Source organism: Caulobacter sp. UC70_42 (assembly GCF_044056025.1).
Taxonomy (GTDB): Bacteria; Pseudomonadota; Alphaproteobacteria; order Caulobacterales; family Caulobacteraceae; genus Caulobacter.
In genome coordinates this window covers 4,009,885-4,063,159 of sequence record NZ_CP171994.1, presented here as the reverse complement: position 1 = coordinate 4,063,159, position 53,275 = coordinate 4,009,885, and the positions used below count along the sequence as shown (strand labels likewise).

The 53,275-nt window shown below is 64.8% G+C and carries 62 protein-coding genes, 1 tRNA gene and 4 pseudogenes (2 of these 67 running past the window's edge); 41 read left to right on the top strand and 26 right to left on the bottom strand.

Going from position 1 to position 53,275, the window contains the following annotated elements; all coding sequences use genetic code 11:
• On the top strand, positions 1-1,246 hold the end of the coding sequence (locus ACHMW8_RS20215) for a hypothetical protein (protein WP_395443562.1). Its footprint begins 1,601 nt before the window's first position; only the last 1,246 of its 2,847 coding nucleotides appear in the window; the start codon falls outside the window, past its left edge; its stop codon occupies positions 1,244-1,246.
• A gap of 459 nt (positions 1,247-1,705) precedes the next feature.
• Here the strand turns inward: ACHMW8_RS20215 and ACHMW8_RS20210 are convergent, their stop codons facing one another.
• A complete protein-coding gene (locus ACHMW8_RS20210) occupies positions 1,706-1,846 on the bottom strand; it encodes a hypothetical protein (protein WP_395443561.1) in 141 nt (46 codons plus the stop codon).
• Between the two features lie 69 nt (positions 1,847-1,915).
• Between ACHMW8_RS20210 and ACHMW8_RS20205 the strand changes: the two genes are divergently transcribed.
• The 13 genes from ACHMW8_RS20205 to ACHMW8_RS20145 all read left to right on the top strand — a co-directional run bounded on the left by ACHMW8_RS20205 (position 1,916) and on the right by ACHMW8_RS20145 (position 10,971).
• On the top strand, positions 1,916-2,905 hold the full coding sequence (locus tag ACHMW8_RS20205; protein WP_395443560.1) for a TROVE domain-containing protein: 990 nt from the start codon (positions 1,916-1,918) through the stop codon (positions 2,903-2,905).
• Between the two features lie 231 nt (positions 2,906-3,136).
• Positions 3,137-5,269, top strand: coding sequence for a hypothetical protein (locus ACHMW8_RS20200; RefSeq protein WP_395443559.1), 2,133 nt, complete (start codon positions 3,137-3,139; stop codon positions 5,267-5,269).
• Positions 5,266-5,523 (top strand): hypothetical protein, encoded by a 258-nt coding sequence (locus ACHMW8_RS20195; RefSeq protein ID WP_395443558.1) that lies wholly within the window; start codon positions 5,266-5,268, stop codon positions 5,521-5,523. The genes ACHMW8_RS20200 and ACHMW8_RS20195 overlap by 4 nt, the downstream gene beginning before the upstream one ends.
• 68 nt (positions 5,524-5,591) lie before the next feature.
• Complete coding sequence (locus ACHMW8_RS20190) at positions 5,592-5,858, top strand: hypothetical protein (protein WP_395443557.1); 267 nt, start codon at positions 5,592-5,594, stop codon at positions 5,856-5,858.
• A gap of 12 nt (positions 5,859-5,870) precedes the next feature.
• Positions 5,871-7,298: an SGNH/GDSL hydrolase family protein gene (locus ACHMW8_RS20185; protein ID WP_395443556.1), complete on the top strand. Its 1,428-nt coding sequence runs from the start codon at positions 5,871-5,873 to the stop codon at positions 7,296-7,298.
• A gap of 202 nt (positions 7,299-7,500) precedes the next feature.
• The gene (locus tag ACHMW8_RS20180; RefSeq protein WP_395443555.1) at positions 7,501-7,710 is read left to right on the top strand and encodes a hypothetical protein; all 210 of its coding nucleotides are present in this window, start codon (positions 7,501-7,503) and stop codon (positions 7,708-7,710) included.
• 11 nt (positions 7,711-7,721) lie between these two features.
• Positions 7,722-7,943, top strand: a complete 222-nt coding sequence (locus tag ACHMW8_RS20175) for a hypothetical protein (protein WP_395443554.1) — start codon at positions 7,722-7,724, stop codon at positions 7,941-7,943.
• Positions 7,944-8,213: 270 nt separating this feature from the next.
• On the top strand, positions 8,214-8,387 hold the full coding sequence (locus ACHMW8_RS20170) for a hypothetical protein (RefSeq protein WP_395443553.1): 174 nt from the start codon (positions 8,214-8,216) through the stop codon (positions 8,385-8,387).
• On the top strand, positions 8,384-8,599 hold the full coding sequence (locus tag ACHMW8_RS20165; protein ID WP_395443552.1) for a hypothetical protein: 216 nt from the start codon (positions 8,384-8,386) through the stop codon (positions 8,597-8,599). The genes ACHMW8_RS20170 and ACHMW8_RS20165 overlap by 4 nt, the downstream gene beginning before the upstream one ends.
• Complete coding sequence (locus tag ACHMW8_RS20160; protein ID WP_395443551.1) at positions 8,596-9,036, top strand: lysozyme; 441 nt, start codon at positions 8,596-8,598, stop codon at positions 9,034-9,036. The genes ACHMW8_RS20165 and ACHMW8_RS20160 overlap by 4 nt, the downstream gene beginning before the upstream one ends.
• Positions 9,033-9,614: a hypothetical protein gene (locus ACHMW8_RS20155; RefSeq protein ID WP_395443550.1), complete on the top strand. Its 582-nt coding sequence runs from the start codon at positions 9,033-9,035 to the stop codon at positions 9,612-9,614. The genes ACHMW8_RS20160 and ACHMW8_RS20155 overlap by 4 nt, the downstream gene beginning before the upstream one ends.
• A gap of 233 nt (positions 9,615-9,847) precedes the next feature.
• Positions 9,848-10,831 (top strand): hypothetical protein, encoded by a 984-nt coding sequence (locus tag ACHMW8_RS20150; protein WP_395443549.1) that lies wholly within the window; start codon positions 9,848-9,850, stop codon positions 10,829-10,831.
• A gap of 5 nt (positions 10,832-10,836) precedes the next feature.
• Positions 10,837-10,971, top strand: coding sequence for a hypothetical protein (locus ACHMW8_RS20145; RefSeq protein ID WP_395443548.1), 135 nt, complete (start codon positions 10,837-10,839; stop codon positions 10,969-10,971).
• A gap of 3 nt (positions 10,972-10,974) precedes the next feature.
• Here the strand turns inward: ACHMW8_RS20145 and ACHMW8_RS20140 are convergent, their stop codons facing one another.
• The 12 genes from ACHMW8_RS20140 to ACHMW8_RS20085 all read right to left on the bottom strand — a co-directional run bounded on the left by ACHMW8_RS20140 (position 10,975) and on the right by ACHMW8_RS20085 (position 15,742).
• Complete coding sequence (locus ACHMW8_RS20140) at positions 10,975-11,304, bottom strand: HNH endonuclease signature motif containing protein (protein WP_395443547.1); 330 nt, start codon at positions 11,302-11,304, stop codon at positions 10,975-10,977.
• 199 nt (positions 11,305-11,503) lie between these two features.
• On the bottom strand, positions 11,504-12,442 hold the full coding sequence (locus ACHMW8_RS20135) for an IS1595 family transposase (protein ID WP_395443546.1): 939 nt from the start codon (positions 12,440-12,442) through the stop codon (positions 11,504-11,506).
• Positions 12,443-12,798: 356 nt separating this feature from the next.
• Complete coding sequence (locus tag ACHMW8_RS20130) at positions 12,799-12,981, bottom strand: hypothetical protein (protein WP_395443545.1); 183 nt, start codon at positions 12,979-12,981, stop codon at positions 12,799-12,801.
• A 21-nt stretch (positions 12,982-13,002) separates the two neighbouring features.
• Positions 13,003-13,233, bottom strand: coding sequence for a hypothetical protein (locus ACHMW8_RS20125; RefSeq protein ID WP_395443544.1), 231 nt, complete (start codon positions 13,231-13,233; stop codon positions 13,003-13,005).
• Between the two features lie 42 nt (positions 13,234-13,275).
• Positions 13,276-13,479, bottom strand: coding sequence for a hypothetical protein (locus ACHMW8_RS20120; protein WP_395443543.1), 204 nt, complete (start codon positions 13,477-13,479; stop codon positions 13,276-13,278).
• A 40-nt stretch (positions 13,480-13,519) separates the two neighbouring features.
• Positions 13,520-13,729, bottom strand: a complete 210-nt coding sequence (locus ACHMW8_RS20115; RefSeq protein WP_395443542.1) for a hypothetical protein — start codon at positions 13,727-13,729, stop codon at positions 13,520-13,522.
• A gap of 44 nt (positions 13,730-13,773) precedes the next feature.
• The gene (locus ACHMW8_RS20110; protein ID WP_395443541.1) at positions 13,774-14,022 is read right to left on the bottom strand and encodes a hypothetical protein; all 249 of its coding nucleotides are present in this window, start codon (positions 14,020-14,022) and stop codon (positions 13,774-13,776) included.
• Positions 14,022-14,273 carry a DUF6527 family protein gene (locus tag ACHMW8_RS20105; protein ID WP_395443540.1) on the bottom strand — a complete coding sequence of 84 codons (252 nt, stop codon included), beginning with the start codon at positions 14,271-14,273 and terminating at the stop codon, positions 14,022-14,024. The genes ACHMW8_RS20110 and ACHMW8_RS20105 overlap by 1 nt, the downstream gene beginning before the upstream one ends.
• Complete coding sequence (locus tag ACHMW8_RS20100) at positions 14,274-14,450, bottom strand: hypothetical protein (protein WP_395443539.1); 177 nt, start codon at positions 14,448-14,450, stop codon at positions 14,274-14,276.
• A gap of 105 nt (positions 14,451-14,555) precedes the next feature.
• Positions 14,556-15,101 (bottom strand): hypothetical protein, encoded by a 546-nt coding sequence (locus tag ACHMW8_RS20095; protein WP_395443538.1) that lies wholly within the window; start codon positions 15,099-15,101, stop codon positions 14,556-14,558.
• Positions 15,102-15,146: 45 nt separating this feature from the next.
• A complete protein-coding gene (locus ACHMW8_RS20090) occupies positions 15,147-15,560 on the bottom strand; it encodes a hypothetical protein (protein WP_395443537.1) in 414 nt (137 codons plus the stop codon).
• Positions 15,560-15,742 (bottom strand): hypothetical protein, encoded by a 183-nt coding sequence (locus tag ACHMW8_RS20085; protein ID WP_395443536.1) that lies wholly within the window; start codon positions 15,740-15,742, stop codon positions 15,560-15,562. Before ACHMW8_RS20085 ends, ACHMW8_RS20090 begins: the two co-directional genes overlap by 1 nt.
• A gap of 122 nt (positions 15,743-15,864) precedes the next feature.
• Between ACHMW8_RS20085 and ACHMW8_RS20080 the strand changes: the two genes are divergently transcribed.
• The 3 genes from ACHMW8_RS20080 to ACHMW8_RS20070 are packed head-to-tail and all read left to right on the top strand — an operon-like array spanning position 15,865 to position 16,497.
• A complete protein-coding gene (locus tag ACHMW8_RS20080) occupies positions 15,865-16,044 on the top strand; it encodes a hypothetical protein (protein ID WP_395443535.1) in 180 nt (59 codons plus the stop codon).
• 37 nt (positions 16,045-16,081) lie between these two features.
• Complete coding sequence (locus ACHMW8_RS20075) at positions 16,082-16,267, top strand: hypothetical protein (RefSeq protein WP_395443534.1); 186 nt, start codon at positions 16,082-16,084, stop codon at positions 16,265-16,267.
• Complete coding sequence (locus ACHMW8_RS20070) at positions 16,264-16,497, top strand: hypothetical protein (protein ID WP_395443533.1); 234 nt, start codon at positions 16,264-16,266, stop codon at positions 16,495-16,497. The genes ACHMW8_RS20075 and ACHMW8_RS20070 overlap by 4 nt, the downstream gene beginning before the upstream one ends.
• Before the next feature lie 641 nt (positions 16,498-17,138).
• Here ACHMW8_RS20070 and ACHMW8_RS20065 read toward each other — a convergent pair.
• Positions 17,139-18,329, bottom strand: a complete 1,191-nt coding sequence (locus ACHMW8_RS20065; protein WP_395443532.1) for a tyrosine-type recombinase/integrase — start codon at positions 18,327-18,329, stop codon at positions 17,139-17,141.
• 185 nt (positions 18,330-18,514) lie between these two features.
• A tRNA-Ser gene (locus ACHMW8_RS20060) sits at positions 18,515-18,604 on the bottom strand.
• Between the two features lie 106 nt (positions 18,605-18,710).
• On the opposite strand from ACHMW8_RS20060, the gene ACHMW8_RS20055 reads away from it, so the two are divergent.
• The 7 genes and pseudogenes from ACHMW8_RS20055 (at position 18,711) to ACHMW8_RS20025 (ending at position 24,180) form a co-directional block, all read left to right on the top strand.
• Positions 18,711-19,766 (top strand): septal ring lytic transglycosylase RlpA family protein, encoded by a 1,056-nt coding sequence (locus ACHMW8_RS20055; protein ID WP_395443531.1) that lies wholly within the window; start codon positions 18,711-18,713, stop codon positions 19,764-19,766.
• A pseudogene (gene tmk, locus ACHMW8_RS20050) lies at positions 19,763-20,388 on the top strand (dTMP kinase). Before ACHMW8_RS20055 ends, tmk begins: the two are co-directional and overlap by 4 nt.
• Positions 20,388-21,393 (top strand): annotated as a pseudogene (locus tag ACHMW8_RS20045) (DNA polymerase III subunit delta'). The pseudogenes tmk and ACHMW8_RS20045 overlap by 1 nt, the downstream one beginning before the upstream one ends.
• A complete protein-coding gene (locus ACHMW8_RS20040) occupies positions 21,390-22,178 on the top strand; it encodes a TatD family hydrolase (protein WP_395443530.1) in 789 nt (262 codons plus the stop codon). Before ACHMW8_RS20045 ends, ACHMW8_RS20040 begins: the two are co-directional and overlap by 4 nt.
• Positions 22,175-22,987 (top strand): MBL fold metallo-hydrolase, encoded by an 813-nt coding sequence (locus ACHMW8_RS20035; RefSeq protein ID WP_395443529.1) that lies wholly within the window; start codon positions 22,175-22,177, stop codon positions 22,985-22,987. The genes ACHMW8_RS20040 and ACHMW8_RS20035 overlap by 4 nt, the downstream gene beginning before the upstream one ends.
• Positions 22,988-23,199: 212 nt before the next feature.
• Positions 23,200-23,406 carry a hypothetical protein gene (locus tag ACHMW8_RS20030; RefSeq protein WP_125158395.1) on the top strand — a complete coding sequence of 69 codons (207 nt, stop codon included), beginning with the start codon at positions 23,200-23,202 and terminating at the stop codon, positions 23,404-23,406.
• 63 nt (positions 23,407-23,469) lie between these two features.
• On the top strand, positions 23,470-24,180 hold the full coding sequence (locus ACHMW8_RS20025) for a response regulator (protein WP_395443528.1): 711 nt from the start codon (positions 23,470-23,472) through the stop codon (positions 24,178-24,180).
• Here the strand turns inward: ACHMW8_RS20025 and ACHMW8_RS20020 are convergent.
• Both ACHMW8_RS20020 and ACHMW8_RS20015 read right to left on the bottom strand, forming a co-directional pair.
• Entirely contained in the window at positions 24,177-24,701 is a 525-nt protein-coding gene (locus ACHMW8_RS20020) for a hypothetical protein (RefSeq protein WP_125158397.1), read from the bottom strand. The genes ACHMW8_RS20025 and ACHMW8_RS20020 overlap by 4 nt on opposite strands.
• 25 nt (positions 24,702-24,726) lie before the next feature.
• Positions 24,727-25,461 carry a 2OG-Fe(II) oxygenase family protein gene (locus ACHMW8_RS20015; RefSeq protein WP_125158398.1) on the bottom strand — a complete coding sequence of 245 codons (735 nt, stop codon included), beginning with the start codon at positions 25,459-25,461 and terminating at the stop codon, positions 24,727-24,729.
• Between the two features lie 652 nt (positions 25,462-26,113).
• Between ACHMW8_RS20015 and ACHMW8_RS20010 the strand changes: the two genes are divergently transcribed.
• On the top strand, positions 26,114-28,990 hold the full coding sequence (locus ACHMW8_RS20010; RefSeq protein ID WP_395446016.1) for a TonB-dependent receptor domain-containing protein: 2,877 nt from the start codon (positions 26,114-26,116) through the stop codon (positions 28,988-28,990).
• Between the two features lie 114 nt (positions 28,991-29,104).
• On the opposite strand, the gene ACHMW8_RS20005 is transcribed toward ACHMW8_RS20010, so the two are convergent.
• The 3 genes from ACHMW8_RS20005 to ACHMW8_RS19995 form a co-directional block, all read right to left on the bottom strand.
• Positions 29,105-29,362 (bottom strand): putative 2OG-Fe(II) oxygenase, encoded by a 258-nt coding sequence (locus ACHMW8_RS20005; protein WP_395446015.1) that lies wholly within the window; start codon positions 29,360-29,362, stop codon positions 29,105-29,107.
• Positions 29,363-29,780: 418 nt separating this feature from the next.
• A complete protein-coding gene (locus ACHMW8_RS20000) occupies positions 29,781-30,599 on the bottom strand; it encodes a tetratricopeptide repeat protein (RefSeq protein ID WP_395443527.1) in 819 nt (272 codons plus the stop codon).
• 51 nt (positions 30,600-30,650) lie between these two features.
• Positions 30,651-31,541, bottom strand: a complete 891-nt coding sequence (locus ACHMW8_RS19995) for a DUF1080 domain-containing protein (RefSeq protein WP_395443526.1) — start codon at positions 31,539-31,541, stop codon at positions 30,651-30,653.
• A gap of 130 nt (positions 31,542-31,671) precedes the next feature.
• On the opposite strand from ACHMW8_RS19995, the gene ACHMW8_RS19990 reads away from it, so the two are divergent.
• Positions 31,672-32,448, top strand: a complete 777-nt coding sequence (locus ACHMW8_RS19990; RefSeq protein ID WP_395443525.1) for a DUF1080 domain-containing protein — start codon at positions 31,672-31,674, stop codon at positions 32,446-32,448.
• Here ACHMW8_RS19990 and ACHMW8_RS19985 read toward each other — a convergent pair.
• Positions 32,445-33,455: a LacI family DNA-binding transcriptional regulator gene (locus tag ACHMW8_RS19985; RefSeq protein WP_395443524.1), complete on the bottom strand. Its 1,011-nt coding sequence runs from the start codon at positions 33,453-33,455 to the stop codon at positions 32,445-32,447. The two genes, ACHMW8_RS19990 and ACHMW8_RS19985, sit on opposite strands and share 4 nt — an antisense overlap.
• A 136-nt stretch (positions 33,456-33,591) precedes the next feature.
• Between ACHMW8_RS19985 and ACHMW8_RS19980 the strand changes: the two genes are divergently transcribed.
• The 6 genes and pseudogenes from ACHMW8_RS19980 to ACHMW8_RS19955 all read left to right on the top strand — a co-directional run bounded on the left by ACHMW8_RS19980 (position 33,592) and on the right by ACHMW8_RS19955 (position 38,899).
• Positions 33,592-34,833, top strand: a complete 1,242-nt coding sequence (locus ACHMW8_RS19980; RefSeq protein WP_125158402.1) for an MFS transporter — start codon at positions 33,592-33,594, stop codon at positions 34,831-34,833.
• Positions 34,834-34,855: 22 nt separating this feature from the next.
• Positions 34,856-35,795, top strand: a pseudogene (locus tag ACHMW8_RS19975) (sugar phosphate isomerase/epimerase family protein).
• An 11-nt stretch (positions 35,796-35,806) separates the two neighbouring features.
• Positions 35,807-36,943 (top strand): Gfo/Idh/MocA family protein, encoded by a 1,137-nt coding sequence (locus ACHMW8_RS19970; protein ID WP_395443523.1) that lies wholly within the window; start codon positions 35,807-35,809, stop codon positions 36,941-36,943.
• On the top strand, positions 36,940-37,995 hold the full coding sequence (locus ACHMW8_RS19965; RefSeq protein WP_395443522.1) for a sugar phosphate isomerase/epimerase family protein: 1,056 nt from the start codon (positions 36,940-36,942) through the stop codon (positions 37,993-37,995). The genes ACHMW8_RS19970 and ACHMW8_RS19965 overlap by 4 nt, the downstream gene beginning before the upstream one ends.
• A gap of 32 nt (positions 37,996-38,027) precedes the next feature.
• Complete coding sequence (locus ACHMW8_RS19960) at positions 38,028-38,387, top strand: c-type cytochrome (protein WP_395443521.1); 360 nt, start codon at positions 38,028-38,030, stop codon at positions 38,385-38,387.
• 191 nt (positions 38,388-38,578) lie between these two features.
• Positions 38,579-38,899, top strand: a complete 321-nt coding sequence (locus tag ACHMW8_RS19955) for a cupin domain-containing protein (RefSeq protein WP_395443520.1) — start codon at positions 38,579-38,581, stop codon at positions 38,897-38,899.
• Between the two features lie 9 nt (positions 38,900-38,908).
• Here ACHMW8_RS19955 and ACHMW8_RS19950 read toward each other — a convergent pair whose 3' ends face one another.
• Positions 38,909-39,727, bottom strand: coding sequence for a DUF1080 domain-containing protein (locus ACHMW8_RS19950; RefSeq protein WP_395443519.1), 819 nt, complete (start codon positions 39,725-39,727; stop codon positions 38,909-38,911).
• Between the two features lie 171 nt (positions 39,728-39,898).
• Between ACHMW8_RS19950 and ACHMW8_RS19945 the strand changes: the two are divergent.
• Positions 39,899-41,639: pseudogene (locus ACHMW8_RS19945) on the top strand (FAD-dependent oxidoreductase).
• The gene (locus tag ACHMW8_RS19940; protein ID WP_395443518.1) at positions 41,639-42,208 is read left to right on the top strand and encodes a gluconate 2-dehydrogenase subunit 3 family protein; all 570 of its coding nucleotides are present in this window, start codon (positions 41,639-41,641) and stop codon (positions 42,206-42,208) included. The pseudogene ACHMW8_RS19945 and the gene ACHMW8_RS19940 overlap by 1 nt, the downstream one beginning before the upstream one ends.
• Before the next feature lie 338 nt (positions 42,209-42,546).
• Here ACHMW8_RS19940 and ACHMW8_RS19935 read toward each other — a convergent pair whose 3' ends face one another.
• Positions 42,547-42,963, bottom strand: coding sequence for a hypothetical protein (locus tag ACHMW8_RS19935; protein WP_395443517.1), 417 nt, complete (start codon positions 42,961-42,963; stop codon positions 42,547-42,549).
• A gap of 743 nt (positions 42,964-43,706) precedes the next feature.
• Here ACHMW8_RS19935 and ACHMW8_RS19930 point away from each other — a divergent pair.
• Entirely contained in the window at positions 43,707-45,977 is a 2,271-nt protein-coding gene (locus ACHMW8_RS19930) for a TonB-dependent siderophore receptor (protein ID WP_395443516.1), read from the top strand.
• A gap of 102 nt (positions 45,978-46,079) precedes the next feature.
• On the opposite strand, the gene ACHMW8_RS19925 is transcribed toward ACHMW8_RS19930, so the two are convergent.
• Genes ACHMW8_RS19925 through ACHMW8_RS19915 form a run of 3 tightly spaced genes read right to left on the bottom strand, consistent with a single transcriptional unit; the run spans position 46,080 to position 47,354 of the window.
• Positions 46,080-46,616 (bottom strand): helix-turn-helix domain-containing protein, encoded by a 537-nt coding sequence (locus ACHMW8_RS19925; RefSeq protein WP_395443515.1) that lies wholly within the window; start codon positions 46,614-46,616, stop codon positions 46,080-46,082.
• The gene (locus tag ACHMW8_RS19920; RefSeq protein ID WP_395443514.1) at positions 46,594-46,854 is read right to left on the bottom strand and encodes an AraC family ligand binding domain-containing protein; all 261 of its coding nucleotides are present in this window, start codon (positions 46,852-46,854) and stop codon (positions 46,594-46,596) included. Before ACHMW8_RS19920 ends, ACHMW8_RS19925 begins: the two co-directional genes overlap by 23 nt.
• On the bottom strand, positions 46,851-47,354 hold the full coding sequence (locus tag ACHMW8_RS19915; RefSeq protein ID WP_395443513.1) for a hypothetical protein: 504 nt from the start codon (positions 47,352-47,354) through the stop codon (positions 46,851-46,853). The genes ACHMW8_RS19920 and ACHMW8_RS19915 overlap by 4 nt, the downstream gene beginning before the upstream one ends.
• 472 nt (positions 47,355-47,826) lie before the next feature.
• Here ACHMW8_RS19915 and ACHMW8_RS19910 point away from each other — a divergent pair, with 472 nt between their 5' ends.
• The 6 genes from ACHMW8_RS19910 to ACHMW8_RS19885 all read left to right on the top strand — a co-directional run.
• Positions 47,827-48,279: a hypothetical protein gene (locus ACHMW8_RS19910; protein ID WP_125158413.1), complete on the top strand. Its 453-nt coding sequence runs from the start codon at positions 47,827-47,829 to the stop codon at positions 48,277-48,279.
• Positions 48,276-49,838 (top strand): PepSY-associated TM helix domain-containing protein, encoded by a 1,563-nt coding sequence (locus tag ACHMW8_RS19905; protein WP_395443512.1) that lies wholly within the window; start codon positions 48,276-48,278, stop codon positions 49,836-49,838. The genes ACHMW8_RS19910 and ACHMW8_RS19905 overlap by 4 nt, the downstream gene beginning before the upstream one ends.
• Positions 49,839-49,942: 104 nt before the next feature.
• Positions 49,943-50,809: an AraC family transcriptional regulator gene (locus ACHMW8_RS19900; RefSeq protein WP_395443511.1), complete on the top strand. Its 867-nt coding sequence runs from the start codon at positions 49,943-49,945 to the stop codon at positions 50,807-50,809.
• Between the two features lie 157 nt (positions 50,810-50,966).
• Entirely contained in the window at positions 50,967-51,386 is a 420-nt protein-coding gene (locus ACHMW8_RS19895) for a hypothetical protein (protein ID WP_395443510.1), read from the top strand.
• Positions 51,379-52,794 carry an efflux transporter outer membrane subunit gene (locus ACHMW8_RS19890; RefSeq protein ID WP_395443509.1) on the top strand — a complete coding sequence of 472 codons (1,416 nt, stop codon included), beginning with the start codon at positions 51,379-51,381 and terminating at the stop codon, positions 52,792-52,794. The genes ACHMW8_RS19895 and ACHMW8_RS19890 overlap by 8 nt, the downstream gene beginning before the upstream one ends.
• Positions 52,795-52,805: 11 nt before the next feature.
• Positions 52,806-53,275 carry the 5' portion of an HlyD family efflux transporter periplasmic adaptor subunit gene (locus ACHMW8_RS19885; RefSeq protein ID WP_395443508.1) on the top strand. Its footprint extends 679 nt past the window's final position, so the window shows 470 of its 1,149 coding nt (coding positions 1-470); it begins with the start codon at positions 52,806-52,808; its stop codon lies beyond the right edge, outside the window.

Below are 53,275 nucleotides of genomic sequence, written 5' to 3'. Positions count from 1 at the left end.
CACCCTGCCGGACGGGACCGAGGGCATCATGCCGCTTTCCGAGCGCTTCACGAACAACGAAGCGCTGGACTGGCGCACCTTGGACCTGATGAAACAGGGTCTCGACGACCTCGTGAAGGAGGGCAAGGTTCAGGGCATCGGCGCGAATGAACAGGGCGCCATCAAGCGCTATGCTGGTCGGTTCGTGGAGAAGCTGGACAGCCTGAACCCGGACTACAGGGCCGCGCGCGAGGCGTTCGCAGGCCCCACGGCGATGATGGATGCGCTGGAGGCTGGGCGCACGGCTCTGCGTGAAGACACGCCGGTCATGGCCAGGAAGATCAGCAACATGACGCCGGCCGAGCAGGACGCCTACCGCCTGGGGGCCTTCCAAGCCTTGAAGGACAAGCTTGGCAACGCGGACGTGACCTATGATGCGGCAAGGCAAGCGGGCGTTCTGAAGCCGAACCAACTGGAGCGGTTCAAGGAACTGTTCCCCGACCGCAAGAAGTTCGCCGACTTCGTGAACCTGATGGCGAACGAGCAAACCATGTTCCAGACGCGCTCGGCGCTGATGGGCAACTCGACCACGGCCAAGCAACTTGCGGCGATGTCCGAGAATGATGCCGGGCCGGTCGAGCAGATGGCTCAAGGCGCGGTGGACCTGAAGACCGGCAATGTTCTTGGCATCATCCGGGCGCTTGGTCGTGCTGGTGGCCAGCCCAAGATGAGCCCCGCTACGGCCGAAAGCCTCGCGTCGATCCTGACCAACACGGATCAAAGCCAACTGCCGATCGTGGTTCAGCACCTAACCGAGGCTCAAAAGCGCCGCTTGCTGGCAGAGGCCGTACGGGGTGGGGCGACGGTGGGGGCAGAGTTCCGGCGCGGCGAGCGCGGCTCAGCCGAAGCAGTAGCTCCAGGCGACCATCCCCGCCATGATGAGGCAGAAACCGAGGATCATTACCAGAACCCCGATCCCGGCGAACTGCCACTTGTTGAAGCGGGGAGGGCGATACCAGAGGGGAACGCCGCGCTTGTCGTAGAGGCCTGTCCAGCGCCAGCGCTTCAAAGTCCGGTGCTCGTCTCCGATCCGGTAGGGGCCTTCGATAACCTCGAACTCGGCGTCTATGATCTTAGGGCGCTTCGACTGCACGGGCGGGAACATAGCCGTAGCGGATCGAGGCGGATTATCACGACATCGTTACCGTGCAATCTGCGCGCTTTACATTCCGTGCAGGATGCGCGAATCTTGCATCGTCCGTGGTGAAGACGTCGGTTACTTCTTTTGGTGAAAGACCGGCATCGCTTGTTCCCGGACGCACATTTTGAGGGTGGTGTAGAGAGCGGTTACTTCTCCTGCTAAGAGCGAGGTCGCTGGTTCGAGTCCAGCCTGTCAGAAATGGCGGTAGCTCAGTTGGTAGAGCGCGTACGTTCCGCTTTCGCTTGTTCCCCCTCTTTGATGTTCGTCCGGTCAATCCAATTCTGTGGGTGGTGAAGTCTAGGATTTCTTCTTTGGGTCGCGGGTTCGAGTTCCCGCTATCGGCTTCGGCCGGTGTAGCTCAGCTGGGAGAGCAAAAGACAACGGCCTAGGCGTTTGTTCCCCCACTTCAGACCGGAGAGGCCTATGCGTCTGAATGTGACGCCCGCTCGATACCAAGAGCAAACCTTTGGCGGTGCCCCCGCCATGCGAATGACGGCCGAGCAAGCGCTTCGCCGTTCTGTAGCCTCATGCCTCCTGTGGGAACGCGAGTTCTACGAGGAAGGCGAGGACATCGCCAAGCGCATCCTGCGCCTCGCCAATGAGGTCCCGGCCGAGACCGTCGCCAACCTCGCCGTCGAGGCGCGATCGTCGTTCAACCTGCGCCATGTCCCGCTGTTGCTTCTGGTCGCTCTGGCCAAGCGTGGCGGCCCGTTGGTCGGTGAAACGATCGCCAAGGTGGTCCAGCGCGCCGACGAGCCTGGGGAGTTGCTGTCCATCTATTGGAAGGATGGCAAGCGCCCCCTGTCGAAGCAGCTCAAGCTTGGGCTGGCGAAGGTCCTGCGCAAGTTCGACGCCTATCAGTTGGCCAAGTACAACCGCGACAGCGCCGTGAAGCTGCGCGATGTGCTGTTCATGGTTCACGCCAAGCCCAAGGACGACGAGCAAGCCGAGGTCTGGCGCAAGTTGGTCGCGGGTGAGCTTGAGGCTCCGGACACGTGGGAGGTTGCGCTTTCGGGGGGCGCTGACAAGCGCGAGACGTTCGAGCGCCTGATCCGTGAAGGCAATCTGGGCTATCTGGCTCTGCTCCGAAATCTGCGGAACATGATCGAGACAGGATGCGACACGGGCCTTGTTCGTGACGCCATCGTGGCGCGCAAGAATGGCGCCCAACGCGTCTTGCCGTTCCGCTATGTCGCCGCCGCTCGCGCCGCTCCGCAGTTTGAACCGGCGATCGACCAAGCGCTGTCTGAGGCCATCGCCGACATGAAGGCACTTCCGGGCAAAACCGCCGTTCTGGTGGACGTGTCGGGCTCGATGGACGAACGCCTGTCGGCGAAGTCAGACCTAAAGCGCATCGACGCGGCTGCGGCGCTGGCCTCGATCATTCCGGGCGACGTGCGCGTGTTCAGCTTCTCCAACGCCGTCGTTGAGGTTCCGCCTCGTCGCGGCATGGCTGGCGTGGATGCGGTGATCAAGTCGCAGCCCCACGGCGGAACTGAACTTGCCGGTGCGGTGGCGGCGATCAACGCCCAAGTGCCGTATGACCGTCTGATCGTCATCACTGACGAGCAATCGACGAGCTGGCGTCCTGTGCCGCCTCCGAAGGCGCGGGGCTACATGATCAACGTGGCCAGCGCCAAGAACGGCGTCGGATACGGGCCGTGGGTTCATATCGACGGCTTCTCTGAGGCTGTTTTGAGGTTCATCGCTGAACATGAGCGGTGATGAACTCGAAAGAGGCGGCGATCCGCCTCTACGGCAAATGGGGCTGGCAAACACGGTTAGCGGATGCGCTGCACGTGGACGCCAGCTCCATACGTCGTTGGGTATCGGGCCAGATACCGGTGCCTGGTCCTGTTGAGGCTGCGGTGAACTGCTTTGAAAGGAGCGGTGCGCCGCACCTGCCTGAGACCTCCTAACCCGGCGGCATAATTCCCCTACTGATCAGGGGATACCATGGCCGAAGTTCTCGACGTCGAGGCCGAGAAGGCGAAGATCGAAGCGCAAAAGACGGCTGGAAGGTGGATCTCGGAGCTTGGGCTTTCCGAGAAGGCCCTTCAGCCATACATCGAGCGCGCCAAGAAGATCGTCCGCCGCTACAAGCGCGATGACGAGGCTGTCCGCGCCACCGTCAGTCGCAATCGTCAGTTCGCGCTCTTGTGGGCCAACACCGAGACGATCCGGCCGGCGCTATACGCCCGCCCTCCGCAACCCGTTGTGTCTCGTCGCTTCAAGGATGCCGATCCTGTGGCCAAGGCCGCGTCGGAGGTTCTTGAGCGCTGCCTGACGTTCAGCATCGACAAGAACAATCTCGACGGTGTGACTAGGGATTTGGTGCTGGACTACGTGCTGGTGGCGCGTGGCATCACCTGGGAGCGCTACGTCCCGACCCACGGGGCGATGGTCTATCCAAAGATCCCCGTTGTACAGATCACGACCGACGCCGGGGTGAAATACAACGACGACGAAGGCCGCGAGTACGAAGAGGATGACGTCACGGAGACGGACGATGGGTACGAGGCCTCGGGCGAAGGCTATGAGCCGGTCATCTTCGAAGAGAGCGTCACCGACTACGTAAATAACGAGGATTGGGGTTGCTCGCCCTCTCGGACGTGGGATGAGGTCACTTACGTCTGGCGCCGGGTCTACATGGACCGTGAGCAGCTAGAGGACCGATTTGGCGAGGAAATCGGCTCCAAAGTCCCGCTGGATTGGGGACCGCGCACCCAGGACCAAGCCAAAGGCCAGGACAAGGACGGCGTTAAACGCGCGGCGGTCTACGAGATCTGGGACAAGTGCAGTAAGAAGGTGTTCTGGATCTCCAAGTCCTGGAGCGCCCAGCCACTTGACGTGCGCGACGATCCTCTTGGCCTGGACGGCTTTTTCCCGTGCCCCAAGCCGCTTCTGGGAACGACTGGAAACGACAGCCTGATTCCGGTCCCAGATTACGTCTACTGGCAGGACCAGGCCGAGGAAATCGACGACCTCACCTCGCGCATCGGCAAGCTGGAAAAGGCCCTGAAGCTGAAGGGCTTCTATGCGGGGGAAGGCAAGACCAACCTCGACCAGCTTTTCAAGAACGATACGAACATGCTGATTCCGGTTGCCGACTGGATCACCATGAAGGAGGGCGGGGGGCTTCGCGGGCAGATCGAATGGATGCCCATTGAGCAGGTTGTGACCACGCTTCAGGCCTGTATCAGCCTGCGGTCGCAGCTCATTGAGGATGTCTACCAGATCACGGGCGTTGCGGACATCCTGCGCGGGGCAACGGACCCTGGCGAGACGGCTACCGCTCAGAGGATCAAGGCCCGCACCGGGGCCGTTCGCATCCGTGATCGCCAGAATGAGTTGGCGCGCTATCTTCGGGACGTGCTGCGGATCAAGGGGGAGGTGATCGCCGAGAAGTTCGGGATCGACACGTGGCGCGCCATGACCGGAGAGCCGCTGCCGACCGCCGAGGAGAAGGCGCAGGCGCAGGCTCAGATGCAGCAGGCAATGCAGATGGCGCAGGCCACGGGCCAACAGCCCCCTCCGCTGCCTCCGGGCTTCGAGGATATGATGAAGTCGCCAACCTGGGAGGACGTGCAAGCGCTTCTGAGCAACAATGCCATGCGCCAGTTCCGCATCGACATCGAGACGGACTCGACCATCGAGCCAAACGAGATGGACGAGCAGGAACGCACGGTGCAGTTCATCCAGGCGATCTCCGGGTTCTTCGCGCAAGTCGGCCCGCAAGTTGCGGCGCAACCGCTCTTGGCTCGCATGTTCGGCGAGATGATCAAGTTCGCCGCGCGCCGGTTCCGCGCTGGGCGCCAGCTTGAGGACATCATCGATAGCACGGTTGATCAGATCACCGCTGCGGCGAGCCAGCCGCCTGCTCAAACTCCCGCTGAGCAGCCTGATACGACGCCGATTGCGGTTGCTCAAATCAATCAGCAGACCGAGCAGATGGTTCAGCAGGGCGAGACGGAACGGGCGCGCATTGAGCAGCAGACGCAACTTGCTCGCCTGCCGATCGAACAGGCCGAGACGCAGATTAAGGGCCTAGCCCTTGTCAGGGACAACCAGCCGCAGGTCGTTGCATGAGCCAGCAGGGTTACCGCCAGGCCAGCATCCGCGCCATCACGGGCTCAACCACGGACGAGACCTACGAAGGTGACTGGCACAAGCTATTTGACCTCGCGTCGATCCCGGCAGGGACGTTCAACGAGCGCCTTTTGCAGTGGATCAACGCCAAGCTCACCAAGAGCTACACCGACGTGAACGAAGCGATGCAGGCGCTCGCCACGGCAAACGGCGCCTACAATTTCTCGTCTATGGGCTCGTTCGACGCCACCTGACGCGACGCCCTGAGGCGGCTTGGTGAGGGTTACTCTTTAGCCGAACCAACCCGCTTGAGGGCACCCATATGGCTAATCGCGTCGTTCATGAATTCGTTTCGCTGCCGGACGCCCAAGGCGCTTTCGTCTTTCCGGCCGACAAGGTGACGCGGACTACGGGGTCGTCTGTTGCCCTTCAGACTACGACGCGCGCAGTGATCGTCACGACCGACACGGACACGCGCGCGGCGTTCGATGCGTCGGTTGGCGCCGGAGACATCCCGCTTTTGGCGGTGATCACCAACCCGCCAATTCTGGTCACGCCGAACGCGGCTAAGACGATCTATTTCGCCTAGGCCCTCTGACAAATGACCAAAGCTCGCCAACTGGCCGCAGCGGCTTACGAGTTAGGTAGCGCTGCGCTTGCTGCCGGCGCCCTGCAATTGGCGCTTCGGTATCCGATGGATTATGTCACTGCCGCCCTTTCCAAGGGTGGTGGGGTAAACCCTGTCTTGGCCACACTCGCCAAGATCAAGGCGGCAGCGGCGACGTATGACGGTCAGAACCCCATTGAGCTGTCGGATATGGCTTCACCGCCGACGATCAGCTTTGCGAGCACGACGGATGCGTCGCTGACGGTGAAGGCCAATTGCGGCCAGAACCCCAGCCAGTTTCGCGTTTCGCCGGGGCGCAAGTACATCCGCAACGGTGGTGGTGGTCAGTACCGTCTCTATCTGGCGGGGCCCAACATCTCGCCATCCGCCGGGGGGCTCTCTGGTCTCGGGGCGACGGCCTACACGCCGAACCTGCGCGACAACGGCGAGAGCATCGCCAATGCCTATCGCGTGACCATCCGGACGGCGGCGCCCGTGGTCGAGTGGCAAGTTCCGCGCCCCGCGACGAACGCGCCTTACAGGATTATTGTCGATGGGCATTTCGTGGCGAGGGACGGCTATCTGCCAGCCACGGGTACGGCTGACGCGGTCGCGGGCTTCCTGAAGGCGGACTTTGGCTCCTCGGCGATGCGGACAATCACGCTTGAGATGCAATTCGCCAACGGGCCCATGCTCAACGTCTCTGTCGCGTCCGGGTATTCGATCGCCGCGCCGCCCGCTACGGCCCTTCTCGGGCTGTGTCTCGGTGACAGCCAGGTCGAGACGGCTACGCACGGCAACAATTCGGACGGTACCAACCCCTTCCGGGCCGGCACCAGCCATATGGTGCAGTTCGCGGACATGATCGGCGCGGAGGTCGAGAACGCGGCTGTCGGCGGAACGGGTTTCCTGAACAGGGGCACGACCGACGCCAGCGCGGACGGATCGGGCGGCAACCGAAACAACGTGCGCCAGATGCTGCCCTATGTGATGGGCGACGCCGATTGGGATTACGTGAACATCGCCGTGTCCCAGAACGACAAGTGGGTCGCCGGCCAGGCCAACGTCGAGGCGAATTTCATCGCGGTGCTCGACTATATCCGCACCAACTACCCCCGCACCGTGATCTTCCTTCATGGATATGTCTGGGGCGGCGCGGCTGACGCTACCGCTTTGGCGGAAGAGGCCCGACTATTCCAGATCGCCGATGCGCGAAACGATCCGGGGATCATCACCATTCCCCGCCGGACCAAGTCGGGCGGCCCGCCGATCACGGGCACCGGCTATGTCGGCGCTACGAACGGTAGCGGCAACAGCGACACGATGATCAGCGGCGACGGCATCCACCTTTCGCGGGAGGGGCAAAACCTGATCGCGCAAAGCGACATCGCAATCGCCCGCACGAAGTTGGCGGCCCTCTAACCCACACGCCCCCTCATCATCTGGCAGGGTCTCCTATCAGGCTCGGACGGTGTTAGCCGCACCGCCCGAGCCCACCACCCGATGGACAGGCGGCGCCTAGCGCTAGGCCGCGACATCCCCCTCACAGCATCAATCGTAAGCAAGCCGCTCACGGCTGATGCGTCTTCACGTCGCTTACAATCTAGAAAACTGGAGCACTGATATGACGCCTGACGAGTTCGTGACGCAAGGCCGTGAGGCGCTAGTCGCTGGAGAGGCCTGGCTGGAGGCCAATGGCCGCGCCAAGGATCTGAAGCGCGTCAAGAAGGCCCACGCGATGCTGGAAAGCGTCGCCCAACACTACGTCGGGACTGGTGTCGTGCAGCCCCTGTCTGTCGGTGGCGACAAGCCCCCGCCGCCTACCAATCCGTAAGGAGTCGGCGCATGATCTTCATGGCCTTCTTCATTGCCACGGCCTGCGTTCTGGCTATCTCGGCCTATAGCGCTTGGCATGATTTCCAGCAGTTCGGCGATGTCCTGGGGGCGGCTCAGCTTCTCATGGTCGTCTTGGGCTTGTCGATCATCTGCCGCTCCCCTGGCGCCGCCTGGGGGCGTCGGGAACATGATCTGGCTATCTGTCGTAGACCTGATGGCGCTCATGATTAGCGCCTACTGGTTCATGACTCGCCCAACGGCCTGGTGCTTCGTCCTGTGCTTCACGTTCATCGCGCAGTTGGTCGCGCACGCCGGTTTCTGGCGCGGCTTTTTGTCCGGGGCCACCGCCAGCTACGCATACATCTTGTGCCTGAACGTTCTCGCCGTGCTACAATTAGTTGCGGTTGGCTGGCCTGGAGCGCGACATGTGGCGGGAGTATTTGGCGCTCTTCTGCATGATCGCGGGGCTCGGGGTTTTCGCTTCAGTCATGGAGCGCATCAATGACCGCAGAGCTAAGGGCGCGCCTCGCCCGCGTTGAGGAAGACCTGAAGAAAACCCGTGATGAAGTCGAGACCCTGAAGCGGTTCAAGATCGTGGTCACCACGCTCTGGGCGGCAACGCTGGGCCTGGCCGGGGTCTTTGGGGAGAAGCTGAAGAAGGCGCTGGGCTTATGACCCGCGTCACCACTCAGCAATTCCGCTTCGCAATGGCGATCATGATCATTGGCGCCCTGGTGCTCTGCATCGGCACCTTGGTCTATTTCCCGATGCCGGCCGGCAACCGGGAGCTTCTCGCCACCCTCACCGGAGCCCTCACGCTCCTTGCCCGTGACGCCACGCGATGGGGTTTCCCGACGCGCGGCACAAACGAGGATGAAAAGCCATGACGCCTAGCGCCAAGATCATCGACTTCATCAAAGGCTACGAGAAGTGTCGCCTCACGAGCTACCTTCCGGCGCCAAATGACGTACCGACGATCGGCTGGGGATCAACCGGACCCGACATCAAACTCGGGATGACCTGCACCAAGGCACAAGCCGATGACCGGTTCGCGGCGGATCTGGCCAAGTTCTCGGCCGGCGTCTCCAAGCTTATCGGCGCGGCGCCAACGACGCAGGGGCAATACGACGCCCTCGTGTCTTTCGCTTACAACGTGGGCCTGGAGGCGCTCAAGACATCGACCCTCCTTCGGATGCATAAGGACGGCGAGTGCGAGAACGCTCGGCTCCAGTTCGCACGGTGGAATAAGCAGGCCGGGAAAGTCCTCAACGGGCTGACCAAGCGTCGCGCTGGCGAGGCGGCTATCTACAGGGGTGACGCGTGATCGCCGCCGCTATCATCGCCGTCTGGTCCAAGCTGTGGGCATTCACCAAGTCGCCGCTCGGCCGCCGGGTCGCCGTTGCCCTTGCCGTCGCCCTGGCGCTCTTGGGCATTCACCACGCTGGTTATTCAGCCGGAGTGAAGCACGAGCAAGCAGAGTACGCCAAGTCCATCGCCAAGGCCGAAAAGAAGGCCGCTGAGACCAAGAAGAAGTCGGACGCGATCACCGTGAAGGTCTCGACCGATCTGGCCACAGCTAACGCCCGCATCGCTACCCTTTCAACCCAGCTGAAATCGGAGATTCCCCGATATGTCACGCCTCAAGCTGATCGCCGCTGTATCGTCAGCGCTGGCTATGTCGAGCTGCGCAACGCAGCAGGTGCCGGTCGTTCCGCCGTTCCCGAAGGCGCCGGTCGATCTCTCGACGCCGATTCCGGTCTGGTCCTCTCTGACCTTGCCGAAAACGACATCGCGAACGCCACCGCCTTCAACACCGCCATTGCGGAAATAAAGGCGTGGAGGGCCTGGTACTCCCTTCACGCCGATCTCTGGATTAAAGAGTACGGGGCTCCCACGCCCTGACGGCTCGCCAGTTTCTTGCACTTTCTGCAAGTTATTCGGCTTGAGCCTACATCAAGGCCCGGTTCGCTTCGGCGTCCGGGCCTTTTCGCGTTTCAGGCCTCTTCGTCGACCCAGCGTGCTTCCTGCACAATCCGCCATGCCTTCAGCTTTTCGTCGCGCTGCTTGAAGGTTACTGTCTGGCCGTTCGGATAGAATGCGATGAGGTCCAGGCCCCACGGAAGGGAGTTATATACTTGCCAAAGCAACCCGATCCGGTGGATGATTCGAGCGCGTTCCAGGCAGCGTCTTTCGGCAATCATTCCAACGTTGTAGCCTTCCCGCTCACCGATGAATCGGCGGCCGGGGAGGTTCGCGTGGACCGCATCAATCAGTTTGCATTTCTTGACCTTGGTAAGAAGCTGCAAGCGCTATCGTCGGCGCCAGATGCCACCGTCCTGTCGGACAGGGTGTTCGCCGTCTTGAACGCCAAGTCAGCCATGAGCGATTTGCTAAGCGGCAAGCCTGTCCCGCTCGGCGTATCGCGCGCCAAGGCGGAAGCGCTGGGCTCGGCTTTGGAAAAGTTGATCGCCGGTCATTTGGCCAAAGAGGGCGGCGGCATCAAATGGGATGCCGATATCCCTGATTGGCGCTGGCACACTGTGACGGTTGCTGTAACGGCGTTTGAGACCGTTTTTAGCGAGGAAATGCGAGAGGCGGACACCTATCGCGTCCCGACGAGAGGTATCTATTCGACTTCCAAGCTGATTGATGCGGCTGACGAGACGTTTCCCGAAGACCTACGGCCCATCATTCCAGAAAAGACGCGCTTGGATTGGTGCGCGGCGGGACGATGCTTGGCGTTCAACTTGCTTTCGGCGTCTGGATTTCACGTAGCCCGTGCGGTCGAGGGGACCGTTGAGTCCTACTACCAGCTAGCCACCGGGAAACAGAAGACGCTCAATAGCTGGAACGACTACATCAAGGCGCTTGAGCCGCTTGTGACGGCTCCTTCGCCAGATGGAAAGTTGCAGCCGTCCGCGAAGGTCATCGGCGAGCTAAAGCAGATGAAGGACGACTACCGCAATCCGATCGTCCACCCGCGCGTTGTTCTCTCCGAACCAGACGCCAGGATGCTATTTGCCAACGGCGAGAGCGTTATTATCGCGATGGCTCAGGAGATTAGAGACGTGCAGCAGGCCACGCCGATTAACGCCCTTCTCTCGTTAGTTTCCGAATGACCGACATGGCGGATGCTGACGAGAAGCGCGACGAGGAGGCGTTCAATGCCTTGCTAGGCAAGATGATGAACACGCCCCCAAAGCCGCACGACCAGATGAAGAAGGGGCGCGAGCCGAAGCCCGCGCCCAAGGCCGACTGAATGTCAGCGCCTCAACAAGGCATTGGCGATGCGGGTGTTGAGATCGTCGGCTCTTCGCAGGGCGTTCCCGACATTAGCGCCGAGCTTTCTGTTCGCGCGCCAGTGCAAGGCGCGGACGTTGGCGAGGCTATCAGCACCGCCGAGAGCCAGGGCGATAATGTGATCGACCTCCCATCCGTACTCGCCCTGCTTTCCGTGGTGGTCCCACACGATCAGGTTCCCGTGAGCGTCGATGCGATAGTCGGCGGGAGAGACGCCCTGGATCGGGCGACACGATTGCCACGCGGCAATCTTCTTCTGTTCAGTCCAAGGCAGTTGGGATAAAATGTTCATGGCTTGCGCCGTCCTATGCAACGCCCCGTGAGGGGCAGGGATGGCATGTCGTTGTTCTTTCCAGGGAATCACGCGACATACCGGCGTTAGCCATAGCACAGCGCACGCCCGACTAGGAGTCGTGGCGTGCGCTGTTTGTTCTCACAACATGTAGACGGTTTTGGCCTTACGCTTGGCGGCGAGCTTGCGCGCCTTTTGCTTAAGCGTGCGCGCCTTCGTTAGTCCGCCGATAGGTCAGGCGCTTGCCGCCGATCATGCGAAGGGCTTCGTCGGTACGCATGGCGTCGTTCACGCCGAGCGCCGAGCGGTTCGAATAGCGGAAGTCAAACTCGGCGAGATAGCGGCCAAGGTGGGCCGCTGAAACGTGGTGGAAGGTGCCGTAAACGCCGCGCTTGAGAACCGAGAAGTAGCCTTCAACGGTGTTGGAGTGAGCGTCGCCGCGAACGTACTCGTCGCGGCCGTGGTCGACCATCTCGTGACGGGCGAACTCCTTGCCGAGACGCATGTAACCGCCCGCCGTGTCGGTCATTAGGTTCGACGAGCGGTGAACGTTGGTGAAGACCAGCGGGCGCAGCGTAGCGCCGGTGATGTTGGCGATGTGATGCGAGCGAGCGCGACCGTTACGCTCAACGAGCGTATGGACGATCTGCTTACCCATGCCGCCGATGTTCTTCGAGTTGCGCTTGGACTTGTGCTTGTTGGCTTCCTTGCCGCCGACATAGGTCGTGTCGGCTTCAACGGTCTTGCCTTCGCCGCCAAGGGCGCCGGGGTTGGTCTCGGTCATAGCCTCGCGGATGCGGTGGCACATGAACCAGGCGGTCTTGTAGGTCACGCCCAGCGTACGGCCGATCTGGTGAGCTGAAATGCCCTTCTTGCTGGACGACATAAGGAAGGTCGCCAGCAGCCACTTGTTGAGCGGGATCTTGGACTTCTCAAACACGGTCTTGACCGTGACCGTGAACTGTTCGCGGCAAGCGTTGCACTGATAGAGGCCTGGGCGGTGAGCCTTGCCCTTGAGGCCGGTGGCGTCATCCACAACGCCGCAATGCGGGCAGATCGGACCTTGCGGCCAACGGAGCGCTTCGAGGTGCTCACGGGCCTTGTCGGCGTCTTGGAAGATCGGCGAGGTCAGATTCATAGCGGCGGCTCCTGACAGCTAACTTAGCCGTCAGGACTGCTTTGTAAAGTATATAACTCCCCCACGGAAGCTGATCGCTGATCGGCGGTTCGCCCTTGAAGACGATCCCCCGCAGGCCGACCGTCACGGGCAGGGCGCCGCAGTAGTCCTTAGCGGCGCGGGGATGCTCATCATTGACGATCCACTGGTAGGAGGTCGGGCTCATAGTCTCTCGCTCTCCTTCAGAGGCTCTCCCGCCAAGATCCGCCGCACCTCCTCCCCTGCCTCTGCATCTGTAGGCTCACGGCCAAGGCGTGCGGCGAGGCGATTCCAGATTGTGTCGGGGTTGTCGTTGCGGTGGGTGATGGTGATGTGGATCATGGCTGATAGTGACGGCGCGCGTAGTATGCCGCCCAGGCGTTAACTGCATTAGCAATCTGCTGACCACTAAAGCCAAGCGCTGCAAGTCGATACTCTAAAGCCGACACCGACCGCACCTGTTCCGAACGCGCGATGGTCACGGCAATTTGCAGCACGGAGAGGTCGTCGGTCTCAGCCATTCTCGTTATCTCCCTGTTAAGCTAGGCGGGGTCGCCAAGGCCAACGGCGGCGATCATCATCGGACGATCAACGTCGCCGCTAAACGAGAAGGTCTCGCCAGCCCGCAAGCGAACATCGATCAGTTGGTAGAGCCTCAGCGCTTGGCGCATGACCGCCGTCTTGGACATCTGATGGTGCTCGGCGATCCGCTCCAGCGCGAGCATTTCCCGCTCTGGCATGTTCAGGGTCATCGTTGCTTGCGGTGCGCTCATCTGTTCCTCGTCTAGTACGGCTAGAACCGCTGTTGGGGTGGGTTAGGCGTCGTCGTGGTTCGGGACGTCTTCGATCTTCAGGTCCGCCCCCACGGCGCGCGCGATCGACGCGAACAGGTCGTCGGCCAGCGACATGCCGTCCGAGCCGTGCTCCTCGTAGTTGGAATAGCCGACGTCTCGGCCGTTGACATAGTAGCGGTTGCCGGTGTCGCGATCGAAGGCGCGACGATTGATGAACTCAGCCATGGTCTTCTCTCTCCTCCCAGCCTGGGCTGGATTGCTTGGGTTAGGCGGCGGACGCGTAGGGGATGGACTGCAAGGCCGCGATCAGGGCGCGCCGTTGTTCGTCGTCGATCTGAAACCGAGCATCGCCGATCTCCTCCGAATGGGCGTGCGAAATGCCGACGATGACGCGATGTCCGTCGATGGTTGCGTAAGGCTCGGCCCGAACAGAAATACTCTGCCCGCCCGATCGAATGGTGGTTTCCAATTGCATCTCTGTCTCTCCTACGGCCTAAGCCGCCTTGGTGTTGGTGGGGGTTAGGCGGGGTCGTCGAAATAGTCGTCGGCCGGCTCCCAGAGCGTGTCGTTCCGGTTCACGCCGCAGTAGTCGCAGGTCGAGCCCTCGCTGTGGTGATAGGTGAATTGGTGGCCGGTCTCGCCGTCGTCGTGCTCGGCGCTTTCGCAGCAGGACGGGCATATCGTCTTCTCGGGCGCGGCCTCGAAGTAGCAACCAACGTGTTCGCTGGACCCGCAGGCGCGGCAGGGCGGCGTTGCGTCAACCATCATCAGGCCCTTACCTCGCCATCCACGACGAAGCCGTGCCAGCAGGGCTCACTAGCGCAGTCTATAGAGGGGCTGAGCGTCGGCGCGTCTTCCGGGCCGGTGAAGGTCCAGACCTTACCGTTGAAGCGGGGATCAACGGACACGCTGCACTCGCGCTGAATGCGCTGACCGTCCTGGCCGATCTTCTGGCAAGGAAACACGCACTTTCGCGGTTGTCCGTCGCTATAAGTGACAATGTGGGCGCGGTCGGTCATCTACCCCTCCACGCTCAGGCCATCGCGCAGCGCGATCAGGTCGGCGTCGGTCTTGCGCCAGGACAGTTGGTCCCAGACATATTCCAAGACCTCCTCCAGGGTGTCGGTGTCGTAACGGGCATCGGCGAGCGCCAGTCTGGCAATGTCGCGGCCGACGTCTTTGCTCTTTCCAGCCATTAGCGAAGCTCCTTGGGCTTGAGGACGGCTGGCCCCTCACGCGTCGGCGTCGGAAACTTGCTCATCTCTCTCTCCATATCGGCAGATGCCGTGATAGGGGTGGGGTTAGAACCTGCGGTTCTGGCGTTCCCATTCGAGGTCTTTCTTGAGCTTCTCGACCTCGGTTTCCAATTCGGTGACGCGCATATCGGTGATCTGGTCGCGACAGTGGACGAAGACCGCCTCACGAACCTTCTGGCCGTCATGGCTCTTGGCCAGCGGGTAGAAGTTCAATGCCCAGGCCTCTCCGGTCAGGATCGCCCGCACCGTGCCTTCGACCATGCGGTCCATGGAGCCATGCAAGTTGCTGGTCACGTCGCTCAGCAGGAACGTCTCGACGTCCGACCAGAGCTTGTCGCGGAAGTCGTCGGTGAACTTGTCGACCAGCGGCTTGAAATGCTCCGCCTGGAACTGCTCCATGAAGGCGTCGGCGGCTCGGCGACCGACTTCATAGTGCGGACCGAGCACGGGGTGCTCCTCACCGAACGCCAGATCGTCAACGGTGAAGACGGCGGCAGCCTCGCGAAGCGCGTCGTTTGGTTCGGGTGGATTGACCCGAGCAGCCACGAAAGCTTCACTCTGCTCCTGATCGAGCTTCCATGGTTCGCTCATCGGTCTCTCTCCATAGGCAGATGCCTTGTTGGTTGGTCTTCGGGGTTAGGGAAGCGTCTCGCCGTCCAGAGCGGCAAGGTCAGATAGGGCCTGGGCGCGCTTGAGCTCTTGAACCTCTTCGGCGTTCTCGGACCGCCACTTCGCCCAGCTTTCATCCGTGAGCTTCCAGTTGATCCATTCGGCCGTGTCGGGCTTGGGATCGAACGAAGGCTCTCCAGCCGCGCAGCGCTCGCACAACTGCGGGCATTCGTCGTCGCGGTCTTCGAAGCTGAGGTGCTTGCCGCAGAAGTGCAGCCCGCAGCCATGATCACCGCCGTAAGCCTCCGTGCCGCACACGTAGGACAGACCGCGATCAATCTTGGCGTCGCAGCCTGGGTGATCGCAGATCGCTGGGACACCGTAGCCGATGTCACGGCCGAACCTGCCCCAGCGCTTATCGAAGCCGATTGACCAGCCCATCAGTACAGAAACTCCCGGATGGTGGGAACGTCATGCGCGGCGAGGGCCTCACAGGCTTCTCGATAGCCGTTGAGGTAAGCGTTCGCCACGTGCGGGTCCAAGGTCCAGCTTTCGACCATCGACTTTGAAGCCATGCGGTCATCCCAACCCGCTTGGTTGGCTTGCTGCTGGCGGTCGGTCATCTCGCTCTCCTTGGCGGCCGAACCGCCTTGTGCTTCAATCTGTAACCTCACTATAATTTCGTGAGATAGATACGCAAGCGATTTTTAGTGGCGCTCACGATATTTTCGTGAGAAACAGGCTCATGGTGTATGAGAAATCTGATAGCCGCTGGCGCTCCTGGCTGACCGAGGAGGAGGCCGCTCGCGTGGCCGAGATCGACGCGGCCGAGGAGGCGCTGAAGCCGCTCCGCATTGAGCGCCAGATGATCGCCAACCGCGCCGTCCAGCGCGCCCGCTATCACGAGAAGAAGGGCGCGAAATGACCGAGCGCCAGCGTACCAAGCCCTGAGGAGGGGGATGATGAGCGAGTTCCGCGTTCTCAAGCTCGGCGGTGACATCAAGCCCGGCCGGGTGATCGACCTTCGGAAGGTCTGCCCTGAGTGGGATGGTCGCGTGTCGGACAAGGCCCGCGCCGAGATCGAGGCCAACGATCGCCGAGCCGCCCGCGTGCTGCAAACCGCTCACCTGTTCTGGTTCGGCCGATGATCGCCGCCCGTTCCAAGGCCTGGGAGACCCGGCGAGCCAAGTACGGACCGCGCGGCCACAACAGCGGCTATGCCCGTGGCGGTCGCGCCAGAACCGCACTCGGCACGCTGGCGCTGAAGCTGATTATCCGCCTTCACGAGGAGGGCACGCTTTCGGAAGGCCAGTGCTGCAAAGCGCTCGACCTCGATCGCGTCGACTTCCGCGCCATCTGCGACGCTGGCCGGCCCTAAGGGGGATTTCCCCGACTCTGCTTTTGTGGTAGGGTGTTCGGGCTGCATCTGCCGGTGTTGGACCGGATAGCCCCCCCAAGGCGAAGATCGCGATGGGCACTTGACCTAGTCACCCAGGCCCTAGGGAACGCGGCCCGCAGCATCAGTACCGCGTAAGGGGCGGCGTAGTGCTCGGGCGGCAAGATATCGCGCCAGGGTAGGCTTAAGACGCCGACTGGTCGAAAGCGGGAGCGTTACCCGCGAGCACGTCCAGCGCCGCCCCTCTATTACGGGATTTTCCCGCATTTTGGCGCCGCGCTCAAACCCTTACGCCACAAGGGAAATTCGCTCAATTACCGGAAAATCCGGCAATTACGGCGCCTCCCCTCAACGCTTCCAAGTCCAAACCGGATCTCGCACTAGATGCGCAGAGACCGAGACGAGCCCGGAGGGTATTCCAAATCCCTAAAATCCATGCTAGCGTTTTTCATCGCAAGAAGCCCGCGAGGCTACAGTTGACTAGCGATGGAGGCGACAATGAATACCGGCGGCTAAATCCGCCATCCCCGAGTGAAGTACATTAAAAGGCCCCGGCTTACGAGCGGGGCCTTTTCTGCGTAAGGCTTGATGATTTGGCCCATGGTGGCCGTAGCACTTACGGATTAGGCGCGGACAAACGGCAGCACGTTGGCGTTGGGCGGCATGGTGGCGAACTGCTCCCAGGCTTCCATGAGCTGGCGCCGCTTGGCCAGGGCGTCGGATCGGCGATAGGCCCTCTCGACGGCATTTCCGACCGTGTGGGCTAGGGCCTCCTCGATCAGCTCGCGCGGGTAGGGCGTGCAGTCGCCGGCCCAATCTCGGAAAGCAGAGCGGAATCCGTGAACTGTGAAGGAAACCTCCATTCTCCGCAACAGCATGAGCATGGCCATGCGGGACAGCGGCTCGATGCGTTGGTCTCCGGGGAAAATGAAGCCTGCATCAGTCTTTAGCGGAGCCATCTCATCTAGGATTTCGCGCATCCGGTTGGTGATCGGCACGCGGTGCGCCTTGGTCGCCTTCATGCGAGAGGCTGGAATGGTCCAGACATCCCCGTCGATCTCCGACCATGTGGCCTCGCGCGTCTCCGTCGTTCGGGACGCGGCCAGAATAGTGAACTCCAAGGCCCGCGCCGCGACGGCCTGGCGCCCTCGCAGGCGCTGAATGAAGGCCGGGACGCCATCGTAGGACAGCGCGGCGTGATGCCCGCGAATCCGCTGTTGCTTGGCGAGGAGCAATTGCAGATGGCCGCGCCAGCGGGCCGGGTTCTCGCCCTTCCGAAGGCCCTTGATCTTCGCCACGTCCAGCACGCGCTCTATCCGGGCGCGGACCCGAGAAGCCGTCTCTGGGATCGTGTTCCAGATCGGCTTGAGCACGAGGAGCACGTCTTCTGTGTCGACGTCCGAAACCGGGCGCTTGGATATGGCCCCGGCGTGGGTGTCCAGGCTGGCCCGCCACTGGCCGTCCGTCTTCGGGCTCTTCCATCCTGGCGTAAGGTCGACAATGACCAGTTCCGCGAAATCGCGGAAGGTGACGGCAGATCCGGTCTGAAGCTTTCGCGCGCCGATCGGGTCAATGCCCCCGGCGACCATCTGTCGCGCCGATGCGGCGGCCTGGCGCGCGGCGGCGAGAGTGACGGTTTCAGCCGATCCCAGGCCCATTTCCCGGCGCTTTCCATGCCAGAAATATATCAAGACCCAACGTCGATTGAGGGTCTGGTCGACCTTAAGATATAGGCCAGCCCCATCGGCGTGCATTCCCGGCTCGCGGAGCGCCGCGATGGCCTTGACGGTGAGTCGGTTGGTGGCCCTCGCCATGTGATCCCCTCAGAACGTAGGAAGAACCTACGAGCACGCCCGGAGCCTTGCCAGCCTAAGGCGCGTCCTAAGGAGGTGCCTAAGATACCAGGATACAAACTGATACGTGGAGAGACGGACCGGCGACAAAACCTTGTCCCCAAAAGGGGTTCTGACGCAACCGGAGACGCCTAGACGCATAGGTCTGGCGGGCAGGGTGGGATTCGAACCCACGGTAGACTTTCACCTACGGCGGTTTTCAAGACCGCTGCCTTAAACCACTCGGCCACCTGCCCGGAGCAGGCGGCTATATCAGCGTGTCCGCGCCTTAACCAGACTTCAAAACAAACGGGCGACGATGTGAGCTCGGAAGGGGTGTGGGCCCGTCTGGACGACCATCGGATGAACCAGCGTATCGATCAGGTTTGGCGGATTGCGCGCAACCTCGGCCTCATGGCCCTGGCGGCCGCGAGTCTGGCCGCCTGCGCCACGCCCAAGTACGACGTCGGCAAGTCCGGCTACACGGCCAGCGCCCGTAACGAGACCACACGCGGTTCGTCGCCGCGCGCGGGCTCGACGGTCGGCCGCGACGGCAAGCCGCTGCGCGGCACCGAAAAACCCTATCAGATCAATGGCGTCTGGTACTATCCGCGCCAGGACAAGGATTACAACGTCGTCGGCGTCGGCTCCTGGTACGGCGAGCAGTTCCATAACCGTCGCACCGCCAACGGCGAAATGTTCGACATGGATACCCCGTCGGCCGCCCATAAGACCTTGCCGCTGCCCAGCCTGGTCGAGGTGACCAACCTCGACAACGGCAAGAAGATGATCGTGCGGGTCAACGACCGAGGGCCGTTCGTCGGCGATCGCGTCATCGACCTGTCGAAAGCCGCCGCCCAACAATTGGGCTACTATCGCCAGGGTGTCGCCCGCGTGCGGGTGAAGTATGTCGGCCCGGCGCCCGAGAACGCTTTCGAAGGCCCGCGCCGGTACGCCGTGACGCACACCGCGCCGCCGCCGCGCGAACGCAGCTTCGAGGACATCAAGGAGCCGCCCCAGCGCGTGCAGGTCATTCCGTCGCGCCAGCCGGATCCGGACTGGAGCGCGCCGGTCCAGCAATCCGCGCCGCAGATCAACCCGCCCGACCGGGCCTATGCCTTGGCCGCCAAGTCCGGATTCCGGGTCCAGGCCGGCTCGTTCTCCAGCCGCGAGAACGCCGAGAGGGCCGTGCGCCAGCTTTCGGGCGCCGGCCAAGCCCAGATCGACGCGATCGAGCGGGCCAGCGGCACGCTCTACCGCGTCACGGTTTCGGCCGGCCCTGACGAGGGGGAGGCCTGGAGCCTGCGCCAGCGGGTCGAGTTCGCTGGGCTATCAGGGCGCCACGGTCCTTCGTCCGTAACAAGGGGGCGTAAGCGCCTCTGGACAAGCCTCGGAAACCGGTCGAATGAGGCCGGGTGACCCAGGGTTCTTTCATCAGTTTCGAGGGCGGGGAGGGGGCGGGCAAGTCCACCCAGATCCGCCGCCTGGCCGAGCGCCTGAGCGCGGCCGGCCATGACGTCGTCGTCACCCGCGAACCGGCGGCAGCCCGGGCGCCGAGGCCATCCGCGACCTGCTGGTTAACGGCGCGGCCGACCGCTGGTCGCCGGTCACCGAGACCCTCCTGATGTACGCCTCACGCCGCGACCATCTGGAGCGGGTGATCCGTCCGGCTCTGGCGCAGGGCAAGGTCGTTCTGTGCGACCGCTTCGCCGATTCCACGCGGGCCTATCAGGGCGCGGGCGGCGACGCGCCGGCCAGCCTGATCGCGGCGCTGGAGGATCACGTCCTAAACGGCACGATCCCGACCCTGACCCTGATCCTGGATCTGCCGGCCGAGGTCGGCTTGAGCCGGGCCGAGGCGCGGGGCGGGGCGGCGCGGTTCGAGTCCAAGGGCCTCGATTTCCACCAGCGCCTGCGCGCCGGCTATCTGGAGATCGCCCGCCGCGAACCCGAGCGCTGCGTCGTCATCGACGCCGACGCCGAACTGGACGCGGTGACCGCCGCCATCAGCGAAGCCGTGGCCCAAAGGCTGGCGCTCTGATGACCCCGGCCCATCCGCGCGATGTCTATGACCTGGAGGGCCAGTCCGCCGCCGAGGCCGCGTTCCTCGAACGCCCTGGATCGCGGCCGGCTGCACCACGCCTGGCTGCTGACCGGCCCGGAAGGCGTGGGCAAGGCGACCCTGGCCTACCGCATGGCGCGGCGCCTGCTGGGTGCGCGGCCCGATCCGAGCCACGGTCTGCTGGGCGCGGCGCTGTCCGACCCGGTCAGTCGCCAGGTCGCCGCCCGCTCGCATCCGGACCTGATGGTGCTGGAGCGACTGACCGACGACGGCAAGGCCCGCAAGTCGATTCCGGTCGACGAGGCCCGCCAGTTGCCGGAGTTCTTCTCCACGACACCGGCCATTTCGCCCTATCGCGTGGCGATCATCGACGCGGCCGACGACCTCAACGTCAACGCCGCCAATGCGGTGCTGAAGACGCTGGAGGAGCCGCCGCCGCGCGGCGTGATCCTGCTGATCAGCCATGCGCCCGGCAAGCTCCTGCCGACCATTCGCTCGCGCTGCCGCCGTCTGGCCGTGCCCGCGCCGGGCGTACGGGCCGCCGCCGAGATGGTCGAGCGTATCGCCGACGTTTCGGGGCGCGACGCCGAGCGGCTGGCCCGCATGGCCCATGGCGCGCCGGGCAAGGCGCTGCAATTGGCCGCCGCCAAGGCCATCGAGATGGACGACGCGGCCAACGAGATCCTGCGCGGCCTGCCCAAGCTGGACGAGGGCGCGCTCTTGGCCCTGACCGACACCTTCCGCGGCGCCGAGGGCGCGGCGCGGTTCGAGCTTGTCATGGAGCGCATGGCCGACCAGGTGCGGATCTTCGCCACCCAGGTCGCGGCCGACGGCAAGAACTCGCCCGGTCTGGACCGGTGGGCGACCGCTTGGGAACGGCTGTCCAATGCGCCGGGCGAGGCCGAGGCCGTGAACCTCGACCGCGCCGATGTGTTCTGGAGCGTCATCTCGGACTTGCGCGCGGCGGCCAAGACGGCGATTTGAGCGGCATGCTCATCGACAGCCACGTGAATTTGCACGCGCCCCAGTTCGCCGAGGACAAGGACGCCGTCATCGCTCGCGCCCGCGAGGCCGGCGTCGCCCTGATGGTCACCATCTGCGACAAGGTCTCGTCCTTCGACGCCGTCCACGCCATCGCCATGGCCGAGCCCGATATCTGGAGCACGGTCGGCACGCACCCGCACGAGGCCAAGGAAGACCCCGCGCTGACCGCGGAGCGCCTGGTCGAACTGGCCCAACGTCCGCGCGTCATCGGCATTGGCGAATGCGGCCTGGATTTCCACTATGACCTGTCGCCGCGCGACGTGCAGGCGCAGGTGTTCCGTCAGCACTGCATCGCCGCCCGCGAGAGCGGTTTGCCGCTGGTGGTTCACACTCGCGAGGCCGATGACGTCATGGGTCAGATCCTCGAGGAGGAGCACGCGACCGGGCCATTCAAGATCCTGATGCACTGCTACACCAGCGGTCCGGCGCTGGCGGCTCGCGCCATGGCCCTGGGCGCGTGGTTCTCGGTGTCGGGCATCGCCACCTTCAAGGCGGCCGAGGACGTGCGCGAGGTGATCCGCGACATGCCCGCCGACCGGATCATCGTCGAGACCGACTGCCCCTATCTGGCGCCCGTGCCGATGCGCGGGCGTCGCAACGAGCCGGCCTATCTGCCGCATATCTACGACAAGCTGGCCGAAATCCGCGGCTGGAGCCGGGCCGACACGGAAGCCCGCACGGAAGACGCCTTCTTCAACCTGTTCGACCGGATTCCCCGTCCATGACCGGTCCGCTGGAGTTCACCATCCTGGGCTCCGGCTCGTCCGGCGGCGTTCCGCGCGCCGACGGCAACTGGGGCGATTGCGATCCGGCCGAGCCCAGGAACCACCGCTCGCGTTGCTCGCTGCTGGTGCGGAGGAAGGGCGAGGACGAGGGCGGGGCGCTCCATGAGACCACGGTCGTTGTCGACACCTCGCCGGACCTGCGGCTGCAGGCCGCAAAGGCCGGGGTGAAGCGGGTCGACGCGGCGCTGTTCACGCACGATCACGCCGACCAGGCCCACGGCATCGACGACCTGCGGCCGTTCTTCCTCAATCAGCGGGTCCGCATCCCAACCTGGATGGATCAAGCCACGCATGACGGCCTGCTGACGCGGTTCGAGTACATCTTCAAGACGCGCGGCGGCTATCCGGCCATCCTGGAACCACGCCTGATCCCGCCGCTGGGCGAGGATTTCCAGATCGACGGCCCCAGCGGCTCGATCCCTGTCCACACCTTCGACGTGGACCACGGCGAGATCCGCGCGGTCGGCTATCGCTTCGGTGGGGTGGCCTACACCCCCGATGTCCGCGCCATTCCCGACGGAAGCTGGGCGGACCTGGCCGATCTCGACGTCTGGATCGTCGACGCCCTGCGCTGGACGCCGCATCCGACCCACGCCCACGTCGAGCTGGCCCTGGAATGGATCGCCAAGGTCAGGCCGAAGCGGGCCATCCTGACCAACCTGCACATCGATCTCGACTACAACGCCTTGACCGCTTGCCTGCCGCCGGGCGTCGAGGCTGGCTATGACGGGCTTCGGTTCACGCTCTAGGCGCCTTTTCCGAAGGCCGCGCAGCGCTCAATCCACGTCGCTTCAAGGCGCCGGTCGCGTTTTAGGCGACGAAGCGCTCGTTCTTACGCAACTTTTGCCGAATTTGGCGAAAACTTGGCTTCACGTAACGAGGCTGAAATAAGCTGGTCCAACAACACCGTCATAGGGACGCGGTAGAGACATCCTCCCGTGCGTCATTGACCCGACCTCCCATGGCTGAAACCGTCACCATCTCCCGAGAAGTCTTCCAGCGCCTCCGCTCGCGCCTGCCTGCTGTAACGCGCGAGCATCTGTTCGACTGCTACGCCATCAGCGAAACCACCTGGACGAAGCTGCGCGACGGCAAGCCGGTGAAGCGCTCGACCCTCGACCGCATCCTGGCCAAGCTGGCCCTGCTCGACGCTCGGGTGGCGGCCTAGACGCGACCGCGAGGATGATCCGTTGGGTCGTCTCCACGCGGCTCGATCTGCTATGAGCGGTTCATGAGCTCCCTTGGGACCGGTGCGCGCCAACGCATCCTCGTGATCGACGACGAGCCGCAGATCCATCGCTTTCTGGGGCCGGCCCTGGAGGCGGCGGGCTACGAGCCCCTACGCGCGGACGGCGGACAGGAAGGCCTGCGCGCCATCGCCCTGTGGTCGCCCGACGCCGTGGTGCTGGACCTCGGTTTGCCCGACATGGACGGCAAGGACGTGCTGGAGAAGGCCCGGGCCTTCTATGATGGTCCGATCCTGATCCTGTCGGCCCGCGATCGGGAGATCGAGAAGATCGAGGCGCTGGATCGCGGAGCCAACGACTATATCGAGAAGCCCTTCGGCGTGGGAGAACTGCTGGCGCGGCTGCGGGCGGCGATGCGTCAGGCCGGCCGCGCTGAGGCGCCCAGCGGGCCGATCCGCGCCGGCGATGTCGAGATCGACCTCGACAAGCGCCGCGTCACCCGCGCTGGCGAGGCCGTGAAGCTGTCGCCGCGCGAATATGACGTGCTGATCCGCCTGGCCCTTGGTCATGGCAAGGTGCTGACCCACAAGGAACTGCTGACCGCCGTCTGGGGGCCCGCGCATGCGCGTGACACCCAGTATCTGCGCGTCTTCATCGGCCAACTGCGTCAGAAGTTGGAGGCCGACCCGGCCTCGCCCAAGCTGCTGCGGACCGAACCGGGCGTCGGCTACCGCTTCGTCGACGACGCGAGTTAGCGCCCGCCGACCTCGATGCGACGCACGCGGATCGCCGGCTGGCTTCCGATTTTCATCATGTAACTGCCCATGGCCGCCTTGCGGACCTCGATCGTGTCGCCGGCTTTCGGCGGCTTGCCCAGCATGGTGTCGTCGATCTGGCGCCAGACCGCGCCGTCCTCCAGCGTGACGACCAGCCGTTGCTCGCCGTCGACTCGGGCGCTCTTGACCACCGACTGCAGCTTGTCGGTCTCGGCCTTGTCGGCGCCCTTGTCGAGGATCGACAACGTCGGCAGTTCCAGGCCGAAGGCCTGGCGGCGCGCGGCGCGGGCGGCCTGCTTGTCGATGATGATGACCTCGCCCGTCTCCTGGGCCTTGGTCACCGACTGGGCGGCCTTGTCATAGCAGGCCAGCCGCTCGGCGTCGGCGGTGATGGCGCGGCAGGCCTTCAGCGCGGCGATCACCGCGGGCTCGGCGGGCTCGGCGGCGAAAGCGGGAGCGGCGGCGAGGGCGATCGCGGCGGCGAGCAGCAGCTTGGTCATCTCGAATTCCTTAAGCGGCGAGATCTTATGCGGCTTGCTGGGCGTCGCCCAGCAGCCATCCGGTCAGCGACAGCCGCTTGGCGGCGGCATAGGAGGCGACCTGCGCCACCGAGTGGGCGGCCGGCACCTTGAAGAGGGTCAGTACGTTGAACTCGGGCTTGAAACCCCGCGTGACGTTGCCCTCGGCGTCATGGAAGAGAAGCTGGCCGCCCCAGTCGGCGCGCCACTTCCGGGTGAAGCCCAGGGTGAAGGCGGCCAGGCGCGTGTCCTCGCGGTGGCGGTCGTCGTGCAGCGTCAGGAAGTCGCCAGGGCGATAGTAGGACGCCTGGATCCGGACGCCCGTCACGGCCGGCGCGCCGATCACGCGACGGCCGAAATCGAGAAAGTCCTCGCTCTGCAGGAACTGTGTCGCGCGATGGATCGGCGCTTCCGAGCTACGGAGATATTCGTCCTGCAAGGCATAGGATAGGTGCACGAAGGAAAAGCCCGTCGCGGCGCGCTTGATCGCCCCTTGCAGGAACTGTCGAACCTGGGCCTCGCCGAACTTCTTGACCACCTCCGGGGTGATGACCAGCGTTTCCGACGCCTCGTCGGGCGCGACGATGTTCCAGGTCAGGCCTTCCATCACTCCGGCGACCGCCTCGGCGTCGGCCGGAACCAGGAAGACCGGAATCTGCACGTAGCCATCCCGCGCGAACCGGCTCGCGAACGTCTCGATCGGCAGGTCGCTGTTGATTCTGAGGGGAGGGTGCGCGGGCATGCGAGACTCGTCGGTACGGGATCGTGAGCATGGATTTGCTCGGATTTTATTCAAGCGGTGCTTTTCATTCCCGTGCAACTACCACTGTGGCTTAAAACGCCGTCGCCTGAGGCGACTTGTCGCGGGGCCGCGCGACACTCAAGTCGAGAAGCGAATATTGTCTCATTTAAGACGCCAGCCAAGCTGTTCTGGCAGCATGGCAAGGCCCCGATCTGAGTTCTTGGAAGATGATTTTTCAGATAGTTGCTGGGGGGCGAACTTCATCGCCGTCGTCACTGCACTGAGGCGCAATCATCGCCTGACGGCCGATTACTTCGTATATAATGTACAGCATTGCGAAGCGGCAAAGAACTCAGCCGCATCCATCCCCTTGAAAATGCACGGTCTTGCCCAGATTGACGCCTGAGCCTGTGTCGGCTGCGTTACATTTTGGTAACAGGTGGAAATTTCCTGGGCATTCGCGCCGTCTGGCTGATTGACCAGAGGTCTTCCAATTCCACTCTTGCCCGCAAAACCCGGTTCCAGGGGGGACAGGGGGAGCGCCGCATGCTCGATCCGCAGGGCTTCGGCGTATAAGTTTTGGAGGTGGAATTTGTTTAGTGTGACCACTCGTAGAAAGCGCCTGCTGGCGTCTTCGATCCTCTGCGGCTTCATGCTGCCGGCCGCTGGCGCCTGGGCCCAGCAGACGGCGACGCCCGACGAGTCGGCTCAGGTCGAGGAAATCGTCGTCACCGGTTCGCGCATCGCGCGTCCCGACCTGACGTCCGCGAGCCCGATCGCCACGGTTGGCGACAAGGAGCTCAAGCAATCGGGCGTGGTGAACACCGAAAACCTGCTGAACACCCTGCCGCAGGCCGTCCCGGGCATCACCTCGACCGTCAACAACGGCAGCAACGGCACGGCCACGGTCAACCTGCGCGGCCTGGGTTCGAACCGCACCCTGGTCCTGGTCGACGGCAAGCGCCAGACGCCGACCACCCAGTCGGGCACAGTCGACATCAACCTGATCCCGCCGGCCCTGATCAAGCGCATCGAAGTCGTGTCGGGCGGCGGCGCCGCCGTGTACGGCTCGGACGCCGTGTCGGGCGTCGTGAACTTCATGCTGAAGCAAGACTTCGAAGGCATGGAATTCAGCGCCGGCTATTCGGAAACCGACAAGGGCGAAGCGCCGATCTATTCGACCGACCTGACCATCGGCGCCAACTTCGCCGATCGCAAGGGCAACGTCGTCCTGAACCTGGGCTACAACAAGCGTGAAGCCCTGACCCAGGGCGAACGCGGCGGCATGCTCAGCACCGCCTGGGGCGACAACGCCACCAAGACCGGCCTCGTTCCGTCGGGCTCGGGCTCGAACGAGCAAGGCCGCATCAACCCGTTCGTGGCTGGCAAGATCATCAACCTGACGGGCCTGGGCCGGGCGCCGACCGCCGCCGACTCCGCGCTGTTCTTGCCGGATGGCAACATCCGCCTCTATAACGACGCGAACGACACCTATAACTTCGCCCCGGTCAACTACGTCCAGACGCCGCAAGAGCGCTTCTCGGTCACCTCGCTGGCGCACTACGAGATCAAGCCGGGCCTGCAGGTCTACGCCAAGGGTAACTTCGTCAACAGCCAGGTCGTGACCCAGCTCGCGCCGACCCCGATCGGCACCCGCACGTTCCGCTTCACGCTGGACAACAACCCGTTCCTGACCGCCGCCGCCAAGCAGGCGCTGAACGGCCTGGGTTCGACCACGGCCTATACGATCCCGGCCTCGAGCTCGTGGACCGCCGGCACGTTCACCGACGTCGACTCCGACGGCGATGGCCTGTTCGACACGGTCACCGGTTCGTTCAACCGCCGCCTGACCGAAGTCGGCCCGCGCGTGTCGAAGTTCAACTTCTTCGGCTACCAGATGCAACTGGGCATCAAGGGCGACATCGAAGCCATCAACGGCGGCTTCGACGTCTACTATCAGTACGGCAACACCCACGGCAGCAACTCGCTGCTGGGCGACACCAGCCTGGCCCGCATCCAGCAGGCCCTGCTGCTGAATTCCACGGGCACCGGCTGCGCCGACCCGTCGGGCGGCTGCGTGCCGATCAACCTGTTCGGCCAAGGCAACATCTCGAAGGCCGCCGCGGACTTCATCAAGACCCGCATCAACTCGTCGCAGGACTACGAGCAGCAGTACGGCGGCTTCAGCATCAACGGCGACACGGCGAACATGTTCTCGCTGCCGGCTGGCCCGATCGGCTTCGCCATCGGCGGTGAATATCGCGCGGAAGAGTTCGCCTTCCTGCCTAGCCAAGACCTGGCGACGGGCAACCTGACGGGCTTCAACGCCAGCCCGCCGGTCTCGGGTCGCTTCGACGTCTACGAAGGCTACGCCGAACTGCTGGTTCCGCTGCTGAAGGACCTGCCGCTCATCAAGTCCCTGGACCTTGAGCTGGCCGGCCGTACGTCGGACTACACCGGCCAACCGCATCCGGTGAAGACCTACAAGGTCGCCGGCACGTGGAAGGTCTATGACGATCTGATGCTGCGCGCTTCGTACAACAAGGCGATCCGCGCGCCGTCGATCGGCGAACTCTACTCGCCGCAATCGAACGGCTTCCCGACCGCGACCGACCCCTGCTCGTCGCGTGGCGCGCCGAACGCGGCCGTCCGTCAGGCCTGCATCAACTCGGGCGTCGCGGCCAACCTCGTCGGCCTGATCAACGCCAACCAGCAGACCCAGACGCTGTCGGGCGGCAACCCGAACCTGCGTCCCGAGCAGGCCAAGACCTTCACGACGGGCTTCGCCTACACCCCGTCGTGGCTGCCGGGCTTCTCGGTGACCGCCGACTACTTCGACATCAAGATCAACGACACGATCGACAGCTTCGGTAGCTCGGCCTCCAACGTCCTGGCCGTCTGCTACGGCTCGGTCGTGAACGGCAACCCGAACTCGCCGTACTGCCAGTCGATCATCCGTCTGGCCAACGGCTCGATCGATTACATCTCGCTGACCAACCAGAACATCGCGACTCTGAAGACCAAGGGCCTCGACATCGGCGTGGCCTATCGTACGACCCTGGAAAACCTGGGTCTGCCCGATTGGGGTTCGCTGGCCTTCCGCTCGCTCTACACCAACACGTGGGAGTGGACGAAGATCCCGGACGCCATCTCGGCCCCGGTCAAGTGCGCCGACAAGTTCGGCGCGCGTTGCGGCACGGCCATCCCGCGTCACAAGCTGCGCTCGACGATGAACTGGACCATGAACCAGTTCGGCGTGAACGTGGTGTGGAGCCACCTGGACGACGTGACCGACGACAACCCCTCGAGCGTCTTCACCGTCGAGCGTATCGGCGCGAAGAACTACTGGGATCTGTCGGCCGACTGGAACGTCAACGACAACGTCGCCTTCACGGCCGGCGTGCGCAACCTGACCCAGGAATCCTACCCGATCATGGGCGGCAACGCTTCGCCGTCGAACAGCGGCTACCCCGCCGTGTACGACGTCCTGGGCCGCGTGTTCTTCATCAACGCCCGCCTGCGCTACTAAGAGACCTGAACCTCTCCGACGCTTCGGCGTCGGGGAGGGGATCTCTCGCGAAAAGCCCGCCTCGATCACTCGGGGCGGGCTTTTTTGTGCTGTTTCAGAGCCTTGGCGAAACGCTCAACGGGGCGCGACGTCGAACGCGATGGTCAGACGGTGCCCGGGGTCCGAGAACGGCCGCGTTCCGTGCCAGAAGCACGATGGGAACAGCACCAGCATTCCGCGCTCGGGCTTGACCATATGCTCGGCGGCCAGGACGGGGGATGTGAGACACCCTGGCCGGCCAAACTGCAGCCAGCCCTCGCGCGCCTCCTCGTCGTCGACGACGGCCGGCACGTCCAGATAGAAGGCCGAGGAGATCCAGCCCCTCGGGTGCACATGATCGGCGTGAAAGCCGTCGGAGCGCAGGCGCACCGACCAGCCGCCGGCGAAGTCGAAGGCGCCGGAGCGGCGGGCTCGGATCGGATCCTCACCCGGGCCGAGATCCTCGATATAACGCGCCACCGCCTTTCGGGCCGAGGCGAAGAAGGCCCGCACCAGCGGATCCTCCGAACGGTCCAGGGAGGGAACCTGCGTGCCGCCGCGCAGCGACTGCTGGAGCGGATGGGTCTTGAGGTCGTGCAACTCCAGCAGCCGGGCGCGCAAGGCCTGCAAGAAGGTCTCCAGGTCGCTCCAGCCGTCCGGTGTTTCCAGGCGATAGGCGCGCACGAGTCGCTCATAGTCGCCAAAGGGCTCCAGGCGAGGATCTCCCGTCAGCCGCCAGGCGGTGTTGCGCAGGGCCAGGGCGTATTGGTCGTCAGGCGTGGCCGCGACCAGACGCTCGGCGGTCTCGGCGGCCGCCCGAGCCTGGCCGTTCGCCAGCAAGGCTTCGCAGAGCACCGCATGGACCTCCGGCGCGGCGGGCGCCAGGCGCTGGGCCGCCTGGGCGTGGGCCAGCATCCTGCCGGCGTCGCCGATGACTCCAGCCGCGCGCGCGGGCCGCCAGGCGCAACAGAACATCGCTTGGCGAGGCTCTTAGCGCCTCCGTCAGGGTGGCGTCGGCCGCCGCGTGATCGCCGGCGAAGGTCAGCACGGTGCTCTTGATCAACCACAGGCCCGCGTCTCCGGGGTGTTTGCCAAGCGCCGCTTCCAGCACGGCCAGGGCCTCGTCCTGGCGCCCGGAGCGCATCCAGCGCAACTGGGCCAGGTCCAGATGCGCGGCGGCGTCGTTGGGGCGTCGCGCCAGGGCCGTCAGAAGGGCCTTTTCGGCGTCGTCGTAGCGGCGCAGGCCTTGCAGCGCCTTGCCCAGCACTAGCCAGACCTCCGGCGCATCCAGGCCCAGGGCCAGGGTTCGCCGCGCGGCGGCTTCGGCCTCGGCGTCGAGTTTCAGGTCGCCCAGGGTGGCGGCCAGATTGTACCAGGCGAAGCGATCGTTTGGCGCCCGCGTCACGGCGCGTCGGTTGAAGGCCACGGCGTCGTCGACCCGCCCAAGGGCCTTCAGCGCCGCGGCGTGCGCCATCAGCAGGTTGGGAGGCGCGCCGGCGTTTCGGGCTGCGGGTTCGGTGAGGCTCAGCGCGTCAGCCGCTCGGCCGTGGTCGATGAGGGTCCAAGCGTTCTGCGTGAGCGAGTCGGTCATGGGGCGCGGCGAATGAGAAAGAGCCCGATCCTAGAAAGACGCCGGCCCCATTCATAGGGCTATCGCGGCGCGCCGACCGTCACTTTCGGAAGGGCGGTGATCGGCTCCAGCACGATGGCGCGGAAGAAGGTCTCGGCGCCTTTCGGACTGAAGCTGAATCGCGCCGTGCGTGAGGGGCTGGCCGTTAGCCCGCAGGTCGCGGACCTCCATGACCGGAACGCCGTTGACCACATGGACCGCGCGATCGCCGACGACATAGAGGTCGAGCGTATTCCACTCGCCAGCCGGCTTTTCGGCGTCGCTGTAGGCTTCCACGTTCCAGTCGGCCGCGCCGCCCTTGGCGGTCACCGGCCGACCGGCGGGCGAAAAGCGCAGGTTGGGCTTGATCAGGCTGGGGTCGTCGACGGCGCTGGTGACGACCGAGATCGCCTCGCCGACAGGCACGACCATGCCGATCGAGCCGGTCATGATCTCGAACTCGACCGCCTGGCTCCAGGTTCCCCAGACGACGCCCGGCGCGCCGTGCGAATGGTAGAGCAGGCCATTGTTCGGCGCCTGCGTCTCGCGCGGCGGCCAGCGACCGGGCCCCCACTTGTATTGCAGTCGTAGGTGATAGTCTCGGAAGTCGCCCGTGTGGACCAGGCTGCCCCAGGTCTTGCCGTTGACATAGATCGCCGGCCGGCCGTCCTCGACCACGACCTTGAAGATCTCGCCGCTCAGCGGCGTCAGCCCCAGCGGGGCCGCGGCGGGGCGCTTGTAGGTCAGGGCCGGGTCGGCATAGCCGAGCCAGGGACGCCAGTCGTTCAGGTCCTCGCCGTTGAACAAACTCTTCGCCGGCCCCGAGGCCTTGGGGATATCGCGGAGCGCCAAGGGCGGGCGCGTCTCCGCCAACGCCGACGACGCGGCGGTCAGCATCGCCATGAAGGCCAGGGTCCTGAGCACATCGTCCTCCCTTGATCTCGCTGCCTAGTCGCCGAATGTCCGACAGCGTTGTCAAGGATGTCGTGGTCGTATTGGCCGACGCCGACGCGGCGCATAGTCTGGTTCGCTCGACAGGGAGCCCAGGCGCCGCATGCTGACCCGATCCGTCCTCACACTCGCCGCCGCCAGCCTGCTGGCGGCATCCTCCGCCATGGCCCAGACGAAGCCGGCGGAGACCGAGGTCTGGAGTCCGGTTCCGTCGATCGTCACGCCAGCGGCGGCTCTGGGCGGCGCGCCCTCCGACGCGATCGTGCTGTTCGACGGACACGACCTGGACCAGTGGGTCTCGGTCAAGGACAGGTCGCCGGCCGCCTGGACGGTCGCCGACGGCGTGCTGACCGTCGACAAGGCGCTAGGCAATATCGAGACTAGGCGGGCCTTCCGCGACTACCAGTTGCACCTTGAATGGCGCATCCCGGCGGGCATTACCGGTTCGGGCCAGGCGCGCGGCAACAGCGGTGTTTTCCTGGCCTCGACGGGCGGCGGCGACCAGGGCTACGAGGTGCAGATCCTCGACAGCTTCGAGAACCCGACCTACGTCAACGGCCAGGCGGCCAGCGTCTACAAGCAGCATCCGCCCCTGGCCAACGCCAGCCGCAAGCCCGGCGACTGGCAGACCTACGACATCGTCTGGCGCGCGCCGGTGTTCGCCCCGGACGGGGCGTTGGTCACGCCGGCCGTGGTGACCGTGATCCACAATGGCGTGGTCGTGCAGGACCACGCGGTGCTGACCGGCGAGACGGTCTACATCGGCAAGCCCAGCTACAAGGCTCACGGGCCCGCGCCGATCAAGCTGCAGGCGCACGGCGACCCCAGCGCGCCGATCAGCTTCCGCAACATGTGGGTCCGCGAGTTGGCGCCGCGCTAACTACTGGGCGGCGGGGCCGTGCTCGACCGGATGACCAGCTGGTGGGGCAGGGTGACGTTCTGTAGCGCGGTGGCCCGGCCACTGAGGATGTCCATCAGCAGGCGCACCACCTCGTGGCCGATCTGCTCCTTGGGCTGGCTGACCGTGGTCAGTTTCGGATGCAGGTACTGGGCGAAGCGGATGTCGTCGAAGCCGACCAGCGACACGTCCTCCGGGCAGCGCAGGCCGCGTAGGCGGATCGCCTCCAGCGCGCCCATGGCCATCTCGTCGCTGAAGCAGAAGATGGCGGTCGGCCGACCGGGCTCGTCCAGCAACTCGCCGGTCTGGCGCACGCCGGACTCGATCGAGAAGTCGCCGATGGCGATGCGCAGGGCGCTGGCGCGGCCCTGGCGCTGGGCCGCCGACAGCACGCCGGACAGGCGGTCGCTGCTGATCGGGCTGACCAGCGGCCCGGTGACAACGCCGACGCGGGTGTGCCCCAATCCATAGAGATGGTCGACGACCTCGGCGGCGGCGCGGTCGTTGTCGATATGGGCGCTGGAGACCGCAAGGCCCGGGCGGAACTCGCAGCCGTTGACGATCGGAGTCCTGGGCCCCTTGGCGGCGACCATCTCGGCCAACACGTCGGGCAGGCGGTGACCCAGGAAGATCAGGCCGTCCGCCTCCTTGCGACGGAACATGGCGGCGTACTGCTCCTCGCGCGTCTCCTCGTGGCGGGTGTCGCCCAGCAGCACCGAATAGCCGGCGGCCAGGGCGGCTTCCTCGACGCCCCGGATCACCTGCGAGAAGAACGGGTTGGAGATGTCGGGCACCGTGACCAGGATCTTCTCGGTGCGCAGGGTGCGCAGGCTCTTGGCCGCGAAGTTCGGCTCGTAGCCCAGGCGGTTGACCGCCTCCATCACCTTGTTGCGCGTGGTCTCCAGCACCAGTTCGGGCGCGCTGAACACGCGTGAAACCGTCGCGGTGGAGACGCCCGCGTCGCGCGCAACATCTTGAATGGTCGCCATCGGCCGGACACTGGCGACAAGCCTACAGCTTGGCAAGTAGAGCGACCCCTGTTATCGATGATTTCGATTACATCGGAGCGGGGAGCGTCCAAAGGGACGAAATCGACCGCCCAAGCTGGTCGGGGAGGCCAGGTCCATGAACACGAGCGTCCGGCTCTTCGTGATGATGGTGCTGCAGCTGGCGATCTGGGGCGCCTGGGCGCCCAAGATCTTTCCCTACATGGGCATGCTGGGCTTCGCGCCCTGGCAGCAATCGATGGTCGGCAGCGCCTGGGGCGTAGCCGCCCTGGTCGGCATCTTCTTCTCCAACCAGTTCGCCGACCGCAACTTCGCGGCCGAGCGGTTTCTGGCCGCCAGCCACCTGATCGGCGGTCTGGCCCTCGTAGGTACGGCCTTCGCGACCAGTTTCTGGCCGTTCTTCGCCTGCTACCTGATCTTCAGCCTGGTCTATGTGCCGACCCTGTCGGTGACCAACTCCATCGCCTTCGCCAATCTGAAGGACCCGGCCGCCGGCTTCGGCGCGGTGCGGATGGGCGGGACGGTGGGCTGGGTGCTGGTCAGCTGGCCCTTCGTCTTCCTGCTGGGGGCGCATTCCTCGGTCGAGCAGGTGCGCTGGATCTTCCTGGTCGCGGCGATCGTCTCGTTCGCCTTCGCCGGCTACGCCCTGACGCTGCCGCATACGCCGCCCCGCAAGGACGCGCCGGGCATCGACAATCTGGCGTGGCGACGGGCCTTCAAGCTGCTGGCCGCGCCGTTCGTGCTGGTGCTGTTCCTGGTCACCTTCATCGATAGCGTCATCCACAACGGCTATTTCGTGATGGCCGACGCCTTCCTGACCAATAGGGTCGGGATCGCCGGCAACCTCAGCATGGTCGTCCTGAGCCTGGGTCAGGTGGCCGAGATCCTGACGATGTTCCTGCTGGGCCGGGTGTTGGTCCGCCTGGGCTGGAAGGCGACGATGATCATCGGCGTGCTGGGCCATGCGGCGCGGTTCGCGGTCTTCGCCTTCTTCGCCGACAGCATCCCGGTGATCGTGGCCGTGCAGCTGCTGCACGGGATCTGCTACGCCTTCTTCTTCGCCACTGTGTACATCTTCGTCGACGCCGTCTTCCCCAAGGACGTGCGCTCCAGCGCCCAGGGCCTGTTCAACCTGCTGATCCTGGGCGTCGGCAATGTGGTGGCCAGCTTCCTGTTCCCGTCGCTGGTCAGCCGTCTGAGCGCGGGCGGATCCGTCGACTACACCACCCTGTTCATGGTTCCGACCGGCATGGCTCTGGCGGCCGTCTGTCTGCTGGCGGTGTTCTTCCGTCCGCCGTCGCGCGGCCCCGTCGCGGAGGCCGACGAGCTCCCCGCGACGGCCAGCCCGGCCCAAGTCTAGCCCTTCAGCAAAGGAAAGCCTCGTGCACGAACACCTTTCTCGACGCGGCCTTCTCGGCGCCGGCGCGGCCCTCCTGGGCGCGACCCTGGCCGGCGGCGCCGGCGCGGCGGCGGCGCCGTTCTTCCAACGCCATAAACTGCCGGTCGGCATCCAACTCTACAGCCTGGGTCCGGACCTGGCCAAGGAACTGGACGCCCAGCTGGCCACGGTCGCCAAGATTGGCTTCAAGTCGGTCGAGCTGGCTGGATACCTCGGCCGCACCCCGGCCGAACTTCGCGCCGCCTTCGACAAGGCGGGCCTGATCTGCCCCAGCGCCCACATCGCGCCCAAGGGCCCCAGCGGCTTCAGCGGCGATCTCTCCAAGCTCGCCGACGAGATGCATGTGATCGGCGTCAAATCGGTGATGATGCCGATCTTCTACATCCCCGACCGCCTGGGCGCGGACCTGCGCCAGGCAGGCGTGCAGATGACGGCCGACGACTGGAAGTGGAACGCCGACTTCCTCAACGAGAAGGCCGCCGTGCTGAAGAAGTCCGGCATCACCGCCGGCTATCACAACCACAATTTCGAGTTCGCGCCGCTCAAGGACGCTAAGGGTGCTGACACCAACGGCATGGAGATCCTGCTGAACGGCACGGATCCCAGCCTGGTCACCTTCGAGATGGACGCCGGCTGGGTCACGGCCGCCGGCCACGATCCGCTGGCCCTGCTGAAGGCTCATCCGGGCCGCTTCACCCAGATGCACGTCAAGGACGTCAAGGCGACGACCAAGACCAATTTTGAGCTGAAGCAGGACCCGACCGAGGTCGGGAGCGGCATGATCGACTGGAAGAAACTGCTGCCCGCCGCCTACGCCGCCGGCGTCCGGCGGCTTCTACTACGAGCAGGAGCCGCCGTTCGCCCATGCTCGCCTCGAGTCGGCCAAGATCAGCTACGACTACCTGGCCAAGGTCGTTGCCTGATGGCTTTGCGGATGGCCCCTTTGCGAATGGCCATGGTCGGCGGCGGTCCGGGCTCGTTCATCGGGCCGGTGCACCGCATGGCCGCCGAGCTGGACGGCCGCATCCGGCTGGTCGCCGGGGTGTTCAGCCGCGACCCGGCCAAGAGCGCCCAGGCCGCCGCCACCTGGGGCGTCGCGCCCGACCGGGTCTATCCGGACCATCACGCCATGATCGCCGCCGAGACAGCGCGCGAGGACGGCGTAGACCTCGTTTCGGTGGTCACGCCCAACCACCTGCACTTCGACGTATCGGCCGCCGCGTTGAAGGGCGGGCTGCACGTGATCAGCGACAAACCCGCCACTCTGAACCTGGCCGAGGCCCAGGATCTGGCGGGCATCGTCGCCGCGTCGGGCAAGCTCTACGGCCTGACCTATACCTATACGGGCTATCCTATGGTCCGCGAGGCGCGCGAGATCGTGGCGCGCGGCGATCTGGGCGCGGTGCGCAAGGTCGTGGTCGAATATTCGCAAGGCTGGCTGTCGAAGCCGCTCGAGCGCGACGGCGACAACAAGCAGGCCAGTTGGCGCGCGGACCCCGCGCAATCCGGCATCGGCGGCTGCATCGGCGACATCGGCGTCCACGCCTTCAACATCGCCGAGTTCGTGACCGGCGTCCGGGTCGAGCGCCTGTGCGCCGACGTCTCCACCATCGTGCCGGGGCGTGGTCTGGACGACGACTGCAACGTGTTGCTGCGGTTCGAAGGCGGCGCGCGCGGCGTGCTGATCGCCTCGCAGATCTCCGCCGGCGCGCGCAATGGCCTGAGGCTCGAAGTCTTCGGCGAAAAGGGCGGTCTGACCTGGTCGCACGAAACGCCCAACGTGCTGACTCTGGACTGGCTGGATGGTCCCAGCCAGCTGCTGCACGCGGGTTCCGGTTATCTCGGCCCCGCCGCTCGCGCCGTGACACGCCTGCCGACGGGCCATCCCGAAGGCTTCATCGAGGCCTTCGCCAATATCTACCGTGACTTCGCCGACGCCGTCGAAGGGCGGGGCGGGGGGCTCGCGCCCGATATCGCCGAGGGCGTGCGGGGCATGGCCTTCGTCGAGCGCGCCGTGGCCGCCAGCCGCGACGACGCCGGATGGGTCAGCCTGGAAGGAGCAGGGCGATGAAGACGCTCAAGGGACCAGCCATCTTCCTGGCCCAGTTCATCGGCGCCGAGCCGCCGTTCGACAAGCTGGAGACCATGGCCAAATGGGTCGCCGATCTCGGCTATATCGGGGTGCAGATGCCGACCGGCGGCGCGGACTCGTTCTTCGACGTGGCCCTGGCCGCCGAGAGTCAGACCTATTGCGACGACATCGCCGGCCTTCTGGCCGAATACGGCCTGCAGATCACCGAGCTTTCGACCCACCTGCAGGGCCAACTGGTCGCCGTGCATCCGGCCTATGACGAACTGTTCGACGGCTTCGCGCCGCCCGAATTGCGCGGCAAGCCGGCCGAGCGCCAGGCCTGGGCGGTAGGGCAGGTCAAGGCCGCCGCCGTCGCCAGCCGTCGCCTGGGCCTGAAGGCTCACGCCACCTTCTCGGGCGCGCTGGCCTGGCCGTACTTCTATCCCTGGCCGCAGCGGCCGGCGGGTCTGATCGAGGAGGCGTTCGCCGAACTCGGCCGGCGCTGGAAGCCGATCCTGGACGTCTTCGAAGACAACGGCGTCGACGTCGCCTACGAGATCCATCCGGGCGAGGACCTGCACGACGGCGCGACCTTCGAGCGGTTCCTGGATGAGGTCGGCGGTCATCCGCGCGCCAACATCCTCTATGATCCCAGCCACTTCGTGCTGCAGCAGCTGGACTATCTCGGCTACATCGACCGCTATCACGCCCGGATCAAGGCCTTCCACGTCAAGGACGCCGAGTTCCGGCCGACGGCCCAATCGGGCGTCTATGGCGGTTATCAGGGCTGGGTCGACCGACCCGGACGCTTCCGATCGCTGGGCGACGGCCAAGTGGACTTCAAGGCGATCTTCTCCAAGCTGGCCCAGTACGATTACGACGGCTGGGCGGTGCTGGAGTGGGAATGCGCGCTGAAACATCCAGAGCAGGGCGCCCGCGAGGGCGCGCCGTTCATCCGCGACCACATCATCCAGGTCACGGACAAGGCGTTCGACGACTTCGCCGGCAGCCCGCCGGACGCCGGCCGTAATCGTCGGCTACTGGGCCTTTAGGCCGCCGCCAAATTCCGACGGAGAGTTTCTCGATGAAGTACCCGCTCATGCTCGCCGCCGTTCTCGCAGGGATGGCGACCAGCGCCGTCGCCGCGCCCACGGGCCAGCAGGTGTTCGAGCAGCGCTGCACGGTCTGTCATTCGCTGCGCCCCGCGCCGGGCAAGATGGGCCCGCCGCTGGCCGGCGTCGCCGGCCGCAAGGCCGGGACCGCGCCCGGCTTCGCCTACAGCGCCGCCATGAAGGCCTCGGGGATCACCTGGACGCCGGCGGAGTTGGACGCCTTCATCAAGGCGCCCGGCAAGAAGGTCCCGGGCACCAAGATGCTGCTGGGCGCCCCGGATGCGGAGCAGCGGGCGGCGGTGATTGAGTACCTGACGTCAGTGAAGAAGTAGGCCTGGCCAGGGAGAGACGCGGTGAAGACAATAGCCAGGATCCTCACGATCTGCGCAGCGTCGTTGCTGCTGGCCGCGCCAGGCGTCGCCGGCGCTCAAGCCGCCGACCCAACCGGCTTCGCGAGCGGCGCGGATGTCCAGGCCCAGCTGCGCGACATGCTCGCCACGATGAAACCCGACCAAGGGTTCATGTGGCGCCCCTGGTCCGCGACGGCGCGACCGTGGCGGCGATCGAGGTCTGGAAAAAGCCAGGCCGCCCCGCCGTCCACCCCGCCGAAGCGGAATACGCCATCGTACTGGAGGGCGCCGGCACGCTGGTTTCGGGCGGAACCATGACAGACCCGAAGGTCAAGAACGCCAACCTGACCGAGGGCGGCCAGATCGAAGGCGGCGTGACCCGGACACTGGGCCCGGGCGACGTCATCCTGGTGCCTGCGGGCGTGCCGCATTGGTTCGGGATCACCGGCGAGCGGCTCGTCCTGCTGGGCGTCAAATTGCCCGGCGCGAAATGACGCCGCGCCTTAGCGCGCTGTCAGCTCTTGAATTTGGATGTCCTTGAACTCGATCGGATGCCCCTCGCTCTGCAGGGCGATGTAGCCTTCCGTCACCGGCTGGGCGCCGCGCGCCAGGATATAGGGCTTGGCGCCGCCTGCGACGGTGTCGTCGGGATCCAGGGTCACCCCCGCATAGTGGTGGATGGCGACGCCGTTGATCTTCTGGGTGATCTCGCCATTCGGCAGGACTTCCAGCTCGGCCTCGACCCAGGTCCCGTCTGGGATGGTCGGGGCTTTGGCGGGCGGGGTGCAGTGCTCCTTCACCTTGGCGCCGTCGATGGTGATGGTCAGGCCCGGCGTGCAGACCGCGCCGGTGGGGCGGGGCGCGTCGCCGTCCTTGCCCAGCAGCTGGAACTCGACCGAGACCGGGAACGGCTGGTCCGTCGTGATGCTCTCGGCGCTCTGGCTCAGGAACATGATCCCGCTGTTGCTGCGCGCCCACGACGGCGTATCGGCCAGCCCGCCCTCGGTCAGGAAGCGATAGGTCAGCTTCAGGCGATAGGCCTTGAACGGCGTGTTGTAGAACAGGTGCCCGAACTGGCCGTCCAGCCTGTCATATCCGGCGTAGGACACCCGGATCACGCCGCGGTCCGCGACGAAGGTCTGGCGGTAGTTCTCGCCCGCCGGATGCTTGGCGATTTTCGCCGTCCAGCCAGCCAAGGTCTTGCCGTCGAACAGCGGCCGCCAGGGTCCGGCCTTGACCTCCTCGGCGCTCGCCGCGCCCGCGCACAGCGCCAGCAACAGGCCCGCGGCCATCCGGCGCGCGCGCGTCATCGAATTCGTCATCTTATCCCTCCCACGCTCTTGGCGATTTTGACGCGAAACGCCAAGCTTTCTTGCAATGTAACCCATTTCATGGAAGCCTCCAGGCAAGAATAGTGGGTTTGCCGAGGTCGGGGCGTCGCGTGGCTTACAGCTTCCGACGTGGTCCATCGAGCGGCCGCGAAGGGAGTGAACATGGCCAATCTCAGCGGCCGCGCGCGGCGTAAGAACACTTATGACGCGATCGTGGTGGGCAGCGGCATCACCGGCGGCTGGGCGGCCAAGGAGCTGACCCAAAAGGGACTTAAGGTCCTAGTGTTGGAGCGGGGCCGCATGGTCCGCCACCTCGAGGACTATCCCACCGCGGTTCTCGATCCCTGGCAGACCAAATATCCGCAAGGACAACTCCCCAAGGCCGAGCTGGACGCGCACTATCAGGTGCAGCGCCGCACCGGCTACACGATGACGGAGTACAGCCAGCACTTCTTCGTCAAGGACGACGAGAATCCCTACACCGAGGAAAACCGCTTCGACTGGATCCGCGGCTACCATGTCGGCGGCCGCTCGCTGACCTGGGGCCGCCAGAGCTATCGCCACAGCCCGATCGACTTCGAGGCCAACGCCAAGGAGGGCATCGCCGTCGACTGGCCGATCCGCTACGAGGATCTGGCGCCCTGGTACGAACATGTCGAGCGCTTCATCGGCGTCTCGGGCCAGGCCGAGGGCTTGCCGCATTTCCCCGACGGCCACTACCAGCCGCCGATGGAAATGAACTGCGTCGAGAAGGCCTTCAAGAGCCGTTCCGAGGCCCGCTTCCCCGAGCGCCGCGTCAGCATCGGCCGCGCCGCGCACCTGACGGAGCCGACCGAGGAGCAGCTCAGCCTGGGCCGCACCAAATGCCAGTACCGCAACCAGTGTATCCGGGGCTGCCCGTTCGGAGGCTACTACAGCTCCAACTCCGGCGGCCTGGTCGCGGCCGAGCGCACCGGCAACCTGGTGATCCGCCCGAACTCGATCGTCACCGAGCTGATCTATGACGACAAGCTCGGCAAGGCGACCGGGGTGCGGATCCTCGACGCCGAGACTTCGGCGGGACGAGGAATTCCACGCCGACGTCATCTTCCTGTGCGCCTCGGCCCTGAACTCGGCCTGGATCATGATGAACTCGACCAGTTCGCGGTTCCCGAACGGCTTCGGTAACGGCAGCGATCAGCTGGGCCGCAACGTCATGGACCACCACCTGGGCGTCGGCGCGTCGGGCGAGGCGCCCGAGTTCGCCGATATGTACTATTCGGGGCGGCGTCCGAACGGGATCTACGTGCCGCGCTTCCGTAACCTGGGCGACGCGGCCAGCAAGCGGACCGACTACCTGCGCGGCTTCGGCTACCAGGGCGGCGCCTCGCGTCCGATCTGGGATCGCGATCTCGGCAAGGGCGGCAAGGGCTTTGGCGCGGCGCGCAAGGCCGCGCTCACCCAGCCTGGGCCCTGGAGCATGGGTCTGGGCGGCTTTGGCGAGATCCTGCCCTACGAGGACAACCGCATCACCCTGAACCGCGACGTGAAGGACCATTTCGGCCTGCCCACCCTGTCGTTCAACGTCACCATGCGCGAGAACGAAATGGCCATGCGCCGCGACATGCAGCAGGCGGCGGTCGAGATGCTGGAGGCGGCCGGCTTCAAGAACGTCAAGGGCCATGACGGCGGCTTCGCCCCGGGCCTGGGCATCCACGAAATGGGCACCGCCCGCATGGGACGCGACCCGAAGACTTCGGTGCTGAACGCCCATAACCAGGTTCACGAGTGCAAGAATGTCTACGTCACCGACGGGGCGGCCATGACATCGGCCTCGTGCGTGAACCCGTCCCTGACCTATATGGCCCTGACCGCCCGCGCCGCCGACCACGCGGTCAAGGCCCGCAAGCGGGGAGACCTGTGATGCTGAACCGACGTGACACGCTTCGCGGCCTGGCCCTGGCGGTCGGCGTCGCCTCGACAGGCTGGGCCGAGCGCGCCCTGGCCGCGGCCGCGCCGGCGCCAGCCCTGAGCTGGACGCCGACGGCCTTGACGGCCGACCAGGCCCGGCTGATCGATGTGGTCGCCGAGCTAATTATCCCGGCGACAGACACGCCCGGCGCCCGCGAGGCTGGCGTTCCACAGTTCATCGACCGCGCCGTGGGCGACTACTACGACAAGGCGCAGGTCGATCAGCTGCTGGGCGGACTGGCCCGCATGGACGCCGACGCCCGCGCCGCGCATGGCGATGTCTTCGTGGCGCTGACGCCCGAGCAGCAGGTGGCGCTGCTGACGGCCTACGACCAGGAAGCCGGTGTCGCGCGAGGGCAGGGGCAGTCCCACTTCTTCCCGGCGCTGGAAGACATGGTCACCGTCGGCTACTTCACCTCCGAGCCTGGCGCGACCGTGGCTCTGAAGTACGAACCTGTGCCTGGCGCCTATCACGGCTGCGTGCCGCTGTCCGAGATCGGCCGCGCCTGGGCGACGCGCTAGCGTCCTCGTCGCCATCGGGCGGCATGATGAGGCCCAGTGCTCAATGAGGCCCAGTGCCGGCCAGATGGTTCGCACGCGTTAGCAACGGTCGGAGCGAGATCGGTCAGAGCACAGGAAATATTTCCGATAATATATCTTAGACGATTTATATGGAGCGTTACAGAGGCCGGCTGTCACTGTCTGTCACTGACTCCTATTCCTGCGAAGTCGCAGCTGTTTCGCGGATTTCTGACTCCAACCCTGCGACCGGCAGATCGCTCCTGAGCAGCCAGCTCCGGCTCTGATTTTGGTATTCTGAAACTCAGAGGCTGCGCAGGTCCAACGCCCCGGTCGTACCATCAGGCTTTCAGGTCGATCAGAGAAAGCGGGATCACCATTTTGTTCGGGTCGGCAGTCTTTCCGCGCTCCTGTAGCCAATCGAGGAAGGTTTCCATCGAGTTGGTCTTCTGATCGCCGAACATTGCGTTCACGCTCATGTTGTTGGCCAGCCCGCCATAGCGCAGCACGGCCTTCAGCTGGTCGTATCGACCCTTGGCCTGTTCAGGCGACATCTGCCCGACATCGATGGGCTTGCTGAGATCGCGGACACTGGCGGCGACGCTGCCCGCGTCCGCGACGGTCTGACTCGAACCTCCGTCCGAAACGGACGCATCGCCCGCATCAGACGCGGGAGTCCGCTTGAGCGCGTCCTCGGACCCCGAAGCGACCTCCGGACGGTAGGTCGATGCAAAGGGCGTCAAGCTCGAATACCACATGGTTAACCCCCGATCCCATACGAGGGACAAACTCGCCAAACCTGACAAACTCGCCAAACCTTATGCATCAACCGTGCCATTCAACTAGACGAAGAAGGAGATCCCGTCTGCATAGTGGAAATGCTCTATGAAGGACGTGGTGTAGTAGTTCTCGACCACAAGGCGTGACTTCCTATTCAACACCCTGGCCTCGGTGCGCTCGGTGATCGTCAGCGAACCCGCGCGCGCCGCCCTGCCGCGCCTGCGAAGACCGGGTCGAGGACGCCACCCTCGGGCGCCAGATCGAGCTCTGCCTGGGCTCTCTGGGCCTGATGCGCGTGCGGGTGGCCGGACGGCCTTCGGTGCGGCTCGAGGTCGACGAAGCCCTTCGCGCCCTGCCCTTCCCGGCTGATCCGAAGGTCCGCGCTGCAGGCGGGGCAGCGCCACTGGCTGCCGTTGACCCACCTCCAGAAACGCGACGTTCGGGATGGTCGGCGAGTGACCGCTCGTGTCTCTCGACCGCACTGCAAGTTCGCTCTCTCCACGCTTTTCGCGCCCGCTGTCCGGATCGCGAAATCGATTGTCCGTCCCGACACGCGCCAGATCGCAACGCACCCTGTATGAGATCCACCAGTTGTTAATGCGAGTTATTCGCATAGACTTGCAAAGGGGTCTCAATGTTCGGGACAAAAGACGGGGTCCGAAATCGTTCGAGTTGGTCGCGAGACGATCATGGCGGACGTGGGCGTGCGATCGCCCGGGGCATGGGCTCTCTCATCGCGTGCGCGATCGTCAGCGCGAATGGCGCGGCCCAGGCGCAAGCGGTCAATCAGCCGGATGAACAACAAAGCACCTCGCGACGAGACGGTCCGGATGAAGTCACGGGCGTCTCCGAAATCATCATCACCGGCGTCCAGGAGGGCGAGACCACCGAACGCACCGGCTCCTATACGACGCGTTCAACCGGCGCCGCGCTCGGCCTGCCGCTCCGACTGAGACAAATTCCGCAGGCGGTTACGGTCATCACCAGCCAGAATATGGAGGACCAGAACCTCACGAGTTTGGACTCCGTGCTGCAAAGCGCGGCCGGCGTGACCCGGAATTTCATTGATTCCGAGCGCGTCAACTATTCGTCGCGCGGATTTGCCGTCGACAACATCATGTATGACGGCGTGGTCAGCTCGCTCGATAACGGCATCGGGTTCATCGACACCGCTCTTTATGATCGCGTCGAGGTCGTGAGAGGCGCAACCGGCCTCCTCACGGGCGCGGGCAATCCGTCCGCGTCGATCAATCTGATCCGCAAGCGTCCAAAGAACGATTTCGCCATAGGCGCTTCGGCGCTGGCGGGATCCTGGGAAAACTATCGCGGCACGCTCGACGTCTCGACGCCGCTCACCGGTAACGGCAGCATCCGCGCGCGGCTCATCGGCGTCTATCAGGATCAGGACTCCTATCTCGATTTCTACCAGCAGAAGAAGGCCATCGGCTACGGGGTGATCGAAGCTGATCTGACCGACCACACGATCCTGACCGCGGGCTTCGAATATCAGCACAACAAGCCCAAGGGCTCGACCTGGGGCGCCGCCCCGCTTTTCTACAGCGACGGCGCCTTGACGACGGATCTGCGTCGTTCAGCGAGCCTGTCGCCGCCATGGACCTATTATGAGGTCGAATCCCAGACGGCGTTCGTCAACCTGTCTCACGAGTTCGCCAATGGCTGGAAGCTCAAGAGCGCGCTGACCCACTCGCAACTGAACCATGACGGGGAGTTGTTCGCGCTGGCGGGGATCGATCCCGCCAATCCTCGGAGGTCTATCGGCTTCTATCCCGATCGGCAGACGGGTTTCTCCAGCGTCCCGGTGATGGGCGCCGGCACGAAATTCAGCGGCAAGACGAGCCAGGATACGCTGGACGTGCAAACCAACGGGCCGGTCGAACTCTTCGGCAGGCGGCACGAACTGATTGTCGGCACGACGCTGTCGCGAACGAAACAGGATACGCCAGGATCTCGCCTTGCGACCAACCTGTATTTTCCCTTCTCGGCGACGCCCGCGCCGTCACTCGACCAGGTGGGCGCGATTCCTCGCTTCGACTTCGAGAACAACTCGATGCCCTGGTCCATGGACTCGAATGTCAGGACCAGAAGATATGGGGTCTACGCGGCGACCCGCCTCTCGCCCACAGATGACCTCAAGATCATCCTCGGCGGCCGTTTCAATCGGTTTGAGCTGAATGACGATGAGGTCGGCTCCGCAAGCGTCAGGTATCGGCAAAACAGGTTCACGCCCTATGTCGGCGCGACCTATGACCTGACTAAAAATGTCACGCTGTTCGCGAGTTATACCGAGATATTCAAGCCGCAGCCGGAGCGGCGGGACCGTAACGGCGACATCCTGGAACCCACCAGAGGCAATAGTCGAGAAGCCGGCGTCAAAGGCGAGTTCTTCGGTGGCAAACTGAACACCTCCCTGACCCTGTTCGACACGCGGCTGGACAAGCTGGCGCAGCAGGATGTCGGGTTCTTCGATCCGACCAATCCGCTGAACACCGCCTATGTCGCGGTCGACGGGACCAAGACCAGGGGCTTCGAGTTGGAAGCGAACGGCGAAATTCTGCCGGGCTGGAACGTGTCAGGCGGCTTCAGCTGGCTGAAAAGCGAAACCCCCGACGGCGCACGCCTCAATCCGCAAGAACCTCGCCGGACGCTGAAGCTCTTTACGAGCTATAACCTGCCGGGAGCCTTGGACAGGCTGACGATTGGCGGCGGGGTCCACTGGCAAAGCGACATTCAGTTCACGGGGATCAACCGGCCGAATGGTCAGGGCGGGCTCCAGCGGGGCGTGACCGTCGTCCAAGGAAGCTACGCGCTGGTCAATGTCCTGGCGCGCTATGCGATCAGCGATCGGGTCTCCGCGTCGGTGAACGTCAACAACCTGCTCGACAAGCGGTATTGGATGCGGGCCGGATTCTACGACACAGCGGCCGTGGGAGCGCCGCGAAACGCCATGCTGACGCTGAACTTCCGGTACTGAGGCCCGCACCCGCATGGCGTCTTCACGGGAAACCTTCAAGTGGAGACGCCATGCGCTTTTGCACCGACGCCTGTGCGCCAAGTCAGGCCAAGCCGGCCTGATCTAATCGCCGCCCTCCCCTTCCCGGCCAGAGAAATAGCGGGCGGGAGACGTGCCCACCATCTTCCTGAACATGGTCACGAAACTGCTCGTACTTTCGTAACCGAGATCGAAGGCGATGGACTTGATGCTCCGTCCATCGGCCATCCATTGCATGGCGCGGGCCACGTGAAACTGGCGGCGCCACTGTCCCAGGCTCATCCCGATTTCCCGGTTAAGCTTCCGGGCCAAGGTGCGCTCGGTCATGGACATCTGCGCCGCCCACTGCGCCACGGAAGCCTTGTGCGATGGGTCCGACATGATGAGGTCGGTCAATCGTCGCAGCTCGGGATCGGCAGGTAGCGGCAGACGAAGATGCTCCCGGCGCGCCGCGCCGATTTCATCGAGGACGACCGGCGTCAGCCGCGCTTCGGCTCCGTCCATCGGATAGAGCGCTGGGAACGCGGCGACACGGAACAGCAACTCCCGCAACAGCGGCGAGACCTTGACGGCGCAGCAGCTTTCGCCTGGGCGGGGATCAAGCTTTGGATCGACGAACAACGCGTAGGAACTCGATCCGGCCGACCGCCCAGCAACGGTGAGGGACGTTCGATGGAATCCAGATCGCGCACTTGGGCGGAATGGTCCAGATCTGGCCGTCCGCTTCGCAGTTGAGCACGCCCTTCGCCGTATAGATCAGCGCGCATTCTGGGTGCCGATGCTCGTCAAGGTCGAAGCCATCGGTCATGAAGTCGACGCAGACCGCCAGCAGCGGACGCCACGTGGCGTCCGCATTCATAGCCTGGACAGATGGCGCGCGGACTGGAGGCATGGTGCGGCATCGGTCGCAGGGGGCGCCCCCCGGCTGGGCATTTCCCGGGCGTGACCGAGCGCGGCGGAAATGGTCCGATAAAAGAGGAAGAGGTCGGCCGCGGCGAGCGCGCAAGCCGAGGCGTCGAGCAACCGATCGAGCGACGGCGCGAGCTTGAGCGGCCAGTGAAGTGCGCCGCGCAGAGCTGCGGAGCGCTGACGACGCGCGAGTTCGCCCAGAAGGAGGATCTCGCCCGACGAGACGAAGGGGGAGTCGATGTCGTGAAGACGCGCCGCGGGCAACATCTGCGGCAAGAGGCTGACGACAGCGGCCAGCGCCGATATCCCTTCCTCATCCATGCCGGCGCCGCGTAGCAGTTCCTCGCCCGCGGAGGGCCCAGGCGCCGGCGCCGCCAGCAGGCGCATCGCCTTGATGATCAGGCGCTCGTGCCAATGGCGCGCCCTCATGTTGGTCGGCTTGGCGTGCATCACTGTCGTTAGCCCCAATAGCGGAGCGAAATGCGGGTCGAAGCAACTCGGCTCATGACATCCTGTCCTGTTAGGCGCCGAAAGGCCTCGGCAGCACATGCAACTCAGTCGCAGCGAAGACTTAGGCCAGGCCCTGCTTTTGAGCATCCGCCTCGCCCGTCAGCTTACTTTGCAATCCCGCCAATTTGGGCCGCTCAGGCTCCAATCCTCTTCGTCGCGCGAAGCCATGGCGGGCTTGGCGGCATCTCGAAACTCTTTGGCGGACTCGCGCAACGCGCCCGCGGGCGAGCCGCCCTATCAACTTGTTGCAATCAATTCGCGTTTTCAAAACTGACGGTACGGAGATTTCCCGATCGAGCAGATAGCGGGGGCCTTTGGGATGGCGGCGTGCCTTGCGTCGGTCCTGATGCTGCGGACAGCATGGAAAGGCGCGGGAACACGGCGCAAGCTTTGGGCGGCGGCCGGTTGGCTGATGCTGATCCCGGCTGTTGCTCTTTACGCCTTCTGGCTCGGGATGGTCGTCGGCCTGGTCGCGGCTCTCCTCACCTTCAGCCTGTGCGCGATGACCGTCGTCAAACTCGGCGAGGAGCGCCGGCCAGCCCGACGATCGGCGCTACGCGCCATTGACGAAAAGCCGCTCGAGCCCGACGAGCGGCCCCGGATACGCTGGCGGGGCTGGGCAAGAGGCGCGGCCGCGCTCCTTCTCACCGCGATCACCGCCAACGCGATCGGCGCGGCGGTGGCCGGCGTCGCGCCGGGGGCGCGGCTCGACCGCTTCGCCGCCGCCGTCATCCTCGTACCGCTCCTCTGGGCATGTCTCGTCATCTGGATGCTGAGCGACCGCGTCATTCTGCGCCCAGTCCTCGGCATGACCGGGGCGTCCGCGATCGCCGGCGCCGCCATTGCCTGGATCTTGCTAGCATGAACAATCGCCTCCGCCCCACCACGCGCAAACCGCTGATTTCCAACAGCTGGGTCAGCGCCATGCTGGCGGGTCATTCCGCACTGGGCCTCGCGCTCAGCGCCGCCATTTACCTGATTTGCCTGACTGGAAGCGTCGTCGTCTTCGTGCAGGAGCTGCAACTCTGGGAACAGCCCGCGGCTCCTCGGGTGGTCGCCGTCACGCCCGGCGCGATTGATCGGGGCATTGCAATGCTCCGCGAGAAAGCGCCCAAGGAAGCGGCGCCATCGATTTCGGTGACCCTCCCCTCCCCCTCCAATCCGCACCTTCTGCTCTCGGCGAGAGGTCGTGAGAGCGCGGGTGGCGGGAGCTGGTACGCCGACGCATCAGGTCACCCGGCCATGAAGGTGCGCCACGATGTCAGCGACTTTCTCGTGGGGCTGCATGTCAACCTTCATCTCCCCTTCGGCATCGGCACGGTGATCGTGGCGCTGGCGGGAATGGCGTTGCTGGCGCTGGTGATCTCCGGCGTTCTCGCCCATCCGCGCATCATCAAGGATGCTTTCCGGCTTCGCAGCGGTGGGTCAGAACGGTTGGGTCAGGCTGACCTCCATAACCGCATCGGCGTCTGGGGCTTGCCTTTCCACTTCATCATCGCCTTCACCGCCGCCTTCCTGGGCGTCTTCATCATCGTTTTCGGCGGTGTCGCTGCGACCACGTACAAGGGCGACATGGTCAAGGCCTTCACCGATCTCGCGGGTCCTTCCGCACGTTCGGCGGCTCACGCGTCTCATGACGATCAGGTTCCATCCGTCGCGCCATTCATCGCCGCGGCGACCGCCGCCGCTCCGGGCCTCACGCTTCAGTCGGTCGACATCCAGCAGCCGGGCGCCAAGGGTCAGTTGATCGGGATCGGCCTGCGCGACCCGCGCAGCCTCGTTCTTAGCGAGCGCGTCGTCTTCGATAGCCAGGGTCGGAAGGTCTTCGCGTCAGACGTCGCCAAGCGGTCACTCGGCCAACAGATGATCTTCGCCATTCAGCCGCTCCACTTCGGCTGGTTCGGCGGGATCTTCGTCAAGCTTGCCTACGGCGTCCTTGGCCTGTCGATGTGCGTCGTCACGGCAAGCGGCTTCCGGATCTGGTTGGCGCGTCGGCGCGACAAGGGCCGCCCCGCGCCGGTCATGGAGCGGCTGTGGACAGCCACGATCTGGGGGCAACCGTTGGCCCTCGCGCTCGCCGCGGTCCCGTCGCTGGCGACGGACGCGAAGGCCGCGCCGCTGCTCGGCTGGGCCGCGGGCACGATAGCGGCCTATGCCGTGGCCTGTTTGCCCTCGCTGCAGGCGCGCCTGGGTGTCGGCTTGCGCGCGGCGACGGCCGTGGCGCTGGCGGGACTGGCGCTCGTCCATGCCGCGATCAGCGCGGCGGGCGGCCTTCCCGCCATCGACCCGATGAGCTGGGCGGTCGACGCCACGCTGCTCCTAACAGCCTTCTTCGTCGCCCGGCCGATGCTGAAGCATCGCCGTTCCCCCCGCGCTGTGGCGATGGCGGAGCGCGATCAGGCGCCTGTAGCTCTGCCGGATTGAGCGATATCGCCAAAGAGTTTCGCAATACCGCCACCTAGTTGAGAATTGCTCGCACTTTTGAAGCTTTGCCGGCAGATTGAAGGCTGCCCCTGGGGAGCGGAGCGATGCAAAGCGACGACTACGAGATTTTCGAGCCCGAGGAGATTCCCCGGCCCGTTTCGGCCGTGGGGATGGAGCTTTTCACGGAAGGTTTCGAGCAACCGCCGCATCACCATCGCAAAGCGCAACTCATCCTGGCGGTCCGCGGCCTGATCACGTGCGAAGTGGCGCACGGTCTGTGGATGGTCCCACGGCAATGCGCGCTGTGGATCCCTGGCGACATGGAGCATAGCGTGCGCTGCGCCGGCGACCTCGAGGTCTACACGCTCTTCATCGATCCCGAACTTGCCCGCAATCTGCCCGCGGCGTGCAGCACCTTCTCGACCGGGCCGCTGCTGCGCGAGCTGCTGATCGCCGTGTCTCGCCTCCCGTCCCTCTACGATGTCGACGGCGCTGACGGTCGCCTTGTTCAGACCATGCTCGACCAGCTCGAGCGTGCGCCAATGGGAGCGCTTCATCTGCCCATGCCGGCCGATCCGCGGTTGCGAACCATCGCCAAGACCCTGTCGTCCGATCCCGCCAATCGTACGACCATCGGGGAATGGGCCCGGATCGTCGCCATGAGCGAGCGCAGCCTGTTCAGGCTCATCATGAGCCAGACCGGCATGAGCTTTGGGCGGTGGCGCCAGCAGTTCCAGGTGATGTTCGCGATCGAGCGTCTGACCGAAGGCGCGCCCGTGCAGACCGTCTCGTTCGATCTCGGTTACGAAAGCGCCAGCGCTTTCATCACGATGTTCAAGAAGGTCATGGGGCAGCCGCCGGGGCAGTTCCTGGCCGCGCGGCGGAGCGCGGCGCCCACGGCGACGCCGCAACAGAGCAAGCCCAAAATCATATCCACGATGATGGAGGCTCAGAGAGCGCTGGGGCTTTGATGCGCGGCCTTGCTTGATCCGGCCGAGGAACCGCCAGGCGCCCGCACGGATCTAGAAGATTGGCAGTTTCGATAAATCATCTGCCCGAGCGGCCAAATCCAAAATGACATCAAGAGCCTAGGAAGGCTTGGAATGATGAACTTGTTGGATTCAGGCCATGCTGGTGGACGACACGCAGTTTCCGATAGTGCGGATGCACTATAATCGCACCGATGACCGAGGCGATGACGTCAGCTTCCAGATTTTCGAGAATCTCCTCGAGCGTAAGACGCCCTTCGTCTTGATCGGTCTCGGCGCGGAACCTGACGAGGTTCAGTCGGCCGAGGAACGAAAGCGGGTGACGCTGTGGATGAAGCGCAACCGCCAGGCGCTCCACACCTATGTCCGGGCGATGGTGTATATCGAGCCGAGCCCGGCAAAACGCTTCCTCGCCAAGACCTCGGCGCCCGTCTTCCAAAAATTCTGGGGCTATCCGATCCTCGTCTCTGCTTCCGAAGCGGAAGCCGAAGGTGTCGCCGCACGGCTGCTCGCGGGCGAACAGGCCGCCCAGATCGAGGCTGAGCAGCCCGATGCGTAAGAGCCCGATCTGCTCCACCTCGATTTTGGCGGTTCTGCTGCTTGGCGGCTGCGCGGGCCTGCCGAAACAAGGCGCGGCGCCGGCGATGCGGCCAGCGAGCGCCTTTGCAAGCGCCGCAAGTCTGGCGGCGCCCGAGACATCCTGGCCGTCAGATCTTTGGTGGGAAGGCTTCGGCGATCCGCAACTGACGGCGCTGATCGAAGAAGGCCTGTCGGCCGCGACCGATCTGCGCGTCGCCCAGGCGCGCTTCGAACGGGCCGAGGCGTTGGTGCGGCAAGCGCGGAGCCGACTGCTGCCATCGATCCAGGTCAATGGGGAGATCGGCGGGACCAAGCAGAGCTACAACTATCTCATCCCGCGCGGGCTCGCGCCCGGAGGCTGGCAAGACTATGGCCAGGCGACGGCGCGGCTGGATTGGGAGCTGGATTTCTGGGGGCGGAACCGGGCCGCACTGGCCGCGGCGCGTTCGGACGCCGCGGCGGCCCAGGCCGAGGCGGCGGCGACCCGCCTGATCCTCTCGGCCGGTATCGCGCAAGCCTATGCCGATCTGGCCGATCTCTTCGCGCAAGCCGATGCGGCGCAGCGCGCCGTCGAGGTGCGGCGACGCACTGTCGAACTGATGGAAGGGCGACGGGCGCAGGGGCTTGAAAACGCCGGCGCCGTCGAGCGGGCGCGTTCGGCGCTCGCCGCCTCTCAGGGAGAGCTTGCCGCGCTCAATGAAACCGTCTCGCTGACGCGCAATCGGATCGCAGTGCTGCTCGGCGCGGGGCCCGACAGGGGCCTTTCCATCGAGCGGCCGACCGCGCGTGCGGCAGAGGACTTCGGTCTCCCCGCCAACTTGCCAGCCGACCTTATCGGGCGACGCCCCGATGTGATCGCCGCGCGGCTGAGGGCGCAGGCGGCCGCAAGCCGGATCAAGCAGGCGCGCACCGCTTTCTATCCGAACGTCAACCTTGCCGGGCTGATCGGGTTTCAGTCCATCGGCATCGGCGATCTCGTCAAGTCGGGCTCCAGCTTCGGCACAGCCGGTCCGGCCGTCAGTCTGCCGATCTTCGACGGGGGGCGGCTGACCGGCGCTTATCGCGCCGCTGAAGCCGACTATCGCGGCGCGGTCGCCGAATATGACGGCGCGCTGGCCCAGGCCCTGCGCGAGGTCGCCGACGTCGCCGCCAGCGAACGGGCGCTCGCCGAACGCATCGGCAGGGCCGATGAAGCCGAGCGCGCCGCGGCCGCGGCCTGGACAGTGGCCAACAATCGCTACCAGGGCGGGCTTGCCACGTCTCTCGATGTGCTCGTGGCCGAAGACGCCCTGATCGATGCGCGGCGCAACCTCGCCACGCTCCGCAATCGCAAATTCGTCCTCAATGTCGGCCTTATCCGCGCGCTCGGCGGCGGCTTCCGTTCCTGAAGGATCTCCAGATGTCCACTCAAAACCTGGCGGCGGCTCCCTTGGCCGCCGAAGCCCCGAATGCCTCCGCTGCAAGAGCCAAGCGCCGAAAGATGTTCGCGATTTTCGCGATGGTGGTGGTCGGCCTGGCCATTCTCTATTGGGCCTACGTCCATTTTATCGCGTCGCGGCGCGTTTCGACCGACAACGCCTATGTCGGCGCCGATGTCGCCCAGGTGACGCCGCTGATCGGCGGTCCGGTGCGCGAGGTGCTGGTCGACGACGCTCAGCGTGTGAAGCGCGGCGACATCCTCGTGCGGCTCGACGACACGGACGCCCGCCTCGCGCTGGCCCGCGCCGAAGCCGAGCTTTCGCTGACTGAACGCCGGGTTCGCGGGCTCCTCGCGACCGATAGCGGCCTTGGCGCCCAGGTGACGGCGCGCGTCGCCGATCAGGCCCGCGCCGAAGCACGGCTCGTCGCGGCGCGCGCCGATCTCGCCAA

Coding starts and splice junctions, on each gene's coding strand:
- ACHMW8_RS20210 (WP_395443561.1), bottom strand. CDS start 1,846: ATGGCGCAGGTTGAACGACGATCGCGCCTCGACGGCGAGGTTGGCGAC.
- ACHMW8_RS20200 (WP_395443559.1), top strand. CDS start 3,137: ATGGCCGAAGTTCTCGACGTCGAGGCCGAGAAGGCGAAGATCGAAGCG.
- ACHMW8_RS20195 (WP_395443558.1), top strand. CDS start 5,266: ATGAGCCAGCAGGGTTACCGCCAGGCCAGCATCCGCGCCATCACGGGC.
- ACHMW8_RS20190 (WP_395443557.1), top strand. CDS start 5,592: ATGGCTAATCGCGTCGTTCATGAATTCGTTTCGCTGCCGGACGCCCAA.
- ACHMW8_RS20185 (WP_395443556.1), top strand. CDS start 5,871: ATGACCAAAGCTCGCCAACTGGCCGCAGCGGCTTACGAGTTAGGTAGC.
- ACHMW8_RS20180 (WP_395443555.1), top strand. CDS start 7,501: ATGACGCCTGACGAGTTCGTGACGCAAGGCCGTGAGGCGCTAGTCGCT.
- ACHMW8_RS20175 (WP_395443554.1), top strand. CDS start 7,722: ATGATCTTCATGGCCTTCTTCATTGCCACGGCCTGCGTTCTGGCTATC.
- ACHMW8_RS20170 (WP_395443553.1), top strand. CDS start 8,214: ATGACCGCAGAGCTAAGGGCGCGCCTCGCCCGCGTTGAGGAAGACCTG.
- ACHMW8_RS20165 (WP_395443552.1), top strand. CDS start 8,384: ATGACCCGCGTCACCACTCAGCAATTCCGCTTCGCAATGGCGATCATG.
- ACHMW8_RS20160 (WP_395443551.1), top strand. CDS start 8,596: ATGACGCCTAGCGCCAAGATCATCGACTTCATCAAAGGCTACGAGAAG.
- ACHMW8_RS20145 (WP_395443548.1), top strand. CDS start 10,837: ATGGCGGATGCTGACGAGAAGCGCGACGAGGAGGCGTTCAATGCCTTG.
- ACHMW8_RS20140 (WP_395443547.1), bottom strand. CDS start 11,304: ATGAACATTTTATCCCAACTGCCTTGGACTGAACAGAAGAAGATTGCC.
- ACHMW8_RS20135 (WP_395443546.1), bottom strand. CDS start 12,442: ATGAATCTGACCTCGCCGATCTTCCAAGACGCCGACAAGGCCCGTGAG.
- ACHMW8_RS20130 (WP_395443545.1), bottom strand. CDS start 12,981: ATGGCTGAGACCGACGACCTCTCCGTGCTGCAAATTGCCGTGACCATC.
- ACHMW8_RS20125 (WP_395443544.1), bottom strand. CDS start 13,233: ATGAGCGCACCGCAAGCAACGATGACCCTGAACATGCCAGAGCGGGAA.
- ACHMW8_RS20120 (WP_395443543.1), bottom strand. CDS start 13,479: ATGGCTGAGTTCATCAATCGTCGCGCCTTCGATCGCGACACCGGCAAC.
- ACHMW8_RS20115 (WP_395443542.1), bottom strand. CDS start 13,729: ATGCAATTGGAAACCACCATTCGATCGGGCGGGCAGAGTATTTCTGTT.
- ACHMW8_RS20110 (WP_395443541.1), bottom strand. CDS start 14,022: ATGATGGTTGACGCAACGCCGCCCTGCCGCGCCTGCGGGTCCAGCGAA.
- ACHMW8_RS20105 (WP_395443540.1), bottom strand. CDS start 14,273: ATGACCGACCGCGCCCACATTGTCACTTATAGCGACGGACAACCGCGA.
- ACHMW8_RS20100 (WP_395443539.1), bottom strand. CDS start 14,450: ATGGCTGGAAAGAGCAAAGACGTCGGCCGCGACATTGCCAGACTGGCG.
- ACHMW8_RS20095 (WP_395443538.1), bottom strand. CDS start 15,101: ATGAGCGAACCATGGAAGCTCGATCAGGAGCAGAGTGAAGCTTTCGTG.
- ACHMW8_RS20090 (WP_395443537.1), bottom strand. CDS start 15,560: ATGGGCTGGTCAATCGGCTTCGATAAGCGCTGGGGCAGGTTCGGCCGT.
- ACHMW8_RS20085 (WP_395443536.1), bottom strand. CDS start 15,742: ATGACCGACCGCCAGCAGCAAGCCAACCAAGCGGGTTGGGATGACCGC.
- ACHMW8_RS20080 (WP_395443535.1), top strand. CDS start 15,865: ATGGTGTATGAGAAATCTGATAGCCGCTGGCGCTCCTGGCTGACCGAG.
- ACHMW8_RS20075 (WP_395443534.1), top strand. CDS start 16,082: ATGAGCGAGTTCCGCGTTCTCAAGCTCGGCGGTGACATCAAGCCCGGC.
- ACHMW8_RS20070 (WP_395443533.1), top strand. CDS start 16,264: ATGATCGCCGCCCGTTCCAAGGCCTGGGAGACCCGGCGAGCCAAGTAC.
- ACHMW8_RS20065 (WP_395443532.1), bottom strand. CDS start 18,329: ATGGCGAGGGCCACCAACCGACTCACCGTCAAGGCCATCGCGGCGCTC.
- ACHMW8_RS20055 (WP_395443531.1), top strand. CDS start 18,711: ATGAACCAGCGTATCGATCAGGTTTGGCGGATTGCGCGCAACCTCGGC.
- ACHMW8_RS20035 (WP_395443529.1), top strand. CDS start 22,175: ATGACCGGTCCGCTGGAGTTCACCATCCTGGGCTCCGGCTCGTCCGGC.
- ACHMW8_RS20030 (WP_125158395.1), top strand. CDS start 23,200: ATGGCTGAAACCGTCACCATCTCCCGAGAAGTCTTCCAGCGCCTCCGC.
- ACHMW8_RS20025 (WP_395443528.1), top strand. CDS start 23,470: ATGAGCTCCCTTGGGACCGGTGCGCGCCAACGCATCCTCGTGATCGAC.
- ACHMW8_RS20020 (WP_125158397.1), bottom strand. CDS start 24,701: ATGACCAAGCTGCTGCTCGCCGCCGCGATCGCCCTCGCCGCCGCTCCC.
- ACHMW8_RS20015 (WP_125158398.1), bottom strand. CDS start 25,461: ATGCCCGCGCACCCTCCCCTCAGAATCAACAGCGACCTGCCGATCGAG.
- ACHMW8_RS20010 (WP_395446016.1), top strand. CDS start 26,114: ATGCTGCCGGCCGCTGGCGCCTGGGCCCAGCAGACGGCGACGCCCGAC.
- ACHMW8_RS20000 (WP_395443527.1), bottom strand. CDS start 30,599: ATGACCGACTCGCTCACGCAGAACGCTTGGACCCTCATCGACCACGGC.
- ACHMW8_RS19990 (WP_395443525.1), top strand. CDS start 31,672: ATGCTGACCCGATCCGTCCTCACACTCGCCGCCGCCAGCCTGCTGGCG.
- ACHMW8_RS19985 (WP_395443524.1), bottom strand. CDS start 33,455: ATGGCGACCATTCAAGATGTTGCGCGCGACGCGGGCGTCTCCACCGCG.
- ACHMW8_RS19980 (WP_125158402.1), top strand. CDS start 33,592: ATGAACACGAGCGTCCGGCTCTTCGTGATGATGGTGCTGCAGCTGGCG.
- ACHMW8_RS19970 (WP_395443523.1), top strand. CDS start 35,807: ATGGCCCCTTTGCGAATGGCCATGGTCGGCGGCGGTCCGGGCTCGTTC.
- ACHMW8_RS19965 (WP_395443522.1), top strand. CDS start 36,940: ATGAAGACGCTCAAGGGACCAGCCATCTTCCTGGCCCAGTTCATCGGC.
- ACHMW8_RS19960 (WP_395443521.1), top strand. CDS start 38,028: ATGAAGTACCCGCTCATGCTCGCCGCCGTTCTCGCAGGGATGGCGACC.
- ACHMW8_RS19950 (WP_395443519.1), bottom strand. CDS start 39,727: ATGACGAATTCGATGACGCGCGCGCGCCGGATGGCCGCGGGCCTGTTG.
- ACHMW8_RS19940 (WP_395443518.1), top strand. CDS start 41,639: ATGCTGAACCGACGTGACACGCTTCGCGGCCTGGCCCTGGCGGTCGGC.
- ACHMW8_RS19935 (WP_395443517.1), bottom strand. CDS start 42,963: ATGTGGTATTCGAGCTTGACGCCCTTTGCATCGACCTACCGTCCGGAG.
- ACHMW8_RS19930 (WP_395443516.1), top strand. CDS start 43,707: ATGGGCTCTCTCATCGCGTGCGCGATCGTCAGCGCGAATGGCGCGGCC.
- ACHMW8_RS19920 (WP_395443514.1), bottom strand. CDS start 46,854: ATGAATGCGGACGCCACGTGGCGTCCGCTGCTGGCGGTCTGCGTCGAC.
- ACHMW8_RS19915 (WP_395443513.1), bottom strand. CDS start 47,354: ATGCACGCCAAGCCGACCAACATGAGGGCGCGCCATTGGCACGAGCGC.
- ACHMW8_RS19910 (WP_125158413.1), top strand. CDS start 47,827: ATGCTGATCCCGGCTGTTGCTCTTTACGCCTTCTGGCTCGGGATGGTC.
- ACHMW8_RS19905 (WP_395443512.1), top strand. CDS start 48,276: ATGAACAATCGCCTCCGCCCCACCACGCGCAAACCGCTGATTTCCAAC.
- ACHMW8_RS19900 (WP_395443511.1), top strand. CDS start 49,943: ATGCAAAGCGACGACTACGAGATTTTCGAGCCCGAGGAGATTCCCCGG.
- ACHMW8_RS19895 (WP_395443510.1), top strand. CDS start 50,967: ATGCTGGTGGACGACACGCAGTTTCCGATAGTGCGGATGCACTATAAT.
- ACHMW8_RS19890 (WP_395443509.1), top strand. CDS start 51,379: ATGCGTAAGAGCCCGATCTGCTCCACCTCGATTTTGGCGGTTCTGCTG.